The 47,765-nt window shown below is 63.2% G+C and carries 39 protein-coding genes; 15 read left to right on the plus strand and 24 right to left on the minus strand.

Annotated features, from left to right (window positions below; translation table 11 throughout):
- Positions 1 to 325 (plus strand): hypothetical protein (locus tag DWX58_RS15270; protein ID WP_158579301.1); only part of this gene is annotated, 325 nt, incomplete at its 5' end.
- Here the strand turns inward: DWX58_RS15270 and DWX58_RS14255 are convergent.
- The 7 genes from DWX58_RS14255 to mfd all read right to left on the minus strand — a co-directional run bounded on the left by DWX58_RS14255 (position 322) and on the right by mfd (position 14,779).
- Entirely contained in the window at positions 322 to 1,431 is a 1,110-nt protein-coding gene (locus tag DWX58_RS14255) for a GerAB/ArcD/ProY family transporter (RefSeq protein WP_158579302.1), read from the minus strand. The two genes, DWX58_RS15270 and DWX58_RS14255, sit on opposite strands and share 4 nt — an antisense overlap.
- A gap of 49 nt (positions 1,432 to 1,480) precedes the next feature.
- Positions 1,481 to 2,560: a Ger(x)C family spore germination C-terminal domain-containing protein gene (locus DWX58_RS15940; RefSeq protein WP_118645018.1), complete on the minus strand. Its 1,080-nt coding sequence runs from the start codon at positions 2,558 to 2,560 to the stop codon at positions 1,481 to 1,483.
- Positions 2,557 to 4,059, minus strand: coding sequence for a spore germination protein (locus tag DWX58_RS14265; RefSeq protein WP_118645021.1), 1,503 nt, complete (start codon positions 4,057 to 4,059; stop codon positions 2,557 to 2,559). The genes DWX58_RS15940 and DWX58_RS14265 overlap by 4 nt, the downstream gene beginning before the upstream one ends.
- Positions 4,060 to 4,821: 762 nt before the next feature.
- Positions 4,822 to 7,482, minus strand: a complete 2,661-nt coding sequence (locus tag DWX58_RS14270; RefSeq protein WP_118645024.1) for a cation-translocating P-type ATPase — start codon at positions 7,480 to 7,482, stop codon at positions 4,822 to 4,824.
- A gap of 941 nt (positions 7,483 to 8,423) precedes the next feature.
- Positions 8,424 to 9,722 (minus strand): peptidylprolyl isomerase, encoded by a 1,299-nt coding sequence (locus DWX58_RS14275; protein WP_199648859.1) that lies wholly within the window; start codon positions 9,720 to 9,722, stop codon positions 8,424 to 8,426.
- Positions 9,723 to 10,006: 284 nt separating this feature from the next.
- Positions 10,007 to 11,164: a PLP-dependent aspartate aminotransferase family protein gene (locus DWX58_RS14280; protein ID WP_118645030.1), complete on the minus strand. Its 1,158-nt coding sequence runs from the start codon at positions 11,162 to 11,164 to the stop codon at positions 10,007 to 10,009.
- Between the two features lie 102 nt (positions 11,165 to 11,266).
- Positions 11,267 to 14,779, minus strand: coding sequence for a transcription-repair coupling factor (gene mfd / locus DWX58_RS14285; RefSeq protein ID WP_347559183.1), 3,513 nt, complete (start codon positions 14,777 to 14,779; stop codon positions 11,267 to 11,269).
- A gap of 1,004 nt (positions 14,780 to 15,783) precedes the next feature.
- Here mfd and DWX58_RS14290 point away from each other — a divergent pair.
- The 3 genes from DWX58_RS14290 to DWX58_RS14300 are packed head-to-tail and all read left to right on the plus strand — an operon-like array spanning position 15,784 to position 18,824.
- Positions 15,784 to 16,146, plus strand: coding sequence for a BlaI/MecI/CopY family transcriptional regulator (locus tag DWX58_RS14290; RefSeq protein WP_118645033.1), 363 nt, complete (start codon positions 15,784 to 15,786; stop codon positions 16,144 to 16,146).
- A gap of 3 nt (positions 16,147 to 16,149) precedes the next feature.
- Positions 16,150 to 18,276 carry a M56 family metallopeptidase gene (locus DWX58_RS14295; RefSeq protein WP_118645036.1) on the plus strand — a complete coding sequence of 709 codons (2,127 nt, stop codon included), beginning with the start codon at positions 16,150 to 16,152 and terminating at the stop codon, positions 18,274 to 18,276.
- Positions 18,273 to 18,824: a hypothetical protein gene (locus DWX58_RS14300; RefSeq protein WP_118645039.1), complete on the plus strand. Its 552-nt coding sequence runs from the start codon at positions 18,273 to 18,275 to the stop codon at positions 18,822 to 18,824. The genes DWX58_RS14295 and DWX58_RS14300 overlap by 4 nt, the downstream gene beginning before the upstream one ends.
- Before the next feature lie 329 nt (positions 18,825 to 19,153).
- Here DWX58_RS14300 and DWX58_RS14305 read toward each other — a convergent pair whose 3' ends face one another.
- The 11 genes from DWX58_RS14305 to DWX58_RS14355 all read right to left on the minus strand — a co-directional run bounded on the left by DWX58_RS14305 (position 19,154) and on the right by DWX58_RS14355 (position 28,553).
- Positions 19,154 to 19,957, minus strand: a complete 804-nt coding sequence (locus tag DWX58_RS14305) for a hypothetical protein (protein ID WP_118645042.1) — start codon at positions 19,955 to 19,957, stop codon at positions 19,154 to 19,156.
- 19 nt (positions 19,958 to 19,976) lie between these two features.
- Positions 19,977 to 20,747 carry a hypothetical protein gene (locus DWX58_RS14310; RefSeq protein WP_118645045.1) on the minus strand — a complete coding sequence of 257 codons (771 nt, stop codon included), beginning with the start codon at positions 20,745 to 20,747 and terminating at the stop codon, positions 19,977 to 19,979.
- Between the two features lie 97 nt (positions 20,748 to 20,844).
- The gene (gene pth, locus DWX58_RS14315) at positions 20,845 to 21,438 is read right to left on the minus strand and encodes an aminoacyl-tRNA hydrolase (RefSeq protein ID WP_118645048.1); all 594 of its coding nucleotides are present in this window, start codon (positions 21,436 to 21,438) and stop codon (positions 20,845 to 20,847) included.
- A 74-nt stretch (positions 21,439 to 21,512) separates the two neighbouring features.
- Positions 21,513 to 22,496: a ribose-phosphate pyrophosphokinase gene (locus DWX58_RS14320; RefSeq protein ID WP_118645051.1), complete on the minus strand. Its 984-nt coding sequence runs from the start codon at positions 22,494 to 22,496 to the stop codon at positions 21,513 to 21,515.
- A 126-nt stretch (positions 22,497 to 22,622) separates the two neighbouring features.
- Positions 22,623 to 23,306 (minus strand): DapH/DapD/GlmU-related protein, encoded by a 684-nt coding sequence (locus DWX58_RS14325; RefSeq protein ID WP_243093537.1) that lies wholly within the window; start codon positions 23,304 to 23,306, stop codon positions 22,623 to 22,625.
- Between the two features lie 199 nt (positions 23,307 to 23,505).
- Positions 23,506 to 24,003 carry an HD domain-containing protein gene (locus tag DWX58_RS14330; protein WP_118645057.1) on the minus strand — a complete coding sequence of 166 codons (498 nt, stop codon included), beginning with the start codon at positions 24,001 to 24,003 and terminating at the stop codon, positions 23,506 to 23,508.
- A 135-nt stretch (positions 24,004 to 24,138) separates the two neighbouring features.
- Positions 24,139 to 25,395, minus strand: coding sequence for a glutamate-5-semialdehyde dehydrogenase (locus DWX58_RS14335; protein ID WP_118645060.1), 1,257 nt, complete (start codon positions 25,393 to 25,395; stop codon positions 24,139 to 24,141).
- Positions 25,396 to 25,415: 20 nt separating this feature from the next.
- Entirely contained in the window at positions 25,416 to 25,667 is a 252-nt protein-coding gene (locus DWX58_RS14340; protein WP_118645063.1) for a kinase to dihydroxyacetone kinase, read from the minus strand.
- A gap of 38 nt (positions 25,668 to 25,705) precedes the next feature.
- Entirely contained in the window at positions 25,706 to 26,479 is a 774-nt protein-coding gene (proB, locus tag DWX58_RS14345; RefSeq protein ID WP_118645066.1) for a glutamate 5-kinase, read from the minus strand.
- A gap of 37 nt (positions 26,480 to 26,516) precedes the next feature.
- Entirely contained in the window at positions 26,517 to 27,323 is an 807-nt protein-coding gene (proC, locus tag DWX58_RS14350; RefSeq protein ID WP_118645069.1) for a pyrroline-5-carboxylate reductase, read from the minus strand.
- 351 nt (positions 27,324 to 27,674) lie between these two features.
- On the minus strand, positions 27,675 to 28,553 hold the full coding sequence (locus DWX58_RS14355) for a LysR family transcriptional regulator (protein WP_118645072.1): 879 nt from the start codon (positions 28,551 to 28,553) through the stop codon (positions 27,675 to 27,677).
- A gap of 143 nt (positions 28,554 to 28,696) precedes the next feature.
- On the opposite strand from DWX58_RS14355, the gene DWX58_RS14360 reads away from it, so the two are divergent.
- From DWX58_RS14360 to DWX58_RS14405, 10 genes are all read left to right on the plus strand, one after another.
- Complete coding sequence (locus tag DWX58_RS14360; protein ID WP_158579304.1) at positions 28,697 to 29,689, plus strand: hydroxyacid dehydrogenase; 993 nt, start codon at positions 28,697 to 28,699, stop codon at positions 29,687 to 29,689.
- A 36-nt stretch (positions 29,690 to 29,725) separates the two neighbouring features.
- A complete protein-coding gene (dapA, locus tag DWX58_RS14365) occupies positions 29,726 to 30,610 on the plus strand; it encodes a 4-hydroxy-tetrahydrodipicolinate synthase (protein ID WP_118645078.1) in 885 nt (294 codons plus the stop codon).
- A gap of 140 nt (positions 30,611 to 30,750) precedes the next feature.
- The gene (locus DWX58_RS14370) at positions 30,751 to 31,761 is read left to right on the plus strand and encodes a TRAP transporter substrate-binding protein (RefSeq protein ID WP_158579305.1); all 1,011 of its coding nucleotides are present in this window, start codon (positions 30,751 to 30,753) and stop codon (positions 31,759 to 31,761) included.
- A 41-nt stretch (positions 31,762 to 31,802) separates the two neighbouring features.
- Positions 31,803 to 32,315, plus strand: coding sequence for a TRAP transporter small permease (locus DWX58_RS14375; protein ID WP_118645084.1), 513 nt, complete (start codon positions 31,803 to 31,805; stop codon positions 32,313 to 32,315).
- Positions 32,312 to 33,592 (plus strand): TRAP transporter large permease, encoded by a 1,281-nt coding sequence (locus DWX58_RS14380; RefSeq protein ID WP_118645087.1) that lies wholly within the window; start codon positions 32,312 to 32,314, stop codon positions 33,590 to 33,592. The genes DWX58_RS14375 and DWX58_RS14380 overlap by 4 nt, the downstream gene beginning before the upstream one ends.
- A gap of 36 nt (positions 33,593 to 33,628) precedes the next feature.
- Positions 33,629 to 35,257 carry an L-glutamate gamma-semialdehyde dehydrogenase gene (gene pruA / locus DWX58_RS14385; protein WP_118645090.1) on the plus strand — a complete coding sequence of 543 codons (1,629 nt, stop codon included), beginning with the start codon at positions 33,629 to 33,631 and terminating at the stop codon, positions 35,255 to 35,257.
- Positions 35,258 to 35,717: 460 nt separating this feature from the next.
- Positions 35,718 to 36,089 carry a GntR family transcriptional regulator gene (locus DWX58_RS14390; protein ID WP_118645093.1) on the plus strand — a complete coding sequence of 124 codons (372 nt, stop codon included), beginning with the start codon at positions 35,718 to 35,720 and terminating at the stop codon, positions 36,087 to 36,089.
- Positions 36,086 to 36,988, plus strand: coding sequence for an ABC transporter ATP-binding protein (locus tag DWX58_RS14395; protein ID WP_118645096.1), 903 nt, complete (start codon positions 36,086 to 36,088; stop codon positions 36,986 to 36,988). The genes DWX58_RS14390 and DWX58_RS14395 overlap by 4 nt, the downstream gene beginning before the upstream one ends.
- Positions 36,963 to 38,963, plus strand: a complete 2,001-nt coding sequence (locus DWX58_RS14400) for a hypothetical protein (protein ID WP_118645099.1) — start codon at positions 36,963 to 36,965, stop codon at positions 38,961 to 38,963. The genes DWX58_RS14395 and DWX58_RS14400 overlap by 26 nt, the downstream gene beginning before the upstream one ends.
- Positions 38,964 to 39,253: 290 nt before the next feature.
- Complete coding sequence (locus tag DWX58_RS14405; RefSeq protein WP_118645102.1) at positions 39,254 to 40,510, plus strand: acetyl-CoA C-acetyltransferase; 1,257 nt, start codon at positions 39,254 to 39,256, stop codon at positions 40,508 to 40,510.
- A gap of 1,243 nt (positions 40,511 to 41,753) precedes the next feature.
- On the opposite strand, the gene DWX58_RS14410 is transcribed toward DWX58_RS14405, so the two are convergent.
- The 6 genes from DWX58_RS14410 to DWX58_RS14430 form a co-directional block, all read right to left on the minus strand.
- Positions 41,754 to 42,227, minus strand: coding sequence for a nucleoside deaminase (locus DWX58_RS14410; protein WP_118645105.1), 474 nt, complete (start codon positions 42,225 to 42,227; stop codon positions 41,754 to 41,756).
- Positions 42,224 to 42,394, minus strand: coding sequence for a hypothetical protein (locus DWX58_RS15455; protein ID WP_199648861.1), 171 nt, complete (start codon positions 42,392 to 42,394; stop codon positions 42,224 to 42,226). The genes DWX58_RS14410 and DWX58_RS15455 overlap by 4 nt, the downstream gene beginning before the upstream one ends.
- A gap of 72 nt (positions 42,395 to 42,466) precedes the next feature.
- A complete protein-coding gene (spoIIP, locus tag DWX58_RS14415; RefSeq protein WP_118645108.1) occupies positions 42,467 to 43,645 on the minus strand; it encodes a stage II sporulation protein P in 1,179 nt (392 codons plus the stop codon).
- A gap of 157 nt (positions 43,646 to 43,802) precedes the next feature.
- Positions 43,803 to 44,804, minus strand: a complete 1,002-nt coding sequence (locus DWX58_RS14420) for an ABC transporter permease (protein ID WP_118645111.1) — start codon at positions 44,802 to 44,804, stop codon at positions 43,803 to 43,805.
- Positions 44,801 to 45,925 (minus strand): ABC transporter permease, encoded by a 1,125-nt coding sequence (locus DWX58_RS14425; RefSeq protein WP_118645114.1) that lies wholly within the window; start codon positions 45,923 to 45,925, stop codon positions 44,801 to 44,803. The genes DWX58_RS14420 and DWX58_RS14425 overlap by 4 nt, the downstream gene beginning before the upstream one ends.
- The gene (locus DWX58_RS14430; protein ID WP_118645183.1) at positions 45,922 to 47,499 is read right to left on the minus strand and encodes an ABC transporter ATP-binding protein; all 1,578 of its coding nucleotides are present in this window, start codon (positions 47,497 to 47,499) and stop codon (positions 45,922 to 45,924) included. Before DWX58_RS14430 ends, DWX58_RS14425 begins: the two co-directional genes overlap by 4 nt.
- 67 nt (positions 47,500 to 47,566) lie before the next feature.
- Between DWX58_RS14430 and DWX58_RS15475 the strand changes: the two genes are divergently transcribed.
- Positions 47,567 to 47,765 (plus strand): hypothetical protein (locus DWX58_RS15475; RefSeq protein WP_207664071.1); only part of this gene is annotated, 199 nt, incomplete at its 3' end.

Genomic DNA, 47,765 nt, shown 5'->3' on the forward strand with positions numbered 1-47,765 from the left:
CGTTTATTTTATCACAGCTCATTTCGCTTGTCAAGAACTTTTTTCAAGTTTTTCAAAACTTTTTGAAGTTCTTTCAGCAGAAACTTTGCTGTATCGCGCTGTCGCTCTCGCAAGCGACTCGATTAGGATACCACACTCGATTCCGTTTGTCAAGCACTTTTTTCGAGCTTTTTCAAACTCGTTTGTGCTGACCGGTCTCGGTGAGTGCCCCTCGTTGGAGCGCTTGCCTATACTACCAGAACATTCCTCCTTTGTCAACACCTTTTTTCAAGTTTTTTCGGGCTTTTTTGCACCTTTTTCTCCACAACAATATCTGCCCCTCTAAGGCGGCGATTCACCACAAGATGTGTCCCCCTTCCGTCCCCTCTGCCAAAGGGTTTTCAAGAGAAGCAGGAGCGCAGGCACGCCCAAAGCCAGAATCAGGTTGCCGGCAGGCACAATAACCCGGCTCCAGTACTCCGCCTCGCCCCGGGAAAAAGCGGCCAGAGCGGCGGCAGCCCCCACCAGGGCGGCTCCGGCGGCCACCGGCTTCTCCTGTATTTTGGGGCTCAGCTCCACTGCCATGGCCCGCAGGGCAAAGAGAAGCAGAACACACAGAGTGAGGTCGGCACAGGTCCAGAGGGCGATCACCACACTCTCCACCCGCTGAAAGGCGCCCTCCACCCCCACGCTCTTGGCCAGGGCAAAGAAGGGGTTGTCCAGCCGCCCGGCCAGGGCGGGGCCCAAGTTGCCCAGAATGGTCCACTGGGCCAGGGTAAGAAGCAGGCAGCCCCCCAGGCCCCAGAAGAGCCAGTGCCAGCCCCCCTTTTTCCCGCTCCCGGACACCGAGCCGGTGAGAAAGGCCCCAAAGAGTCCCCAGCCCAGGGCCCCAGCGGCGGGCAGAGCGGAGGTGAGCACCGGGACCACGTCCTCTCTCCATAAAGGAAGAACCAGCTCGGGCCGGGCCCGCACCAGGGCCAGAACCAACACCACGCCCGCCGTGGCCAGCAGGAGGGCCAGAAAGAGCTGGCCCGCCCGGGCGAAGGCGGACAGCTTGCCCTGCCCCATCCACAGGGCCATTCCCGCCACCGCCAGCAGGAAAAACCACATGGTACCGTCCCTCAGCCCGGCGGACAGCAGCCGCTGGGCGCACAGCCGCAGCCGCAGTGCCAGCAGCACCAGGGCCCACACCATATAGATGAGGAGCACGCCCCGTCCGGCCACCGGACCCAATACATCCCGTATGGAACCCGCCAGCCCCCGGCCCCGGGACAGACTGCCCAGCAGCCAGCCCCCCAGCAGCACCAACGGGATGGCCGCCGCAGGAGCCAGCCAGGCCCCCTTGCCCGCCAGGGGCAGGGTAACCGCGGGCAGAAGCTCCGCCGCCGGGGCCAGCACCCCCGCCCACACCAGGGCGGTGAGCTGGGTATGGGAAATGGTATCCCGTTTCACGCCGCAATTCCTCCTCTGCGTTTCCCGCATACTATATATAAAGAGAGAGTCAGTCCTGAATGTCCACCTGCACCTCCAGGTTGGGCGCCAAACTTGCAAACCACTCCGACCAGTTCCCCTTCACCTGCCGCCAGGCCTCCGGTGCGGACAGGGCACTGCGCACGCCAAGTCCCGCGCAGTCCGCCCCCCAGGCCCGGAGCTGGGTGAGCGCCCGGGTAAGCCGGGCGGTCTCCACCCGCGTCAGCTCCTCTTCCACAGTCTGGAGCTGATTCCGGTTGGGCTGGGTGCGGTACTCCGCCAGCTGGGCGGTCACCCGGCAGGCTACCGTCAGACCGGTGACCTGTCCTCCCTCCGTCTCCAGGCGGCAGGTGGTATCTCCGCCGGTGATGCGCACATACACCGTCTCCCCTTCCAGTTCCACCGGGATAATGTCTGAGGAGGGCTTCCCCACCAGCAGCTCCAGACCCCGGGCCCCATCCCCGTCCAGAAAGCCCGCCAGGGTGTCCCCCTTTAAAACAGCGTAGCCCGCCTCCAGCAGCACCGCCTGCTCCTCCGTTCCCGGCCGCAGGGCGGGGAGATAGGCCGACCCCTGCTCCAGCAGGTCGGTATAGACCTCCCCGGCGGTGCGGGCCAGGGCGGCAATGCCCATCTCTCCGTCCAAGCGCAGGGTGGACAGGCGGCCCTCCACACCCTGGTCACCACCGGCCTCCACCGCCTGCTGGGCGGAGGCGTCCCGCACCACCCAGAGTTGCGCCCCCAGGCCCAGCTCCACGTCCCGGGCGAAATAGTCCAGCACCTGGGTCACCCCCGCTCCGGCCAGCTCCTCCCCCAGCAGCAGCTGGTCCACATATCCGAAGAACACATAGCTGTCGCTGAGGGACTGGAGGGTGAGGGCGGCATCACTGAGGGATTCCCCCTGGGCGGAGAGTACCAGGGCGCTCTCCCCCTCCCCCTGGAGCCCCTTGGCCCGGGGGCCGGTGGAAACGGTGACGGACAGCCCCTCCTCCCCCAGGTCCACCCCCATGGTGCGCAGCAGGGCCATGTCCCCCATCTCCCGGGGACGGGGCAGGCCGGAGCAGCCCGTGAGCAGCAGGGCCAGGGCGGCCAAAAGGGGCAGCGTGCGTCTCATTTCTGATTCCTCCGGTTTTTGGTGTGCACCGCCCCGTCCCGCCACTTCAGCAGGGGCAGGGGGAGGCGGATGAGGCTGGGATGACCCCGCAGGTTCTGGCTGCCGGTGGTGAAGGGGGCCAGATAGGGCACCCCGAAGGTCTCCAGCCCCGCCAGGTGGTAGATGAGGGCGGCGCAGCCCAGGGCCAGGGCAAAGAGTCCCCCCAGGCTGGCCAGAATGGCCAGAAGAAAGCGCCACAGCCGCAGGGCGTTGCCGAAGTCCTGGGAGGGCTGGGTGTACCCCGCCACCCCGGCGATGGCCACGGCGATGAGCACCGCCGGGGACACGATGTGGGCCTCCACCGCCGCGTTGCCCACCACCAGACCGCCCAGAATGGATACGGTGGCCCCGATGGGACCGGGCAGGCGCAGCCCCGCCTCCTGGATGACCTCGAAGGCCAGGAGCATGATGAGCACCTCAAAGACAGTGGAGAAGGGCACCTCCTGCTTGGCCGCCACAATGGACAGGGCCAGCTTGGAGGGGATGGCCTCGGGGTGGAAGGTCACAAGGGCGATATAGAGCCCGGGCAGCAGCAGGGTCAGGGCGGCGCAGAGGTAGCGGATGAGGCTGAGGGCGGAGGCTGCCAGCCAGTGGTAGGCCCGGTCCTGGCTGGTCCTGAAGAACTGGTCGATGGTCCCCGGGGCCATCCAGGCCAGAGGCAGGCCGTCGGCCATCAGCCCCACCCGCCCCTCCAGCAGGGCCTGGCACAGCCGGTCGGGCCGCTGGGTGAAGGCCATGGTGGGAAAGGGGGTGGCCAGATTTCCGGTGAGGTACTCCTCCAGGTTGCCCGCGGCCTCCACCCCGTCGATGTCCAGCTCGTCCAGGCGGCTCTCCACCCGCTCCACCGTCTCCGGGTCGGCGATGCCCTCCAGATACAGCACATCCACCATGGTCCGGGACTGCCGGCCCACAATGTGCTCCCTGATTTTCAGGTCCGGGGCCTTCAGATGCCGCCGGACCATGGCGGTGTTGGTGCGGATGGACTCCACAAAGGACTCCCGGCTGCCCTTCAGGGCGGGCTCGTTGTCCGGCTCCCCCACCCCCCGCTTCTCCTCGGTGGGCACCGGGAAGGTGAGCACGTCCTGCCGCCCGGGGAAAAACAGGGCGCAGGAGCCTAAGATGAGGTCGTTCACCACGTCGTCCAGCTTGTCCCGCCGCAGGGCGGCTAGGTTATAGAGCGCCCCGTACTGGAGGTGGGAAAAGAGCTCCCCCTCGGGCACCCGGCTCAGCGCCGGGTCCTGGGCCAGGGGACGGAGAATGTAGTCGCTGACCCGCTCGTTCCGGGTCATGCCCAGAAGATAGCACACCGTGGTGGTCCGCTCCCGGTCCCCGTTGAGGTACACCCGCCGCTCCATGTAGTCCACACAGCCGGAGAATACCTCCTCCAGGTTCTCCAGGGACAGGGGCATGTCATAGCGGGGGTCCTTCCGGGGGTGGGGACCGCCGTCTCGATGGGGCATGGCAAAGTCCCTCCTTTCCGGCTTAGTTTGCCGGAAAGGAGGGACTTTATACCAAACAGGCCCAGGTTATATACGAAAAAGAATGTTTCGCCTCTGGGCGAGTGACTTTCTGTACAGACAGAAAGTCACCAAAGAGCTGTCAAAGGGGAGAGGGATTTCGATTTCCCTCTCTCCTTTGAAATCCTCTCTCTTTAAAACGACCAATCAGGGGGCCTCGGCCCCCTATTGGATGTACCCCCTGGGGGCTGGCGGTGCCCTGAAAGAACCAGCGACGAGCTCCCAAAGCAGGTGACAAGACGCGCTGATCAGTGCAGCACTGGAACGCAGGTGCGTCTCACAGCACTTTTCCGCCAATCCAGTGTACGTCCCGGCGGCGGAGCCGTCCACCTGAGCCCTCCCGCGAGGGCTGAAAGGCAGGCGCGTTGCCTCTTGTAGAAGTAGGTGGTCATTTAACCACCTCTTAGCGGCAGCGGTCGGCGCACAGACACGCATCCTGGCCTTTTCCCGCGCCGGTTGGATTTTTCCACCTTCTTGGTGGCTCCTCCGTAAAATCAAAGGGGGTCCGGGGGCAGGCGGCATAAAAACACGGAGTGTTTTTCGAGACGCCGTCCCCCGGTGGCGCTTTGCCTACTTTGCCGACATGGGCAAAGTAGGTCGCCCCGTAGGGCGAAATCACCCCTCCTCGCCCGCAGGCGAAATCCTTATATTTCTCAGCATAATGGCCGTCTCGAAATAGGGAGGTGTCACATTCTGCCGCACCCCTTATCCCACAGGGAGATCGTCCCGCTCCTTCTCCGCTTCCTCCAGCTGGCTCTCGTCCCGGCGGGAGAGGGCCTTGGCCGTCTCACAGATGGGAATGGGCGCAGCGGCCAGGGCCAGCACCGCCAGCCACTGACTTCCGCTCATGGGGATGACGGAAAACACGCCCTGGAGCGGCGGCAGCAGCAGCACCGCCAGCTGAAGCCCCAGGCCCACCAGGAAGGCCCGGTTCATGGCCGGGTTGGACAGCACCCCCTGAGCAAAGAGGGAGCGGTTCTCACTGCGCACGTTATAGGCGTGGAAGAGCTGGCTGAGGGTAAGGGTGGCAAATGCCATGGTGTTGGCCGCCGCCCCCTCCTGTCCCGGCTCCCCCAGCACTCGCAGCCCCAAAAAGTAGGCCGCCAGGGTGAGCGCGCCCACCATCAGTCCCTGCCAGCCCAAACGGAAGGAAAACCTCCGATCAAAGAGTCCCGCCCGGGCGTCCCGGGGCTTCTCCTCCATGACGCCCTCCTCCACCGGCTCCACCCCCAGAGCCAGGGCGGGCAGAGAGTCGGTGACCAAATTGAGCCACAGCAGCTGCACCGGCACCAAGGGCATCTGCCCCAGGTCCAGGAGGGTGGCGGTAAAGATGGTGAAAATCTCCCCGATGTTGCAGGAAAGTAAGTAGTGGATGGCCTTTTTAATGTTGGAGTAGATGCCCCGGCCCTCCTCGATGGCGGAAACAATGGTGGAGAAGTTGTCGTCGGTGAGAATCATGTGGGCGGCCCCCTTGGCCACGTCAGTGCCCGTGCGGCCCATGGCACAGCCGATGTCCGCCGCCTTCAGTGCGGGCGCATCATTCACCCCGTCCCCCGTCATGGCCACCACGTGGCCCTTCTTCTGCCAGGCCTGGACAATGCGCATTTTGTGCTCCGGGGACACCCGGGCGAAGACGGCAAACTTCTCAATATCCTGCTCCAGCATCTCCTGGGGCATGAAGTCCAGCTCCGCCCCCGTCACCGTCCAGTCCTCAGGGCCCAGAATGTTCAGCTCCCGTGCCACGGCACAGGCGGTAGCCCGGTGGTCCCCGGTGATCATTACCGGCCGCACCCCGGCCAGATGGCACTTAGCCACGGCGCTTTTCACCTCCCGCCGGGGCGGGTCCATGAGCCCGAACAGTCCCAGGAAGGTGAGCTCCCGCTCCATCTCCTCCGGCTCCAGCCGGGCGGGCGGAGCGGACAGCTCCCGCCGGGCCACCGCCATAACCCGCAGAGCCTGGGAGGCCATGGCCTCGTTGGCCACCTCCGCCTGCCGCCGCTGGGCGGGGGTGAGGGGCCCGGAGGGTCCGGCCACGCACCGCCCCAGCAGAATGTCCGGGGCTCCCTTCACATAGAGGGTCCAGCCCCCCGCCGGGTTCTGGTGGAGGGTGGACATGAGCTTGCGCCGGGAGTCGAAAGGAATGTCCCCCTTTCGGGGGTGGTCCTCCAGCAGGCGGCGCTGGTCCAGCCCCTCCCGGGCAGCGGCCACCACCAGGGCCGCCTCGGTGGGGTCTCCCTGGGCAGTGGGGGCACCCGCATGCCACTCCAGCCGGGCATCGGAGCACAGCGTCCCCGCCTCCAGGGCCTCCCGACGCCGACCCCGGGGCGGCGTCCAGATGGACTGCGCCGTCATCTTGTTCTGGGTGAGGGTACCCGTCTTGTCCGAGCAGATGACGCTGGCACAACCCAGGGTCTCCACGGCGGGCAGCTTCTTCACAATGGCCCCCCGGGCCGCCAGCCGCTGCACCCCCAGAGCCAACACGATGGTAACAATGGCGGGCAGGCCCTCGGGGATGGCGGCCACCGCCAGAGACACCGCCGTCAGGAACATATCCAGCAAATTCTTCCCCTGGATGAGCCCGATGCCGAACATAATGGCGCAGGCGGACAGGCAGAGGAAGGACAGGGACTTGGAGATCTCCCCCATTTTCCGCTGCAGCGGGGTATCCCCCTCCTTGTGCTCCAGCAGCAGCCCGGCAATATGTCCCATCTGGGTCTCCATTCCGGTGTCCACCACCAGGGCGGTACACCGCCCCGCCGTCACCAGGGTGCCCGACAGGAGCAGGTTCACCCGATCCCCCAGGGGCGTGTCCTCCGGCAGGGCCTCCCGGGCCTCCTTCTCCACCGGCACCGACTCCCCCGTCATGACGCTCTCGTCGGTCTGGAGACGGCTGCACTCCAGCACCCGGGCATCGGCAGGCACCAGGTCCCCCGCCTCCAGCAAAATCACATCCCCTGGTACCAGGGCAGCGGCGGGCACCTGCCGGGGTGCGCCGTCCCGCAGGGCCTTGGCCTGGGGCGCCGACATCCGCCGCAGTTCCTCCAGGGCCTGGTGGGCGTGGTCCTCCTGGGTAATGGAGATGACCGCGTTCACCACCACAATGACCAGAATAATGGCCCCGTCCAGCCAGTCCTCCCCCCCGCTGGCCCACAGGGAAAGCCCTGCCGCCGCCAGCAGCACCAGAATCATGGGATCCTTCAGCTGCCCCCAGATACGGGCGAGCAGCGAGGGACGCTGGGGCGGCTGGAGCTCGTTGGGGCCGTTATGTTCCAGGCGTCGGGCCGCCTCCCCCGCCGTCAACCCCTGGGGCGAGGTGTTCAATTCCTTCATAATTTGAGCCGCTGGCCGGCTGTGCCATCCTCCCATGGCTGTCACGCTCCTTTTCCTTCGCTTATGGTGAGTATAGCCCGGAGCCTGTCCTGTTTTTTGGGGAATCCTGGGAGGTTAGAAAATAATAAAGATATTTCGCCTGCGGGCGAGTAACTTTCTGTGCAGACAGAAAGTTACCAAAGAACTGTCTGGGGGAGGGGGGATTTCGATTCCCCCCTTCCCCTAGATCCCCTATCCCCTTGAAACGACCAAGCACAGGGGGGACTGCGGGTCCCTACCCCCTCTGTCTCGCTTCGCTCGACATCTCCCCCTGACAGGGGGAGTCGGCCCCCTATTGGATGTACCCCCGGGGATTGGAAATGCCCTGAACCGTTCAGCGGAAAATCGAAAAAGACCGGTAACAAGCGGCGCTGGCGGGTACAGCACCGGAACGCAGGTGCGTCATATCGCACCGTTCCGCCAATCCTGCGCACGCTGCGTCAACGGAACCGTACACCTGAGTCCTCTCGCGAGGGCAGAAAGGCAGGCGCGTTGTCTCTTGTAGAAGCAGGAGGCCATTCAACCACCCCTTAGCGGCAGCGGTCGGCGCTTAGACACCAATCCTGGGCTTTTCCCGCGCCGGTTGGATTTTTTCCCTCTTCTTGGTGGCTCCCCCGTAAACATATCAGGGGGTCCGGGGGAGGCGGCATAAAAACACGAAGTGTTTTTCCAGACGCCGTCCCCCGGCGGTCTTTTGGTTCCTTTTGCACCGCTGCAAAAGGAACTCGCCCAAAAGGCGAAATCATCAAGCCCCCTTCTGCAGCCTGACAAATCCGACGGATCCTATCCGCCCCCACGAAAATTAACACCGTAAAACAAAAACCGGTGGGAGCGACGAAAACCGTCACTCCCACCGGATCGTGTCCTTACGGGCGCAGAGGCGAAGCGCAGCTTCGCAAAAAGTTCTTTGCCAAGCTTTCTTTCAAGAAAGCGGGGGGTTAGTTGGCGCTGCCGGAGCCGGAGGCAGAGGAAGCACCGGAGGAGGAAGCACCGCTGCCGGAAGCGGAGCTGTCAGAGCCCTCCGCCTCCTCCTTGGCCTTCTGGATGGCGGCAATCTCCTGGTAGGCCGCGTTCTGGATCTCCTGGGCTTTGGCACGGAATTCAGAGGGGTCAATCTTGTCATAGGCCTCGGTGGTGGTGACGCCGTAGTCCTCCATCCACTGCTCCCGGGTCTCCTGCATCCGCTGGGCAATCAGGTCCGCGCGGTAGTCCTCCGGGTCCAGAGGCAGGCGGAGAATGATGTGATAGCCGAAGGTGCTCTCCACCACGTCGCTGATCTCCCCGTCCTTCAGAGCCAGGGCAGTGTCCTCAAACTCAGACACCATCTGCCCCTTCTGGGTGGTGTAGCCGTCGGGGTTGGTGGCAAGGCCGGTGTCCTCGCTGTACTCGTTCATAAGCTCGTCAAAGAGGGCCACGGGGTCGTCCGCCACCCGCAGCTGAGCCAGCAGCTCGTCAGCCTTAGCCTTCTTCTCGGCGATGGTGGCGTCGTCCAGGGGCTCATACTCCCCGGTGGCCACGCCCTCCTCGTTCTTGATGGGCTTCTCCATATCCTTGGTCAGCAGCAGGATGTGCTTGGCCCGGTAATAGCCCAGATCATCCTGGGCATAGGACAGCACCTCGGCGTCGGTGGGATAGCTGCCGCTGTCGGGACCGTAGTACTTCTCCTGCAGCTTCACGTCGTAGTTGCTGCTGAGATAGAGCTGCTCAAAGAGGTTCTTGGTGGTCATGCTCATCCAGAAGTAGTGCTCCACCACATCCTCGCCGCCCAGCTCCGTGGCCAGCTCCTTCATGTAGGCATCCAGCTCGGACTGGGCGTTTTCGGGCAGGCCCACGCCTTCCTTCAGCGCCTGCTCATAGACCACGCGATAGGCGGCAGCCAGCTCCAGGGCGCTCTCCAGCATGCCCTGCTCAATGGTCTTGCCCTCGCTCATCTCGCTGTCCCAGGGGATGTCGGTCATGCCCATCTGCGCGGCGTACTCCGCATTGTAGTTGAGCCAGTACAGCAGACTGTCGGCGGTAATGTCCCACTCCCCCACCTTGGCCACCACCGTGTCGCCGGGCATGCCCGCGGCATACTCATAGATGTCGCTGACGGTGGCCAGGTCCACCGCGGGAGCCTGAGAGCCGGAGGCAGAGGTTCCGGCGGAGGAGGCGGAGCCGTTCTCCCCCTTGGAGCAGCCGGACAGCAGCCCAGCGGACAGGGCCAGAGCCAGAGCCAGGGCCCCAATTCGTTTCATCTTCTTCATCGCGTTGCAGTTCCTTTCCTCGGGGCGTCCGGCGATCCCGGTTTCGTTCCCCACAGTTTGTTCTTCGGCCGGGCAGCAGCAGAACACATACAGTCCGGCTCCGCCGCGCCGCCCAAAACCGCCCAAAGCTTTTTTAAAGTTCCAGGCAACATCATAGCATAAAAGAGAACCGGGGGCAAGGAAAACCGTTTCCCGCCCCCGGCTTCGACTTTGTTCTCTTTGTGTTCCGTCGTCTCCCCGCACTCGTGGGCGGAGCTTCGCCGGTGGACCGCTCCTTAGATGGCCTCCAGCGCCTGGCGCAGGTCCTCAATGAGGTCGGCGGCATTCTCCAGGCCCACGGCGATGCGGATCATGTCGTCGTTCTCCACCTGGATGAGGGTGTTGGCCTCGCCCAGGCTGGTGGCGATGGTGATGACCTTGGTGTTGTTGCACAGCTTGTAATCCGCCGCCCGGCGGGCCAGGCCCTTCACTTCCTCCTTCAGCCACACGGCCACAATGCCGCCGCCCAGGCCGTTCATCTGCTTCTGGCACAGCTCATAGCCCGCGTCTCCGGGCAGGGCCGGGTAGATGACCTTCTCCACATAGGGAGAGGACTGGAGGAATTTGGCGATGGCCAGGGCGTTTTCGCAGTGGCGGCGCACCCGCAGGTCCAGAGTGGCCATGCCCCGCATGATGAGCCAGGCGTTGAAGGGGGACAGGGCCGCACCGGTAAAGCAGGGCATGGAGGGGTACTTGATCTTCTCAATGAGGTGCTTGGGGCCGATGACGCCGCCGCCCAGGGCGTCGCCGTGGCCGTTGATGTACTTGGTGAGGCTGTGGACCACCAGGTCGGCCCCCAGCTCCAGCGCCCGCTGGATGGGCGGGGGCGCAAAGGTGCTGTCCACCATCAGGAGACAGCCATGCTCCTTGGCCAGAGCGGACACCGCCCGCACGTCCACCACGCCCAGCTTGGGGTTGGTGGGCGTCTCCAAAAACAGCAGCTTGGTGTTGGGCTTCAGGTTCCGCTTCACGTCCTCCAGGTCCTGGAAGTCAGCAAAGGACACGTCCACCCCCAGCTTGCTGAGGAAGTCGTTCATGAGAATGTTGCTGTGGAAAAAGAGGCCCTTGGCGCACAGCAGGTGGCCCCCCTTCTCCAGGATGGCGTACAGAGCCGAGGTGATGGCTCCGATGCCGGAGGCCGCGGTCACCGCTGCCTCGCCGCCCTCCAGGGCCGCCAGCTTCTCCTCCAGGGCGATGAGGGTGGGATTGCCCTCCCGGGTGTAGAGATAGCCCAGCTTATCCCAGGCCGCGTCCATGTCCTCCACCGTCTCAAAGCCGAAGGTGGCCGTCTGGTAGATGGGGCTGGCCAGGGCGTTGGTGGTGGGATCAAAGGAATGGCCGGCGTGGATGATCTGGGTTTCAAAAGCCAGATGGGATAATTCTTCTCGTTCCATAGCATTTCCTCCTCCAGTGTGTAGTCATAGGATAACCCCAAGGCCGTGGGGTGTGTCAACAGAGAAAAATAGGGCGCTTTTTTGTGGAAACAGACGAAGGCGTTATGCCCCCGCCTCCTCCAGGCCCGCCGAGTAATCGGCCACCAGAGCCCGGGCAGCCCGCAATACATCTTCCCCTTTTTTGAGTTTCAAGGACAGGTAGGGCTTCTCCCCGGCGGAGAACAGGAGCCGCCCCTTGTACTTCTCCCCGCCGCACAGGGCAGAGACCTGGCGCAGGTCGAACTGGGCCAGGGTGAAGAGCAGGCAGCCGTTCTTCTGGTCGATGTCGGTGATGTCCGCCTTGGCGGCGTCCGCCCGCAGGAGAGCCACGGAGATGAGGTTATTCACCGTCCGGGGCGGCTCGCCGTAGCGGTCAATGAGCTCATCCACCAGGTCGTCGGCGTCCGCCTCGCTGCGCAGGGCGGCGATGCGGCGGTAGAGGTCCATACGCTGCTCGGGAGAGGACACATACCGGTCGGGCACCGAGGCGGCCACGGTGAGGTTGGCGGCGCACTGGGTGCTCTTGGGCAGGGGCTGGCCCTGCTCCTTCAAGACCGCCTCCTCCAGAAGCTTCAAATACATATCATAGCCCACCGAGAGCATGAAGCCGCTCTGCTCCGGGCCCAGCACGTTGCCCGCGCCCCGGATTTCCAGGTCCCGCATGGCGATTTTAAAGCCGGAGCCGAACTCGGCAAACTCCCGGATGGCCTCCAGGCGCTTGGCCGCCGTCTCCGAGAGCACCTTGCCCCGGCGGTAGGTGAGGTAGGCGAAGGCCCGGCGGTTGGACCGGCCCACCCGGCCCCGAATCTGGTGGAGCTGGGCCAGGCCCATCTTGTCCGCGTCCTCAATGACCAGAGTGTTGGCGTTGGGCAGGTCGATGCCCGTCTCAATGATGGTGGTGCACACCAGCACATTGAGCTCCCCGTCGGTCATCTGGCTCATCACCTCGTCGATGGCCTCCTGGGACATGCGGCCGTGGGCCACCCCGATGAGGGCCTGCTCCCCCAGCATGGTCTGGAGGCGGGCGGCGGTGCGGTCGATGGTCTCCACCCGGTTGTGGAGGTAATAGACCTGGCCGCCCCGCTCCAGCTCCCGGCGCATGGCGTCGGTGAGCACTCCCCAGTCGTGCTCCAGCACGTAGGTCTGCACCGGCTGGCGGTCGGCGGGGGGCTCCTCCAGGGTGGACATGTCCCGGATACCCGAGAGGGCCATGTTCAGCGTCCGGGGAATGGGGGTGGCGGACAGGGTGAGGACGTCTACCTGACGGAAGGTCTCCTTCAGCTTCTCCTTGTGCTGCACGCCGAAGCGCTGCTCCTCGTCCACCACCAAAAGGCCCAAATCTTTAAACTTCACGTCCTTATTGAAAAGGCGGTGGGTGCCGATGAGGATGTCCACCTGCCCCTCCTCCACCTTCCGCAGGGTCTCCTTCATCTGGGCGGGGGTGCGGAAGCGGGAGACCACGTCGATGGTCACCGGGTACTTCTGGAACCGGCGCAGGGCGTTTAAATAGTGCTGCCGGGCTAAAACGGTGGTGGGTACCAGCACGGCGGCCTGCTTGCCGTCCAGGACGCACTTCATCATGGCCCGGAAGGCCACTTCCGTCTTGCCGTAGCCCACGTCGCCGCACAGCAGACGGTCCATGGGGGTGGCGGACTCCATGTCCCGCTTGATCTCCCCGATGCACCGCAGCTGGTCGTCGGTCTCGGTGTACTCAAACTGCTCCTCGAACTCCCGCTGCCAGGGGGAGTCGGGGGAAAAGGCAAAGCCCGGCTGGCGCTGTCGCTGGGCGTAGAGCTGGATGAGCCCCTTGGCCAGGTCCTGCACCGCCTTCTTGGCCCGGGTCTTGGCCTTCTCCCACTCCCCGCCGCCCAGGCGGTTGAGCTTCCTTGTCTCGTTGGCGTCCTCGCCGCCGCCGATATACTTGGAGATGAGGTCCAGCTGGGTGGCCGGGACGTACAGCACGTCGGTGCCCGCGTACTGCAGCTTCACATAGTCCTTCTCAATGCCGTCCACCGGCATCTTCACCATGCCCACGTAGCGGCCCACGCCGTGGTGCTCGTGGACCACCAGGTCCCCGGGGGACAGGTCGGCGTAGGATTTGAGCTTCTGGCGGTTGGTGGCGTCCTTCCGCGCCCGGGGCTTGCGGGCGGGGACGCCGGAGCCCTCGGTGAGGACGGCCAGCTGCATCTGGGGGTACTCCATGCCCCCGGACAGGCCGCCCACGGTGATGATGGTCTGGCCCGGGCGGGGCAGCTCCCGGAGCTTAAACTCCACCGCCGAGCGCACCTTCTGCTCCCGCAGCAGGGCCTGGAGATCCAGGGCCCGCTGCTCGCCGGACACCAGCACCAGGGAGGAGAAGCCCAGGTTCTGGTAGTGGTTCAGATCCTGCACTGCCGTCTCCAGGCTGGCCCCGAAGGAGGGCAGCTGCTTGGCGGTGATGGACAGCAGGGCCCTGGGCGGTGTGGGGTAGGCGGAGGTGGTGAAGGAGTCCAGGAACACCAGGGCCCAATCCTCCAGGCGGCGGCACAGGGAGGAGAAGGTGTGGGAGAGCTCACCGCAGCTGCCGTCCAGCTCGCCCCGCTCCAGCAGGGTCTTGACGTCCTCCTCCATCTGCCACTGGTAGGTCTTGGCCCGGTCGGCCACCCGGACGCACTCGGTGAACACCACGCAGGCGTCCCCGGGCAGGAAGTCCGCCGCCGTGGCAAGCTCCGGGTAGATGAGGGCCAGGTACCGGTCCACCGCCGGGAAGGACCGTCCCTCCATGAGGGCCTCCCGGTCCTGCTCCAGGGTGGCGTTCAGGTCCTTGTTCCCCTGGCTGAGGGCCTTGGCCGCCAGCTTCTGCAGCTTTCCACACAGGCCGGCCACCCCTCCGGGGGCCATCTGGGGCAGAACCTCGGCGGCGGGCAGCAGGATGGCCTTCTCTATATTCTCCGTGCGCCGCTGGGTGGACAGGTCGAAGGAGCCCATGGCGTCCACCTCGTCCCCGAAGAACTCCACACGCACGGGCTGGTCCATGCCGGGGGCGTACACGTCCAGGATGCCGCCCCGGAGGGCGAACTGGCCCACGCCCTCCACCTGGTCGCAGCGGGTGTAGCCGGCGGCGGTGAGGGTCTCGGAGAGCTCATTTAAGTCGTAGCTCCCCCCTACCTTCAGCTCCAGGCGGCACTGATCCAGCACCTGGGGGGACAGGGTGCGCTGGAGGAGGGCCTCCACCGTGGCCACCACAAAGGGCAGCTCCCCCCGGCTCATCTTGTCCATGAGGGCCAGGCGGCGGTGCTCCCACTGGCGGGAGACGGTGGCCGCGTTGTGGAAGGTGAAGGACCGGGGGGTGAGGACGGGGACCTCGCCCCCGGCGAAGGCGGCCACGTCCCGGGCCAGGCGGTCGCCCTCCGCCTCGTCGGCGCACACCAGCACCACCGGACGGTGGGTATTGAGGCCGATGGCGGCGGCGATGTGGGCGCGGTGGACCGCCGCTGCCCCGGACAGGGCCACAGGGCTGCGGCCCGCCTCCAAGGCGGCGGTGAGCTGTTTGAATTCCTCCAGGCGGTTCAGCGCCCCCGTCAATAGCTGCATCATACGAAATCCCTCCCGGCACAACGCGGCAATGCCCCCCACGCCCTTGGCATGGGGGGTAATTTCTTTTGTAGTATGGTTCAGTTTACCCCAACCATTCCCCGCCGTCAAGGCGAAAGATGGGGGCTGGGGGATATTTCACCTGTGGACGGGGGGTGGCATGATTTCGCCTGCGGGCGGGACGGGGGATAGGATGTTTCGCCTGCGGGCGAGTGACTTTCTGTGCGGACAGAAAGTCACCAAAGATCCGTCTAGGGGAAGGGGGATTTCGATTTCCCCCTTCCCTTTGAAATCCCCTCTCCTTGAAACGACCAATCTCGTCCTCGCGGACTGCATATCCTTCGCCTTGCCCTAAAGGACAAGGCTCACTCATTCCGTCGCTCGTCCTCTCCCAATGGAACCCGCTTCGCTGGGTTTCCATTGGGCCCCCATTGCGGCCCCCTATTGGATGTACCCCCCAGGGGATGGAGATGCCCTAAACGGTTCAGCGGAAAATCGAAAGAGGAAGGTGACGAGACACGCCACCAAGTGCAGCATCGGAACGCGGGTACATTTTGCGGCGCGGTTCCGGCAATCCCGCGCACGTCCCGGCGACGGAGCCGTCCACCTGAGCCCTTCCGCGAGGGCTGAAGGGCAGGCGCGATGCCCCTTGTAGGAGTAGGTGGTTATTCAATCACTCCTTAGCGGCAGCGGTTGGCGCATAGACACGCATTCTAGGCCTTTCCCGCGCCGGCAAGGTATTTCATCCTTTCTTGATGGCTCCCCCGTAAAATCAATGGGGGTCCGGGGGAGGCGGCATAAAAACACGGAGTGTTTTTCCAGACGCCATCCCCCGGTGGCGCTTTGCCTACTTTGCCGACATGGGCAAAGTAGGTCGCCCCGGAGGGCGAAACCATCCCTCCCCCTCCCGCAGGCGAAATATTTCCCTTCGTTGGAATTCTCTTGACAAATCCATTCTACATATGTAGTATGGTCTTAAGGATTCTACATTTGTAGGAGGGATAGCCATGGCACACCTGACCGACAGCGAATGGAAGGTAATGGACGCCCTGTGGGCAGGCGGGGCCCAAACTCTGGGCCAAGTGATGGAGCGCCTGTGCCCGGAGACGGGCTGGAGCCGCACCACGGTACACACCTACCTCACCCGGATGATGTCCAAGGGCCTGGTGGAGGCCCAGGGCCAGACCCCCAAGCACTACCGGGCCGCCCTCAGCCGGGCGGACTGCGTGGAAAAGGAGGAGCGCACCCTGGTGGACCGGGCCTACGGGGGCTCGGCGGGCAAGCTGGTGGCCGCCTTCATCCGCTCCGGCGCCCTGACGCCGGAGGAGCGGGAGGAGCTCAAGCGCCTGCTGGACGAGATGGAGGTGTAATCCATGAACAACATCTGGGCTGTGCTTCAGCAGGGGGTGGCCGCCGGGCTGGTGGCCCTGTTCCTGCTCATCTTGCAGCGCATTTTTCTGGATAAGCTCTCCCCCCGGTGGCAGTACGGAGTGTGGGCAGTACTGCTGCTCCGTCTGCTGGTCCCAGCGGGCATCGGCGCGCGCACCACGGTGCTGGATCTGTGGCCCTTTGTGGAACAGGGCCGGGTGCAGGCGGAGCTCCATCTCTCCTCCGCCTACGCCTCCCCCTGGATCAGCTCTCTGCCCTCCGCTCCCTGGCCCATCCCCCCTATCACCGCCCCTCAATCGGTGACCGACTGGCTGTTTGTGGTCTATCTGGCGGGGGCGCTGGCCTGGGCCATCTGGTTTGGTCTGTGCGCCTTCCGCCTCCACCGGCGGGTGGGTACGGGGGTGCCCGTGTCCGGGCCACGGCTGGAGGCCGTCCGCCGGGTGGCGGAACAGTACCAGCTCCCCCTCCCCCGCCGGGTTGTGGAGTGCAAATGGGACCACGGCCCCTTCCTCATGGGGGTGCTGCGCCCCACTCTGGTACTGCCCATGGGCTGGGAGCTGGAGGAAAAGGTCATCCTCCACGAACTGCTCCATCTGAAGCATCACGACGTGCTGGCCGGGTGGGTGGTTACCCTGTTCCGGTGCCTCCACTGGTGGAACCCGGTGCTGTGGTACGCCTTTGACAAGATGGGCGAGGACCGGGAGGCCCTGTGCGACCAGCGTGTGCTGGAGCGGCTGGAGGGCGAGGATCGCCGGGACTACGGCCGCTGTCTGCTGGCCATGGCCGACGACAAGGCGGTGCGCATCCCCGGGGCCACCACCATGGCCAACGGTGCCCGGGGGGTGAAGGCCCGGATCGAGGCCATCGCCCGCTTCAAGCGCTACCCCCAGGGGATGGCCCTGGCTTCCGGCTGCATCACCTTCGCCCTGGCCCTGGCACTGGTGGCGGGCGCCCCGGTACAGGCCCTGATGGAGAGCTCCTTTGCCAATGTGGAGCTGAATTTAAACGCCCCCCGGTCCACCGCCCAGGCCCTGGCCACCGGACAGCTCCACCGGGCCACCACCGTGGCCGGGGCCCTGGACGCCTACGGCAAGGGGCTGCTGCTGTGGTGGGACGACCGGGAGACCGCCCTTATGTGCCAGGCCATGGTGCGGCCCTCCGAGGAGATGCCCCAGGTGCTGGAGGAGTGGGAGAACCCCATCCAATACGGCCTGGATTTAAACAGCATGTCCTACCAGGAGATGATGGACACCGCCTTCCCCTCCCACAACTGGTGGTCCACCGGTCCCCAGTTCCGTGGACTGGTGTCCGACGGGGCGGGGGGCTACCTGTGCCAGGTGCTGTGGTACCGGGATGTGGACGAGTCGGTACTCATTGCGGAGGACCGCCCCCTCCCGGAGGACGGAGAGGATTGGCCAGTGGAATACCTGTGCCACACGGTGCAGGTGCGTCCCCACGGAAGGCACTGGACCGTCCACCTGTTGGCCGAGACCCAGGGCGAGGTGGAATTTGCCCCTCTCAGCAACCGGCAGGGCGAGTTTTTCGGCCCGGTGACCTGGGTGGGTGAGCTGGACGGCGTGAAGGTCAGCATCTCCCCCGCCCACCTGCTGGAGACGGGCGAGGGCCTGGTGGGAAAGTATGAACTGCGCACCTGGGCTGAGTCCGCCTGGTCCTGGTCCATCTACGACTCCTCGCCCGACTCTCCTCCCGAGGGTCCCATGCCGGGCTGCAATTTCTATTCCATCACAGAAGGCCTGTACTGGACGGTGGAGAACACTGGGGACCAGGTACGCCCGGTGAAGCTGTGGGCCGACCCCCTGTGGAACAATTCGGGCACCCTGGAGGCCCGGCCCGCCCCCCAGACCATGTCCGTGGACCCCATGTATCAATACATGGCTCTGGAGGCGGGTGACCTGCGCCAGGGTGTCGAGGGCGGCAGCAGCGCCAGCGGCTCGCTGGGGGACGATCTCCCCTACTTCCTGGGCCCGGACGCCTTCCAGGTCACCCTGGCGGTGGACGGCGGCGAGGAGCAGACCATCACCCTGACCAAAACCTACACCACCCCGGATGGAGGCAGCTACACGCTGCCCGGAGAGGAGGAAACCCCATGACCATGCAGGAGCAGCTCTACCCCCTGGCCCGTCGGGCCTTCTGGGGCTATTTCTTCGTGCTGCTGAACATCAATTTCACCTTTAACCACGTCTTTGCTCTCCAGTTCCTGCCCAATACCGTGGGCTGGTGGCTGCTGGCCCGGGTGTGCCGGGAGGGCAAGGCGCTGCGCCCCTCCCTGGGGCTCCTCCGCTCCTTCTGCCTGGTGCTGGCGGTGTGGAACGTGCAGCAGTTCTTCCCCACCCTGGAGGGACAGATTCCCGGCCTCATCTCTCTGCTGGTGGGACTGGTGACCCTCTACACCCACTTCCAGTTCCTCACCGATCTGGCCGCCCTGGCGGACGAAGCCCTGCCCGGTGGCGAGCACGGACACAAGCTGCGCTCCGCCCGGACGGTGATGGTGGTGATCACCACCCTGCTCTACTGCTACGACCTGCTGTTCCGCCTGCCTGCGCTGGCGGTGGTGATGCTGGTGGTGGGGCTGTGCGCCTACATTTACCTTCTGGTGCAGCTTTGGGGGCTCTCCAAGTCCCTCTCCCCCGCCGAATAATCCCCATACAAAGAGGCGAGGGCTGGCCCCGAACTGCTCTCGGGTGCGCCACACGAGGTGGCAGAGCGGGCGGATGAGGACATCCGCCCCTACAAAGGAACGGTGACCTGTACGCGGGCCGGTTTGGGACCGGCCCCTACGGAGGGCAACAGGCCGGGTGCAAACCTGGACGGGTGCACACGGTACATCCCCAAAAGAGGACAAAAAAACAGGCAGGAGCGACGAACAACGTCACTCCTGCCTGAATGTTTTCTTACGGGCGCAGAGGCGAAGCGCAGCTTCGCACAACGTTCTTTGCCAAGCTTTCTTTCAAGAAAGCGGAGAGGGGATCAGCCGCCCATGTGGCTGAGCTTGTTTGCTGCCCGGGCGCCCATGGCCAGCTTGGGGGCCTTCTCGGCCACCAGCCGCAGGCAGGACAGAGCCTGGTCCGTCTCGCCCCGGGCCAGGTGGTACTCGCCTATGTCCATCATGACCCGGACCTGATAGAGGGTGCAGGGCGCCTTTTCCAGAAGCTCCTTCAGCCGGGGCAGCAGCTCCAGCACCGGCCCGGCGGTGCGCAGCAGAAGCAGACAGCGCCCCCGCTCCACGTGCCAGTCCATCAGCTCCGGGAAGGTCACACCCCCGAATAGGCTGGGCACCCGCACCTTCTGGGCCAGGGCGGAGATGGCATCCAGCTCCCCCTCCATGCCCTGGAGGCGCTCCTCCTCCAGGTTCAGCTCCGCCCGCTCCCACCGCAGGGTGACGGCGGTGGTGGAGGCCTTCTCCCGGGGCAGCTCGTCGGCCAAGCGGTCCAGCTCCGCCCGGGCCTCCTCCCGCCGGCCCAGGGCCAGCAGAGCGGAAATCCGGTTGCAGCGCAGGGTCAGCAGATAGCCGCTCCGGCCATCCTCCGCCCCCGCCAGCAGCCGGTCACAGTTTTCCAGCATGGGCTCCGGGTCGCAGTCCCGGTAAAACTCCACGATCCCCCGGCTGACTGCCTGGGACAGCCACCGGCTGCCCAGCACCAGGCTGGCCAGCACCAGAATAAAGTATCCGGTGGCAACGGCGGTGCCCCACAGGGACAGGTACGTGCACAGCACGCCCACCGCCACCAGGACGATGTAAATCCCTTTGTAATACTTCAGCAGCCAGGACATGGTCCTTCCTCCCTTTGTTTCAGTGGACGGGCAGACGGCACAGCAGCCGCTCCGCATCCGCGCGGATGTCCAGCTTGCCTCCGTGGGCCGCCACAAAGCCCAGATGCTCCTGGGCCTTGTCCATCTGCCCCCGCTGGCAGTAATACACCCCCAGGGCCATATGGGCGGTCACCTGGTCCCGGGTACACCGGGCCGCCTCCAGCCGCTCCAGCAGGATGGGCTCCAGCTCCGGGGCGCTCTCCCCCAGCTTGGACACCGTCTCGCTCCACTCCAGCATCTCTTTGGCCGCCCGGCGGAACTTCCTGCGCACAAACAGCCCCTTGGACATGTGCTTCAGGGTCTTCTCCCGCCGGGGGTCGTCCGGGGGCAGCACGGCGCACCAGGTGAGTACCAGGGCCGCCGACCGCTTGAGCTTCCACCGTCCCTCCACCAGATTGGCGGAGGCCAGGGCCTCCTTATCCCGGCCCAGCAGGGTGAGGGCCCAGGCCTCCAGCACCCGGTAGGACACCACCTGACGGTTCTGGCGGATGACCGCCTGGCACAGCTCCAGCAGGGGCTCGGGGTCACAGTCCTCGTCCAGGACCTGGAGGGCGGGGCGGCGCAGCAGACCGGCGGAGAGGTTGATGCCCCAAAAGCCCAGCAGCACCCACACCGTAAACAGGAAAAGGGGCGCCACCTCCAGGTCGGGACGGGTGGCACTCATCCAGATCAGCCACACCATTCCCGGCAGGCACCACAGCCAGAACAGCACCCGGGCCTTGGTGAGCAGCAGCTTTTTCAGTGTTTTCATGCCAGTCTCCTCCAGCTTACCATACTTTGGAGCCAGAATAGCACACAAACTTTAAAATGGGCGGTGGGTTTTTCTTAAATTTTTCTTAGGCGGCCCCTCAGCCGTTGAACTTATTCATGGCCCGGTCGGGGCCCTCCTTCAGCAGACACTCAATGGCGTCCGCCGCCCGCTTCACCGCGGCGTCCATGGCCTTCTTGTCCTCCCCCTGGAAGTGGCCCAGCACCCAGTCGGCCATGTCGTAGTCGGGGTGGGGCTTCTCCCCCACTCCCACCCGCAGGCGGGGGAACTGGTCGGTGCCCAGGTGCTGGATGATGCTCTTCAGGCCGTTGTGCCCCCCGGCGGAGCCGCCCTTGCGGATGCGCAGCTTGCCCACCGCCAGGGCGGTGTCGTCGGAGACCACCAGGACATGCTCCGGGGGAATTTTATAGAAGTCCGCCGCCGGGCGCACCGCCTCCCCCGACAGGTTCATATAGGTCACCGGCTTCATCACCAGCACCTTTTCCCCGGAAATGGTGAAAAGGTTGGTGAGCGCCTTGAACTTCAGCTTCTGGATGGGGGCGTGCTGCCGCTCGGCCACCTCGTCGGCCACCATGAAGCCCACGTTGTGGCGGGTATTCTCGTACTTGTCCCCGGGGTTGCCCAGGCACACCAGCAGCCAGGAGGCCCCGCCGGAATCACGCTTGAAAAACATACACTTGCCTCACTTACATACAAAGGGGGGCGGGCATCCTATGCCCGCCCCTGCCGTTTGGTCTCTTGTTTGATTTACAGGAACAGAGGAGACACGGAGGTCTCCATGTAGATGTGGCTGATGGCCTCGGCGAAGAGGTGAGCCACGGAGATATACTTGATCTTGTCGCAGCGCACGCCGGACTTGGGGGGAATGGTGTTGAGGAAAATGACCTCGTCCAGCACGCTGTCGGTGATGCGCTGGACGGCGGGGCCGGAGAGGACGCCGTGGCTGGCGCAGGCGGTGACGTCCTTGGCGCCGCCGATCTCCACCAGGGCCTTGGCGGCGTGGCACAGGGATCCGCCGGTGTCCACCATGTCGTCCAGAAGGATGACGTGCTTGTCCTTCACATCGCCGATGATGTTCATAACCTCGGAGGAATTGGCCTTCTGGCGGCGCTTATCCACAATGGCCAGAGGCATGCTCAGCTTCTGGGCAAAGGCGCGGGCGCGGGCCACGCTGCCCACGTCGGGGGACACCACCATGGTCTCATCGTGGCAGTCGGCGTACTTCTTCACGAAGTGGTCCACAAAGATGGGAGAGCCCAGCAGGTTGTCCACCGGGATGTCGAAGAAGCCCTGGATCTGGTTGGCGTGGAGATCCATGGTCAGCACCCGGTCGGCGCCGGCGGTGGTGATGAGGTTAGCCACCAGCTTGGCGGAGATGGGATCGCGGGGCTTGGTCTTGCGGTCCTGACGGGCGTAGCCGAAGTAGGGAATCACGGCGGTGATTCGACCGGCAGAGGCACGGCGCAGAGCGTCGATCATAATGAGCAGCTCCATGAGAGCGTCGTTCACGGTGCCGGGCTTGCCGTCCTTCTCGAAGGAGCAGGTGGACTGCACCACAAATACGTCCGAACCGCGGACGGTCTCGTAGATGGAGGCGAAGTTCTCTCCGTCGGAGAAGGCTCCTACCTCAGAGTTGCCCAGGGGAATCCCCAGTTCCTTACAAATGTCCTTGGCCAGCTGGGGATTGGAATTGCCGGTAAATACCTTGATATCCTTCCCGTGTGCGATCATGAATCTTATCCTCCCGTTTTTTTCTTGGGGCGCGGCAGGACTCTGTGCAGTCCGGCCGGCCCGAGTTTTCCGTTGTAGGGTGCGCTTACAAACACCGGATGCCGTGGCGCAGCCGGTGAATCGGACTTACTTTTTGCCCTTCTTCTCCCGGTTGGCGGCGGCCCAGCCTTCCTTCACCTGCTGGCGCTGCCGGCCGATCACCATGGCGTCGGCGGGCACATCCTGGGTGACGGTGGTGGCGGCGGCGATATAGGCCCCGTCCCCGATGGTCACCGGAGGCACAAAGTTGGTGTTGCAGCCCACAAAGACGTGGTTGCCGATGGTGGTGCGGAACTTCTTGAACCCGTCGTAGTTGCAGGTGACGGTGCCGCAGCCGAAGTTGCAGTTCTCCCCCACGTCGCTGTCGCCCACGTAGGTGAGGTGGGCCATCTTGGTCCCCTTGCCCAGGTTGCAGTTCTTCAGCTGGACAAAGGCGCCGATCTTGGAGCCCTCCCCCACGTCGCAGTGGGGCCGGATGTGGGTGTAGGGGCCGATCTGGCAGCCCTTGCGGATGACGCTCTCCTCACACTGGGAGGCGTTGATGGTGCAGCCCTCCTCCACGGTACAGTCGGTGAGCATCACGTTGGGGCCGATCTGGCAGTTGGGGCCCACGGTGGTGTTCCCCCGGAGAATGGTGCCGGGCAGCAGCAGCGTGCCCGCGCCCACGGTGACGGTGTCCTCTACATAGACGGAGGAGGGGTCCATCATCTCCACCCCTGCCGCAAGAAGCTGCTCCCGCTTGGCGGAAAAAGCAGCGGTGTAATCCTTCATAGGCAAAAACCTCCTGAATGTCCGCGGCCTCATCGGCCGCCCTCAAAGACATTATAGCATATTACCAGTAATTTTCAGCGGTGACAAGAAAAAATTTTTTAAATTGGGTCCGATTGCTCAATTTTTGGGCAATGTGCGGCAGAGGCGAAAAATACCGCCCCGCAAACCCGTGGTTTTGCAGGGCGGTAATGGACAGATCTCAGCCGGGGACCGCAGCCAGAGGCTGCACGCCCAGACGCTTGCGCAGCCGGGCGGGATGGTAGATGCGCGACACCTCCAGACCCGCACAGATGGTGTCCACCAGGTCCACCAGCCAGGCCTCCAGAGAGCGGGGCAAGGGCCCGCCCAGAGGCCACATGTGGGACAGGATGATGTTGCGCTCCTTGTCGGACAGCTCCGTCAGCTGCTCGGCGTTGCGGGCAGCGGCCCGGGGGTGATCAAAGCACTGCCAGCCGGGGTGGGCGGACTTGTCCTTGGAGTCGTAGAGGTACAGGTCATGGAGCAACCCGCCACGGGCGGCCGCACGCTCGTCCAGACCCAGGGCCCGCGCCGCCCGGAAGGACAGGTAGGCCACAAACAGGGAATGGTCCAGGGTGCTGATGGGACCGTGGTGGTTCCAGCGGCCCATCATGCGCACCTGCTCGCTTTCCAGCAGCTCACCGGTGGTCTGAATAAACTCCCGCATAAAACGATTCATTGGAATCAGTCCTTTCTCAAAACGTGTGGTGGGAACGTCCCCGCCCCGGCTGAAACCGGACCGGCAACCAAAAGGGCTTTTCTTCTATGATTATGATACAGCATCCCGGACAAAGAGCAAGCGGTATGATTTTCCTTACCGCACCTGGCCCTCGCCCCGAATCACATATTTGAAGGTACAAAGCTCCCGCAGGCCCAGGGGGCCCCGGGCGTGGAGCTTCTGGGTGGAGATGCCCATCTCACAGCCCAGACCGAACTCCCCGCCGTCGGTAAACCGAGTGGAGGCGTTCCAGTAGACCGCCGCAGAGTCCACCCCCGCCTGGAAGGCCCGGGCGGCCGCCTCGTCGGCGGTAATGATGGACTCGGAGTGGCCGGTGGAGTGGGCGGCGATGTGGGCCATGGCCTCCTTCACCCCGGAGACCACCTTCACGGCCAGGATGTAGTCCAGAAACTCGGTGTCAAAGTCCCGCTCCCCGGCAGGGGTGCCGGGAATGAGGGCGGCGGCCTCCTGATCGAGGCGCAGCTCCACGGGGGGCAGGCCCTTCTCCCGCCGCTCCTCCACCAGCCGCTTTTGAAGCCGGGGCAGGAACTCCGGGGCCACCGCCCGGTCCACCAGGCACACCTCGGCGGCGTTGCACACCGAGGGCCGGGAGCACTTGGCGTTCTCCACAATGTTCAAAGCCATGTCCAGATCGGCCTTTTGATCCACATAGATGTGGCAGATGCCGGTGCCCGTCTCCACCACGGGGACGGCGGCGTTGTCCACGCAGGCCCGGATGAGCCCCGCGCCGCCCCTGGGAATGAGCAGGTCCACATAGCCCCGGGCCCGCATGAGTTCGTTGGCACTCTCCCGGCTGGTGTCCTCCACCAGCTCCAGGGCGTCGGCGGGCAGGCCCGCCTCCTGAAGGCCCTTTTTCAGGGCGGCCACGATGGCCGCGGCGGAGCGGTGGGCCTCCTTGCCGCTGCGCAGCACGCAGGCGGAGCCCGCCTTCAGGGCCAGGGCGGCGGCGTCGGAGGTGACGTTGGGGCGGCTCTCGTAGATGATGGCAATGACCCCCATGGGCACGGCGGTGCGCTCAATCACCAGGCCGTTGGGCCGCTCCACCCGCTGGAGCACCTCCCCCACCGGGTCGGGCAGCTGAGCCACCTCCCGGATGCCCTGGGCCATGCCCGCGATGCGCTCGCCGCTCAGGGCCAGCCGGTCCAGCATCACCTCGGACACTGTTCCCCGGGCCGCCTCCAGGTCCTGGGCGTTGGCGGCCAGAATGGTCTCCCGGTCCGCCTCCAGGGCGTCCGCCATGGCCAGCAGGGCCCGGTTCTTTGTCTCCGTATCCGCCAGAGCCATGGCCCCCTTGGCCTTCCTGGCCCGCTCCAGCAGCTCCATTGTCGTCATGGTAAGTCCCCCGTTTCCTCTCAGCCCTTCAGGCCGTTCTCCTGCCGCTCCATGTTCTCCACTACGATGTCGTAGATCTCCCCCAGACCGGCGCAGTACTCCAGCACCTGCCAGGGCTGGTTGGTGTGAAAGTGGAGCTTCATGGCCTCCTCATCCCCCGCCACCAGCAGGCAATCCCCGGCAAAGTGGGTGCGGATGTAGTCGTTCACGTCGTCCTCGTCCACCGTGCAGCCCTCTATGAGCAGCTGGGTGTCAAATTTAAATTCCAGCATGGAATATCCCCTCTTATTAATACGTTTTGGATTGTAAATTATCCCCTCGGACGGGCCAGAAAGCGGGTGCCCACGCCCTTGCCCTCCACAATGTCGTAGAGCACATCCGGGTTCTCGCCGTTGGCGATGACCATGTGGCACCCCGCCTGGGTGACCATGCGGGCCGCCCGCAGCTTGGTCTCCATGCCGCCGGTGCCCAGGTCGCTGCCCTTGCCGCCGGCCAGGGCCTCAATCTCCGGGGTGACCTCCTCCACCACAGGCAGCAGCCGGGCGTTGGGGTCGGTGCGGGGATCGGCGGTGTAGAGCCCGTCGATGTCACTGAGGAGCACCAGCAGGTCCGCCCGCACAGAGCAGGCCACAATGGCGCCCAGGGTGTCGTTGTCGCCCACCTTGATCTCGGCGGTGGCCACGGTGTCGTTCTCGTTGATGACGGGCAGCGCCCCCAGCTCCAGCAGGCGGAACATGGTGTTTTCAAAGTTCTGCCGCCGGTCGGCGTGGTCCACGTCCTCTCCGGTGAGCAGGATCTGGGCCACAGTGTGGTTATATTTGGTGAACAGCCGGTCGTAGGTGTACATCAGCTCGCACTGGCCCACAGCGGCCGCCGCCTGCTTGGTGGGCATGTCGGTGGGGCGGCCGGGCAGGTTCAGCTTGCCCACGCCCATGCCGATGGCTCCCGAGGAGACCAGAATCATCTCATGCCCCGCGTTTTTCAAATCGGACATCACCTTCACCAGCTCCTCCACGTGGCGGATGTTCAGCCGCCCGGTGGCGTGGGCCAGGGTGGAAGTCCCTACCTTTACTACAACTCTCAAGGATCACACCTCATTTTCCCGCCGCTTCGGCCCGGCCTCAGCCCTGGCCCAGCTGCAGCGTCTTTTCGTAGGCGGCAATGACCGCGTCCATGGCGGCGGCCCGGAAGCCCCGCTCCTCCAGCAGGCGCACGCCCTGAATGGTGGTGCCGCCGGGGGAACACACGCCGTCCTTCATGTCGCCGGGGTGGATGCCCGTCTCCAGCAGCAGCTTGGCCGCTCCCTTCACCATCTGGGCGGTGTACATCTGGGCCTTGTCCCGGGGCAGGCCGCAGGCCACGCCGCCGTCGGCCAGAGCCTCAATGAGCAGGGCGCAGAAGGCCGGGCCGCAGCCGGACAGGGACATGGCCGCGTCGCACAGGTCCTCGTTGATCTGATCCACCAGGCCGGCGGGTGTCAGCAATGTCTTGAAGTCCTTCAGTTCCTCCTCCGTCACGTCCAGCCCGCAGTACTGGATCACCCCCGCGCCCACAGCCACAGGGGTGTTGGGCATGAGGCGGATGACGGGATACTTGCCCCCGGCCATCTCCTGGATGGTCTGGGCAGACAGGCCGGCAGCCATGGAAGCCAGCACAAACCGGTCCTTCCGGGCGGCCAGAACGGGGGCCAGGTCCTTCAGCACCCGGGCCATCACCTGGGGCTTGACCCCCAGGAAAATGATCTGGCACTGCTGGGCCACCGTCCGGTTGTCCGACAGCTTGGCGTCCAGCTCCATGGCTAGCTTCTTGGCCTTCTCCGGGGACCGGTTGGCCAGATACACCGGCGCTCCCGCCGCACCTTTGGCCGCCGCCCGGGCCAGAGCCCCGCCCATATGTCCGGTACCAATAAATCCAATGGATTGAAACATCCTGATTCTCCTCCCTTTGGGCGGCCGGCACAGCGCTCCTGCGGGCCTTCCCATCTCTGCTTTCATCATAACACGGACAGGCTACAATTCAATACATTTTCTGTTAAGAATTCAGAAGATCGCTCCTCAGCCTTGGAGAAAAAACTCCTCACCCATTGCATCGCACAGGGGCCACCCCTGCATGGATTTCAGGTCCGAATCGATCCGGGCTCCTGTCTCGCCAGCCCGCCTCCAATTTGCCCGTTGTGCATTTTGTTAAATTTTTATCATTTTATTGTTAATTTTTTCACTTATCTGTCAATTTCAACAAGATTTTTGAAGTGTTTTTTCTTTGTTTAGCGCGATAAATAACTATATTGAATTTTGCTCAACATAAGTGCGGATCTCCTGAAGCATTTTCTCACATGCAAGAGAGAGTCTTCTTCCTCGCAAAACGCCCACTCCAATGGTGCGGTAAATGTTGTTTTCAATGGGGTAGACCTTGTAGTGTCCGGCGCAGTGCTGCAGCACCAGCTCAGGCATAATGCTGCACCCAATTCCATTTTCCACCAGGGCCAGCACCGAGTGATCCAGGGTAATAAAATAGGTCGGACTGGGCTCCAGCTGATTGCGGTTCATAAACTCCTGGGTGGTACGGTCATACCCCCGCTGGGACAGAATCAACGTCATTTCCTTTAAATCCTGGATGGTCACATAGGACCGATTGGGGGGCACATAGTCTGTGGGCGTGACGCACAGCAGCCGGTCGTGGGCCAGGGTAATCGTGGAGAATTTATCGGAGGACGGAAGGGACAAAAACCCCATATCCAGTGTATTTTCCAACAGCATACGCTCAATTGCTTGATATCCTTCCTGGTACACCCGCACCTCAATGTTGGGGTACTTGACCCGGAAAGACTGCAGGATGCCGGGAATCCAGTTGCGGCACACGCTGTCTACCACACCCACATGGACGACGCCCTTTTCCAGTCCCTTGATTTGAGACACATACTCCTGCAGATGGGCTTCCTGGGCCAGAATTGCCCGGATCTGCGGCAGCAGCATCTGCCCGTCCGCGGTCAGACTGGCCCCGGTCCGGTCCCGGTACAAAAGTGGAAAGCCAAAGGTGCGCTCCAGAGCACTGATGGCGTGACTGGCTGCCGATGGCGTGATATGCAGCGACTCAGCTGCCTTGGTCATGTTCCCATATTCTGCTATGGCAGAAAATAATTGATAAGCCCCCAAGGACATGGCAAACGCTCCTCCTTATGTGAATTTGTTTCAACATTATCCATAATATTATGATATTTACTAAATGTCAAGAATCCGCTATGATGTTGCCATCCAATCCAGGTACTCACCAAATCCTAACGAAGTCCGGAGGTTCGCGTGCTATGAGCAGAAACGTTCTCATTACCAATCCAACACTCCACCCCAACGCAAAAAAGACTCTGGAGGAACTGGGCTTTTCCGTATTCATTGCTTCGGATCCCTCCGAGGACGCCCTGATTGCACAGATCAACGAGCACCAGATTGTGGGCATGTTTGTCCGCATTGAGAAAATCACCGGCAAAATCTTTGATTCCTGCCCCAGCCTGCGCATTGTCGTGGAAAACGGCATCGGCGTGGACAACATCGACGTGGCTGCCGCCACCCGCAACGGCGTACAGGTTGCAAACCTGTCTCTGGGCGCTCTGGCCGTGGCCGAGCACACCATGGCTTTTCTGCTGGCCCTGGGCCGGGACCTGCGCCGGAACGACATCACCACCCGGGCAGGCCAGTGGCTCTCCTTCAATCAGCCCTCCTTCAACAGCGTCCCCATCATGGGCAGCAAACTGCTGATCGTGGGCACCGGAAACATCGGCCGGCAAGTGGCCAAGCGGGCAGCCGGCATGGGCATGGAGCTGCTGGGCTTTGACCCCTACCTCTCCCGGGAGCGCATGGCGGAGGCCGGCATCCGGAAGGTGGAGACCCTGGAGGAGGGTCTGGCAGAGGCGGACTTCGTCACCGTCCACATGCCGCTCACCGACCAGACCCGGGGCATGTTCTCCACCCAGCAGTTTGCTCAGATGAAGGACAGCGCCTTCTTCGTAAATGTGGGCCGCGGCCCCATTGTGGATGAGAAGGCACTCTATGAGGCGCTGAAAAACCACGAGATCGCCGGCGCCGCCCTGGATGTGTTTGAGCAGGAGCCCACCCCGGCGGACAACCCCCTCTTCACTCTGGACAACATTTTGTTCAGCGCCCACGTGGCAGGCACCCACAAGACTCTGATGGCCGACCAGGCCATTCTGGGCGCCCAGTCCATCGCGGAAGCCATCGACCGCCAGGGACTCTACGCTCTCAATGTAGTCAACGAACGGCAGCTTCAGGCACAAAAGCCGTAAATCCATGATTTTAAACAGCAAAGGAGACGACGTATCATGAAATTCCAAGGTATCCTGACCGCACTGGTCACCCCCATGAACGATCAGTTCCAGGTAGACGAAGAGCAGCTGCGCCAGCTGGTCCGTCTGCAGATCGAAAGCGGAATTCACGGCCTGGTTATGCTGGGCGGCACCGGTGAATACGCCGCGCTCTCCGCTGAGGAGCGCCAGCGTGCCGTGCGCATCGCCAAGGAAGAGGCGGCCGGGCGGGTGCCCGTGGTGGCCGGCGTGCTGGAGCCCGGCTTCGGCGAGTGCATGAAGGCCTGCAAGGCCTTTGAGGCCATGGGCGTGGACGCGCTGCTGGTGCTGACTCCCTTCTACCTCAGTCCTTCCCAGCCCGGAATTATCGACTACTTCCAGCGGGTGGATCAGGCTGTTCACACCCCCATTATTCTCTATAATATCCCCTACCGCACCAGCGTCAACATGACGCCTGAGACGGTGGAAACCATCGTGAACACCACCAAAAACGTGGTGGGCATCAAGGAGTGCTCTCCCGATCTGGGCCAGAACATCGACCTTCTCCGCCGCGTGGGCGACCGCATCTCCGTACTCAGCGGCGAGGAGTTCTTGGCCGGCAGCGTCATGACCTACGGCGCCTGCGGCGGCATCATTGCCACCGCCAACGTTCTTCCCAAAATCTGGCTGGAGCTGTATAATAAAGCCTCCTCCGGTCAGTACAAAGAGGCCGCTGACCTGGTCAAGACCTACATCCCCCTCTTCAAGGCCCTCTTCCGCGAGGCCAATCCCGGCCCCATCAAGTACGCCATGCGTCGGTTGGGTCTGCCCGGCGGCCGCGCCTGCACTCCCATCCCCGCCGATCCCACTCCCGAGACTCAGGCTGTCATCGACAAGCTCCTGAAGGAGTTTGGTCTGCTCTAATCGGTACTGCGGTACGCATGCCGCCCCGGCACCGCCGGGACGGCATGCTCCGCTTCTCTTCACAGGCCCATCCGGGCGGGCCTCACCCCACAGCTCCCGGAAACCCAATTCCTGGTAGGATGAGAAGGAGGTATTCAGGTATGTTGAAATTCGTTCGCTCAGCGGCAGCCGCCGCCTTATCCCTGGTCCTGGTCCTGGGCCTGTCCGCCTGCGCCGACATTGACGGAAACGGCGATGCAAAAGTGCTGAAAATGGCCCTGGAAATTGCCCCCAATGCCCTTACCACCCAGATGGCCCAGCAGGCTGCCGACCAAATCAAAGAGGAGACCAATGGCTCCGTGGTTGTGGAGATTTACCCCTCCGGTCAGCTGGGCTCCCAGCGTGACTTTATTGAAAGCATGATACTGGGCACCATTGAAATCGGATATGTCAGCGCCTCCTCCGTGGAAAATTTTGAGCCCGAGTTCGTTCTCTATGACATCCCCTTCACCGTTTTTGGTCCCGAACACGCAGAAACACTCTGGAACAGCGACATCAGTCTGGAGGTCCAGCAGCGCTTTCTGGAGGAGCAGGGCATCCGTACCCTGGGCATGATCGACTGCGGCCCCCGCAACATCTACACCACCGAAGAGGTGCATTCCTCCGGCGATTTCTCCAAGCTCACCATGCGCGTGGCCGACGTGGCCGGCCTCATCAACCTCTTTGACGCCCTGGGTGCAAACCCCACGGTGACGTCCTTTAACGAGATTTATACCGCTATGCAGACCGGCGTGGTCAATGGCTTCGAAATCGGTCTGGAAAGCGTTTTGTCCAACAACCTGCAGGAAGTTGTGGACTACTGCGTAGAAACCTGTCACACCTACACCATCGACTGCTTCCTGATGAGTGAGAAGGCCTATCAGCGCCTGACCCCGGAGGAGCAGGAGATCGTCACCCGCGCCTTTGCCCAGGCCAGCGCCGACCAGCGCCGGATGTTCAATGAGAATCTGGTCGGGTATAAGGAAGAACTGGCTGCCGCCGGCGTTGAGACCATCCAGCTCTCCGACGAGGAGATGGACAAGCTCAACGAGATGGCCCAGCCCGCCATCGAAAAGTCCATCAGCGGCATCTTTGATCCATCCATCGTGGACGAAATCCGCGCCATGGGCTGACCGGCTTTGTCCATATGCTTGTTCATTAAGGAGGCGATCTTGTGAAAACCCTGTTTCATATCTACGACAAGGTATTGAAAGCCCTTTTGTGCTGCGCCACCGGCGGCTTTATCGTTATCTGCCTGCTTCAGATCTTTTTCCGCTATGTCCTGCAAAACTCCCTGGTCTGGTCCCAGGAGGCCTGCAACCTGCTGTTCTTCCTGTCCATCTTCCTGGGCTCCGCCGTATGCGTCACAGAGCGGAAGCACATCACCATCGACCTGGTTCTGGAGTATCTCCCCTTCTCCGTCAAGCGCTACTGGTTCCTGGTGATCTACGGAATCATGCTGGCCTTCTCCATCTACATGGTCTTTACCGGCTATGACATGGCCCTGGCCTTTGCCCACCAGGTAACTTCTACCATGAAGCTCAGCTACTACCACGTCTATCTGGCAATCCCCATTTCCTGTGCTTGCATGGCCATCAATGTGGTGCGGGTGGCCGCCTACGATTTCTTTGTCGCCTATGCACCGCAGAATGATCCAAAACGGAACAAGGAGGGTGGTAACGCATGAGTGGTCTGACCGCATTGATGCTCATTTCTTTCCTGGTGATGGTTCTCATCGGTGTCCCCATCACCTTCGCCACCGGCGCCGGCGTCATGCTGTATCTGGTGCTGGGCGGCAACATCCCCGGTACCCTGTTGGCACAGAGAATGTACAACTCCTCCGTCAGCTTTACCATGCTGGCTGTCCCCCTCTTCATCATTGCCGGTGAGCTGATGAACAAGGCGGGCATAACCAAACGCATTGTCCGATTGTCCTCCGCCCTGATGGGCCACATCTGCGGCAGTCTGGCCCATGTGACCATTCTGGCCAGCATGATGTTTGCCGGAATGTCCGGCTCCTCCGTGGCTGCCGCCTCCTCGGTGGGCGGTATGCTGATCCCCGCCATGAAGGAAGACGGTTATGACGCCAGCTTCGGCGCCGCTCTCACCGCCTGCTCCGCCACCATGGGCCCCATTATCCCCCCCAGCATCGCCTTCATCATTTACGCCTCCATTACCGGTGACTCCGTGGGTCAGCTGTTTTTGGGCGGCATCATTCCGGGCATCATCATGGGCATCAGTCTCATGGTCATCGCCTATCTGATTGCCAAAAAGCGCAATTATCCGGTCCACGAGCGCTCCAGCACCGCTGAGAAGCTTTCCGCCGTAAAGGGCTCTGTGCTGGCCATCCTCATGCCGGTCATCATCGTGGGCGGAATCATGACGGGTATCTTTACCTCCACCGAGGCCGGTGCCGTGGGCTTGTTCTACGGCCTGCTGGTGGGCCTGTTCTCCCGCGAGCTGTCCATCAAGGACATTCCCACCGTTCTGGCCAACGGCGCCATGACCTCCGCGGCCATCATGTACATCATCGCCACCTCCCAGGCTCTGGGCTGGCTGCTCACCATTGAGCGTCTGCCTCAGGCACTGGTGGCCTTCCTCTCCAGCCTCACCTCCAACAGCACCCTCATTATCTTTATCATCCTGGGTACCCTGCTGATCATGGGCTGCTTCCTGGTGGATACCGCCATGATCACCATCATGACCCCCCTCTTCATCCCCATCGTGCAGACCTACGGCATTGACCCCATCCAGTTCGGCGTGGTCATGGTCATGATGACCACCGTGGGCGGCATCACTCCCCCCGTTGGCAACCTGCTGTTTGTGGCCAGCGGCATCGCCGGGACCTCCGTCATGCGTACCGCCAAGGCCATGATTCCCTTCGCCTGTGCCCTGCTGTTCTCCATGGCTCTGTGCGCCCTGATTCCGCCTCTGGTTACATTCCTGCCCAACCTCCTGGGCTGATACCACACCTTTGATATAAGAAAGGAAGTCTTTGCTATGCCCAATGCCTATTTTACCATCGACCGGCCCCAGAACGATCCCTTCCTGGGGTATCTCCCCGGCAGCCCGGAGCGGGCCGCGCTGAAGGAAGAACTGGAGAAGCAGGCCAACCAGGTCGTTAAAATTCCCCTGATCATCGGCGGGAAGGAAGTGTGGACGGACCGGACCATCCAGGTCACCATGCCCCATGACCACCACCACGTTATTGCCGAGTGCTGCATGGCCGGCGAGGCCGAACTGAAGATGGCCATTGACGCCGCCCTGGCCGCCAAGGCCGACTGGGAGGAGATGCCCTGGGAGCACCGCAGTGCCATCTTCCTGAAGGCCGCCGACCTCATCACGGGCCCCTACCGCAAGGTGCTGAACGCCTCCACCATGCTGGGTCAGTCCAAGACCGTGTTCCAGGCCGAGATCGACATTGCGGAGCTGGCCGACTTCCTGCGTTTTGGCGTGTGGAGCGCCCAGGAGATCTTCCAGGACCAGCCCGCCAGCAGCCAGGGGATCTGGAACCGCCAGGATTACCGCCCGCTGGACGGCTTCATCTGCGCCATCTCCCCCTTTAACTTCACCTCCATCGGCGGCAACCTGCCCACCGCCCCCGCCATTGTGGGTAACGTCTCCCTGTGGAAGCCCTCCCGCACCGCCGTCTTGTCCAACTACTACTACATGAAGCTGCTCATGTGGTGCGGCCTGCCCGCCGGCGTCATCAACTTTGTCCCCTGCTCCGGCTCGGATATGTCCAAGTATGTGGTCAGCCACCCCAAGATGGCCGGCTTCCACTTCACCGGCTCCACCGCCGTCTTCCAGAGCGTGTGGAAGCAGGTGGGCGAGAACATCGCCTCCTACGCCAACTACCCCCGTCTGGTGGGTGAGACCGGCGGCAAGGACTACATCTTTGCCCACCCCTCCGCCGATGTCCAGCCGCTGGCCGCCGCTCTGGTCCGGGGCTCCTTCGAGTACCAGGGCCAGAAGTGCTCCGCCTGCTCCCGGGCCTTCATCCCCGCCAGCCTCTGGCCCCAGGTGGAGCCCCTGCTGAAGGAGCTCACCGCCTCCCTGAAGGTGGGCGACGTGCGGGAGTTCGACACCTTTATGGCGGCCGTCATCGACCAGGCCTCCTTTGAGACCTGCAAGGGCTATCTGGACCGGGCCAAGGCCTCGCCTGAGTGCGAGATCGTGGCCGGCGGCGGCTATGATGACAGCAAGGGCTGGTTCGTGGAGCCCACTGTCATCCGCTGCAGCTCCCCCTACTACGAGTCCATGGTGCAGGAGATCTTTGGCCCCATCGTCTCCATCTATGTCTACGACGACGACAAGCTGGACGAGACTCTGCACATCTGCGACACTGCCTCGCCCTACGCCCTCACCGGCGCCATCTTTGCCCAGGACCGCCAGGCCATCGTGAAGATGGAGCGGGCGCTGCGCAACTCCTGCGGCAACTTCTACATCAACGACAAGTGCACCGGCGCCGTGGTGGGCCAGCAGCCCTTCGGCGGCGCCCGGGCCTCCGGCACCAACGACAAGGCGGGCACCTCTCTAAACATCATCCGCTGGGTCAGCGCCCACGCGGTGAAGGAGGCCTTCTGCCCCTCGCCCGCCATTGCCTACCCCTACATGTCTCAGCCCTGAATTCACCTTTCTCTTTTCCATCTCTTTCTTTCCCGCGAGGACAGGAGGGGACGGCCCCAGGCCGTCCCCTCCTCAGTCCGTCAAAAATCCCCTTTGGAATTTTTGACAGACTGAGTCCCGTTACTTTTTTGCCCCGACCCGGGCAAAAAAGTCCTCGCTTTGCTCGCCGCAGTCCTTGCGCGGCAAGGGCTGCGGGGGATTTGATCCCATACGAGGCGGGCTGCCGCCCCCTCGAGCTCCCCCACTCATTCCGGAAGCAAACGCCTCTTTTCAGAGGTTTCTCCACACGCTGAGGAGGGGACGGCCCCAGGCCGTCCCCTCCTCCCTTTTTCTTTCTAAGAAAATCTTAAACCCTTCTTAATTGTTTTTCCCCCAAAACTCCGATATACTACTGTGTACTAGTACACTTCATACAGTTTGTCCGGCCAACGCCGGACCTGTGGGAAAGGAGACGGCATCCATGCTGAATCTGGATTACCGGGACGCCCGCCCCATCTATGAACAGGTAAAGGACGGGCTGCGCCGGCTGATGGTGTCCGGCGCCATCCGGGAGGGGGAAAAGCTCCCCTCGGTACGGTCCATGGCCTCCTCCCTGGCCATCAACCCAAACACCATTCAGCGGGCCTACGAGGCCCTGGAAGCGGAGGGCTACCTCTACTCGGTGCCCGGCAAGGGCTCCTTCGCCGCCCCCCACACCGGGGTGGACGGACGGCGAAGGGAGGAGCTTCTGGAGGTCTTTGACCAGACCACGGCGGAGCTTCTGTTCCTGGGCGTGACGGGAGACGCCCTGCGCACCCGCATCGGGACAAAGGAAGGGGGATGTGTCCAATGATCAAGGTAAACAATCTGGTCAAGACCTTTGACGGCTTCCGGGCCCTGGACGGGCTGACCATGACGGTGGAGCCCGGCTCCATCTATGGCCTGGTGGGCCCCAACGGCGCAGGCAAATCCACGGTGCTGCGCCACATCGCCGGGGTCTACCGCCCCGACTCGGGCACCGTGCTGGTGGACGGACAGCCGGTCTACGAAAACCCCGCCGTCAAGCAGGGCATCGCCGTCATCCCCGACGAGCTCTACTACTTCAACTCCGCCTCCACCCGGGACATGATGAAGTTCTACCGGGGCATCTACCCCCAGTTTGACGATAAGCGCTACCAGGCCCTGCGGGAGGCCTTCCCCGAGGTGGACGACCGCACCCCCATCCGCCGCCTGTCCAAGGGCATGCAGAAGCAGAGCGCCTTCTGGCTGGCCCTGTGCTGCGCCCCCAAGCTGCTGGTGCTGGACGAGCCGGTGGACGGCCTGGACCCGGTGATGCGCCGCCAGGTGTGGTCCCTCCTCATGGGAGACGTGGCCCAGCGGGGCACCACGGTGCTCATCTCCTCCCACAACCTGCGGGAGCTGGAGGACGTGTGCGACCATGTGGGCATCCTCTCCCACGGCAAGGTGCTGCTGGAGCGCTCCCTCACCGACCTGCAGGACAACATTGTGAAGCTGCAGATCGCCTTTGCCCAGGCGGAGCCCCCCGCCTTCCCCAAGGACCTTCACATCCTCCACACCGCCCAGGTGGGCCGGGTGTTTACCCTCATTCTCCGGGGCAGCCCCGCGGACATCAAGGCCCGCATGGCCCCCCTGAACCCCATTTTAATGGAGGCCCTGCCCCTTTCCCTGGAGGAAATCTTTATCTATGAATTGGGAGGTGAGGACTATGCGGTCCGGGACATCGTTCTTTAATTCTGCCCTGTGGCGCAAGACCATGGGCCGGTTCTGGCCCCTGTGGGCCCTGTACGCCGCAACGTGGACCTTCGCCCTGCCCCTGTATCTCCTCAACCAGTTTGTCAGCGGCCGCACCCGGGGCTACGGCGCCGGAAGCGTTCAGGACTGGATGCTGTCAGCCGCCCAGGAATTTCCCACCTGGCTGACCTTCGGCGTGTGGGTGTCCTGCATCTTCGGCCTGCTGTGCGCCATGGCGGTGTTCGGCTACCTTTACAACGCCCGCTCCAGCTGCGCCATGCACGCCCTGCCCCTGCGCCGGGAGGGGCTCTTTACCACCCAATACCTGGCGGGACTGTCCTTCGGCCTGCTGCCCCACCTGGCGGTGGCCCTGTGCACCGCCGCCATTGAGATGGTGCTTCTGCCCCCCCACGCCTGGCTGGAAGCCCTGTCCTGTCTGGGCATCTGGCTGCTGGTCCAGAGTGCCACCTTCCTGTTCTTCTTCTCCTTCGCTGCCTTCTGCGCTATGTTTACCGGCCACCTGCTGGCCCTTCCCGCCTTCTATGCCATCCTCAACGGCCTGGTGTGGGGGCTGTACGGCTTGCTGACCCTCCTCTTCTCCCAGTTCTTCTACGGGTACAGCCCCTCTGCCTCTTCCGCCCTGGCCGACTGGCTCACCCCCCTCTACACCCTGTCTGACGCCTGCCGCTGGCACTTTGTGGAGACGGCTGACTATATCACAATCCCCGGCTCCTACGAGCTGGCCTCCCCCCTGACCGTAGCCGGCTATGCCGCCGCCGGTCTGGTGCTGGCTCTGCTGGCTCTCCTCCTCTACCGCCGCCGGCACGTGGAGTCCGCCGGAGACGTGGTCTCCTTCCGGGTGGTGCGCCCCATCTTCCAGTGCGGCGTCACCTTCTGCGTGGGCCTCTCCTTCGGCATGGCCACCGCCCTGTTCTTCTCCTGGTCGGACCACGCCGCCTTCCTGTCCGTGTGCGTGGTGCTGTGGTCGGTGGTGGGCTTCTTTGCCGCCGAGATGCTGCTGAAAAAGTCCTTCCGGGTGCTGGGTGCCTGGAAGCGGGGCCTTATCGCCCTGGTGGTCATGAGCCTTCTGTGCGGCGGCTGCTTTGCCGACGTCTTCGGCATCGAGACCCGGGTCCCCAAGACGGACCAGGTGGCCTCCCTCTCCGTTGTGCTGGACATGGGCGAGCCCTATGACGACGCCCGCCAGCTGGCGTTGGAGCTCACCGACCCGGAGGACATGGCCCCCTTTATCGCCCTGCACCAGTCCATCGTGGCGGGGCGGAGCCGGGCCCAGTATAACTCCCCCACCTACGACCCCGGGGACAACTACTTCTCCCTGTCCCTGTACTACACCCTGGGCAACGGCACCACTGTGAACCGCCAGTATCACTCCATCCCCATCTATCGCAGCGAGTTGGAGGATACCAGCACGGTGTCCGGTCAGTACTTCGCCCTGCTCCAGAACCGGGAGATGGTGGCCAAGGCCTACGACTTTGACCGCTATGGGGCGGGCCGCCTGGTGGAGGTCTGCCTCTCCGGGGTGGAGCTGCCCCAGGTGGAGGGCAGCGGCCAGGATCCCCAGTACCAGGACCCCTACTTCCTGGAGAACGCCACTCCCCAGCAGCTGGAGCAGCTGTGGCAGGCAGTGCAGGACGACTTTGCCGCGGGCAGCCTGGGCGTGCGCTATGCCCTTCCCGACCAGGCGCGCTGGGACAACACCTATCAGACTGACCTGCGCTTCACCTTTGAGCTGCCCCGGAATTCCCCCGACTCGGCGGAGAATACCTACTCCTCCGACCTGTCCATCACCCTGACCCCCAACGCCAAAAATACCCTGGCCTGGCTGGAGCAGTACGGCGGTCTGGGCACCCAGTACTACCTCATCGCCCATGAGAGCGCCGACACAGGCCTCCCCGGCACCCAGAGTCAAACTCAGGCGGCAGAACCCAGTGCCGCAGTGTATCCGCTGGGATAACCCATCTGCCCCACATTCTCTCTCGCCGCCCGGAGCCTCTGTTCCGGGCGGCGTTTTTTTCAAAAAACCGCAAATTTTATTTTTTGTGAAAATTTTAACAATTTTGTGGAGAATGGAGAGGGTTTCTCCCCCTTTTTCGGTCGTCCTTGTCACTCTCAGACAGAAATACAGCCAGAAAGCACAGAAAAATTGATTGCTTTTTGGAGCCCGCTCCGATATAATCAGCATAAGAGCGGAAATTCCGGGCGTCCTCTGGGGCGTCAAAACCAAAATTTGGAGGTTTCAGACATATGAAGGAAGTCTATGTTGTCAACTGCTGCCGCACCGCCATTGGTTCCTTTGGCGGCTCTCTGAAGGACACCCCCGCCGCTGATCTGGGCGCCATCGTCATCAAGGAGGCCCTGAACCGCGCCGGCGTCAAGCCCGAGCAGGTGGACGAGGTCATGTTCGGCTGCATCCTCACCGCCGGTCTGGGCCAGAACGTGGCCCGTCAGGCCGCCATCAAGGCCGGTGTGCCCACCTCCGTCCCCGCCTACACCGTTGGTATGGTGTGCGGCTCCGGCATGAAGTCCGTCATCGAGGGCGCCCGCACCATCATGGCCGGTGACGCCGACGTCATCGTGGCCGGCGGCACCGAGAACATGTCCGCCGCCCCCTACGCCCTGCCCGCTGAGCGCTGGGGCGCCCGCATGGGTGACAAGAAGGTCGTCGACACCATGATCAAGGACGGTCTGTGGGACGCGTTCAACAACTATCACATGGGCACCACCGCCGAGAACATCTGCGACGTGTGGGGCATCACCCGTCAGGAGCTGGACGAGTTCGCCGCCTCCTCCCAGAACAAGGCTGAGGCCGCCCTCAACTCCGGCCGCTTCAACGACGAGATCGTTCCCGTCATGGTGAAGCAGAAGAAGCAGATGGTGGAGTTCAAGGTGGACGAGTTCCCCCGCGCCGGCGTCACTGCCGAGGGCATTGCCAAGCTGAAGGGCGCCTTCCCTGTGGGTCCCGAGTCCCCCGCTCCCCAGGTTGTCCACACCTTTGAGCCCACCGGCATTCAGGACTCCGCCGACAAGGGCCAGCAGCGCGTCACCGCCGCCAACGCCTCCGGCATCAACGACGGCGCCGCCGCCATCATCCTGGCCTCCGGCGAGGCCGTGGAGAAGTACGGTCTGAAGCCCATGGCCAAGCTGGTCTCCTGGGGCCAGGGCGGCGTGGATCCCAAGATCATGGGCGTGGGCCCCGTGCCCGCCTCCCGTCAGGCTATGGCCAAGGCCGGCCTGACCATCGAGGACATGGACCTGGTCGAGGCCAACGAGGCCTTCGCTGCCCAGTCCATCGCCGTGGCCCGCGAGCTGAAGTTTGACATGAGCAAGGTCAACGTCAACGGCGGCGCCATCGCTCTGGGTCACCCCGTGGGCGCTTCCGGTGCCCGTATCATCGTCACCCTGCTCCACGAGATGCAGAAGCGCGACGACGCCAAGAAGGGTCTGGCCACTCTGTGCATCGGCGGCGGCCAGGGCGTTGCCACCATCTTCGAGAAGTGCTGAGTCATTCCTGCACTTGCCTTGCCTTGTGATCTGGCAGGAATTTTATAAAGCGAAAACCCCCGGGACGCGGCAGTCCCGGGGGTTTTCGTGTTTTCAGGCGGGTTGTTGGGGTTGGGAATATTTGCTGTGGATGGACGGCTCGGGGGATGCAAATCGGACGCTGCCCGCCCCGGCCCGCCGGGCATAGCAAAACCCGGACGCCAGCTCCAAAGCGTCCGGGTCTCACCGTTGAAAAAGAGGATTAAAATGAAACGAACTGTCTCTTGCAGATTTTATAATACACGGAAGTTGTGAACAATTCCAACCTGAATTGTTACATAAGTTTTAATTTTCCAAATTGTCTGGCGGAGTTTGGCATGATACGATTGGGATATGCCCCATGCTGAATGAAACGTGAAAAAGAGCATGGCGCCTGCGGGCGGGACAGGGGCAGGGATATTTCGCCTCCGGGCGAGTGACTTTCTGTACAGACAGAAAGTCACCAAAGAACTGTCTAGGGGAAGGGGGATTTTGATTTCCCCCCTCCCCCTAGATACCCTATCCCCTTGAAACGACCAATCAGGGGGGACTGCGGTCCCCCCTATTGGATGTACCCCCCGGGAGATGGCGGTGCCCTAAACGATTCAGTGGAAAATCGAAAGGAGCAGGTGACGAGACACGCCACCAGGTGCAGCATCGGAACACGGGTACATTTTACGGCGCGGTTCCGGCAATCCCGCGCACGTCCCAGCGGCGGGATCGTCCACCTGAGCCCTCCCGCGAGGGCTGGAAGTTAGGCGCAATGTTTCTTGTAGAAGCAGCTGGTCATTCAACCGCCTCTTAGCGGCAGCGGTTGGCGTATAGACACGCATCCTGGGCTTTTCCCGCGCCGGTTGGGTACCTTCCGACCCTCTTGATGGCTCCCCCGTAAAATAATGGGGGTCTGGGGGAGGCGGCATAAAAACACGGAGTGTTTTTCCAGACGCCGTCCCCCGGCGGCGTTTTGCCTACTTTGCCGCCGTGGGCAAAGTAGGTCGCCCGCAGGCGAAATCCTCTTTCCACATTTGGGCCAATAACCCAGTGAACCAACTGTACGCTGTTCTTCCCTGCATCCAATCCCCCCCGCCAAACCTCGTACAAAAAGGAGGAAGGGCCAACGGAGCGGTCCGTCGGCCCTTCAAAATTGGAGGATAGAATGAAAAGATGTTCTTGCCTTGCAAGTATCAGTATATCCGGGGTTTATTAAAAAAGTCACCTTCAATTGTTACAAAAGCTTTAAATCTTTCCCCACAGGCCCCCGCAAATGTTCAAAAAAATCCTGCAGCACCGCCCGGCACTCCTCCTCCAGGGGCCCCTGATAGATGCGGGGGTGGTGGTTGAACCGCTCCTCAAAGAGGTTGAGCACCGAGGTGCAGCACCCCGCCTTCTCATCCCGCACCCCGTAGCGCACCGTCTCAATCCGGGAATTGATGATTCCCCCGGCGCACATGGGGCAGGGCTCCAGCGTGACATACAGGGTGCAGCCGTGGAGCCGCCAGCTCCCCAGCCGCTCACAGGCGTCCCGGATGGCCTCCAGCTCGGCGTGGGCGGTGGCGTCTCCCCGCTCCTCCCGACGGTTCCGGCCCCGGCCCACGATCTCCCCGTCCTTCACAATGACGCAGCCCACGGGCACGTCGCCCTCCAACCCCGCCTGGCGGGCCAGGGCCAGCGCCTCACGCATATAGTCCTCGTGGTTCATTCTTCCATCTCCCGCATAAAGACCAGCACACCGTTTTGGTTCATGCAGAACTGCCAGCCCTCCTGTCCCAGCTGGTTCCACTGCTGCTCCATCTCCCGGAGCTTTTTCCCCCAGTCCAGGCCCAGCGGGGTCTTGATGTCCGCGAACTTATATTCAAATTTTTTCATCTCTCTGCCCCCTTTGCCTCAGTTTACACAAAAGCAGGGGCTTTTTCAAGGGGGCTCCTGTTTGCCTCCGGCCTACCCTGTCTTCATGGTAAGCAGGGTGCGGGCCACGTTGTCCGCCCACATCCGGGCCCCGTTGATGGCCTCGGTGAGGGTGTTTCCGTGGCCTCCCACCTCCACCAGGATGGAGCCGGGGGACACCTGCTGGTTGTAGCTGCTGCTGCGCAGCACAATGGGCCGGGCCAGGCTGGTGTAGCCCTGGAGCAGCGACTTCTGCAGCTGCACCGCAAAGGCCAGATTGTCCTGCCACCGGGGATGGGCCCCGGAGTTTTCATCGCTGCCGATGACCATCATCACCTGGGCCACCTTCTGCCCCGCCTCGGTGGTCACCAGCTTGTAAATCTCGTTGTTGCTGCCCACCAGGGCGTCCCGGTGTACGTCCAGCACCACCTTGATAGTGGGGTACTGCTTCAGCCACTCCTCCACCCCCGCCAGGGAGCGCTCATAGGCCCCGTTGTAGGCCGGGTAGTCGTAGAGAGTGGTGTCGTGGACCACCTGGAAGCCGTGGGCCCGGAACACCGTGGCCATCTCCTCCCCCACCCGCACCACGTTGTGGGTGCAGTCGGTGGTGCGGTAGGGGTCGCTCTGCTCATACACGTCCCCGTCCGTCTGGCTGTAAGCCTCGCTGCCGTGGGTGTGGACAATGAGAATCTGCGGGCCCTCCCCCAGGGGGACATCCACCGTCCCCGCGGAAAACACCGAGGCATCCAGCTCCTTCTTCGTGCGGTTGTAGAGATACAGATCGTCCTGGCGGATGTACTGGCTGCCCTCCTTGCCCTGGGCCGTCATCTCCACAATGTCCCCCTCCTGGGCCGGGGGCTGCAGGTCGGGCTCCTCCTGGTCCTCCCCGTCCTGGTCCAGAATCTCCGGGTCCTGGTACTGCAGGTCCTCCCCTCGGCTCTCCCGGGCGGAGGCCACCGCCTCCTCCCCCGCCGCCAGCAGGGCCGACTGCCCCAGCAGCAGCCGCCCCCAGCCGGAGAAGGTCTCCCCCTTGGTTCCGGGCAGCGCCCCCAGCTGCCGCTCCAGCAGCGCCGCCGCCCCGCCGGTCTCCGCCCCCCAGGCGGCCGCCGCGCCCCCAAGGGCGGAAAAATCCACCGTCATGCCCACGCCCCACACCCCGATGAGGGCCAGGCCCAGGGCAACGCCCCGCCGCAGGGCACGTCCCACTTGTCCGTTTCCTTTGTTCTCCGCCACCGTATAGTCTCCCTCCTTGTCCGGCCAATGGGCTGTGTAGCCATCTTATGCGGCGGACTCTGGAGATATGTCCAGGCCTTCGGCCAATGAAAAACACCGCGCCCGTCCACACAGGACGAGCGCGGTGTGATGGATAAAAGCTTTCCCGGGAAACTCCTTACCGCTCCTCGCGGAAGTAGTTGAGGCCCAGGGCGGCGGGCTGACCGCTGCCCTCCCGGTTTCGGATGGAGGAGACCACCAGCACGATGGCGGTGATGATAAAGGGCAAGGCCTTGAAGAGGTGGGGCGGCACGGCGTTGAGCCAGCCCAGCCCGTCGGGGAAGGCGGAGGCCAGGGTTCCGGCATACACCTGGAGGGTGTTGAAGAAGCCGAAGACCACGGTGCCCAGGATGGCGTACAGGGGGTTCCAGTTGGCGAAGATGACCAGGGCGATGGCAATCCAGCCGTAGCCGTTGACCCAGCAGTTGGAGCCCTCGAAGGAGCCGCTCATGTTGAGGGCCATGTAGAAGCCGCCCAGGCCCATAATGCCCGAGCCCAGCATCAGGTTCAGGTACTTATAGAGCAGGATGTTCACGCCCACGGAGTCGGCGGCGCCGGGGTTCTCGCCCACCGCCCGCAGCTTCAGGCCCATGCGGGTGCAGGACAGATACCACCAGGCCAGCACGGCGATGGCCAGGCCCAGGTAGACCAGGGGGTTGTGGGAGAAGAGCACCTTGCCCACCACCGGCAGGTCGGAGAGCACCGGGATGTGGATCTCTCCAAAGGCGGCGGACAGGCCGGGGGCCTGCTGCATGGTGGGCCAGTTCTGGCCCACGCCCTTGCCGATGAAGAAGTAGAGGCCCACGCCGAAGGTAGTGATGGTGAGGCCGGTGACGTTCTGGTTGGCCTGGAGGGAGACGGTGAGGACGGCAAAGAGCAGTCCGCACAGGGCGGCGGTGAGGAAGGACACCACAAGGCCCACCAGGATGTTGTCCGTCCAGGCTCCGGCCAGGTAGCCGAACATGGCGCCCACGGCCATGGTGCCCTCCACGCCCAGGTTCAGGCTGCCCGCCTTCTCGGTGATGATCTCCCCCACCGTGCCGTAGAGCAGGGGGATGTTATAGACAATGATGTTGAACAGAAACAGGACCAGAATGCTGGCCGCGCTGGTATCGTTCATTTTGCCACCTCCCCGGAGTGGGCGCTGCGCGCCAGTTTAAAGCGGGTAAAGAAGTCTGCCGCCAGCACCGCGAAGAGGATCATGCCCTGGAGCAGGTCGGCAAAGTTGGCGTCCACGCTGGAGTAGGTGACGCTGGCCGCCTGGGCGCCGTACTGCAGCACGGTGATGAGGGCGGAAGCCACCAGGATACCCAGCACGTTCAGCTTGGCAAGCCAGGCCACGATGATGCCCGTCCAGCCCACGTCATTGGTGAGGGAGGTGGACAGCACCCCGGCGGAGGAGACGCAGAAGGCGCCCGCCAGGCCGATGAGAGCGGCGGAGAGGAAGACGGTTCGGATGACGATGGCGCCCACCTTCATGCCGGCGTACTTGGCGGTGTTGGGGCTGTCGCCCACCACGGCGATCTCATAGCCCTGCTTGGTGTACTTGAGGTACACGAAGATACCCGCGCACAGGGCCAGGGCCACCAGCAGGCTCACGTTCAGGGAGAACTTGCCGAGGGGAATGGTGAGCATCTGGGCACCCTCGGGGAAGGTCATGAACCGGGGGCGGGGAGACTGGGGATCCAGGAAGAAGTTCCAGGCGCCCCGGGTCTCGCCGAAGAAGGCCAGAAGATAGAGGGCCATGTAGTTGAACATCAGGGTGAGCAGGGTCTCGTTGGTGCCGTAGCGCACCTTCAGAATGGCGGCGATGACGCCATAGAGGCCGCCGCCCAGCATGCCAGCCAGGGCCATGAGCAGCAGCACCACGATCCGGGGCAGGCTGTCCCCCAGCTGCATGGCCACCGCGCCGGCGCACAGGGCGCCCAGAGTGAACTGACCCTCGCCGCCGATGTTCCAAAAGCGCATGCGGAAGGCCAGCGCCAGGGCCAGAGAGGTGATGAGCAGGGGCACGAAGAGCTTGATAAAGTTCTCCACATTCTTATAGGCGAACTTGTTGTCCAGAAGGCCCAGGGTGAACATCTTCTGGTAGAAGGCCCCGAAGGGGACCCCCATCACGGTGAGCAGCACAGCGCCCACCGCCACGGCGATGACCACGGCCAGCACGTAGGCCAGCACCAGCTGGCCCCGGCTCACATGGTCCCGCTTTACCACATGAAAAAGCGGCTGTTTCGGTTTCATTCTTCGACCTCCTCTCCAAAGCGGGTATCCTTGGCGATGCCCTTGGCGTGGCGGCCCTCGTCCCCGGTGAGGTCCAGGGCGCCCGTCATCATCAGGCCAAGCTCCTCCTTGGTGGTCTTGTGGGCGTGGACCACGCCCATGAGCCGGCCGTGGCACAGCACCATAATCTTATCGCACAGGGCCATCATCACGTCCAGGTCCTCGCCCACGAACAGGATACCCACCCCGTCCTTCTTCTGGCGGTTGAGGATGTCGTAGATGGCGTAGGAGGAGTTGATGTCCAGGCCACGCACCGGGTAGGCGGTGACCAGCACGTTGGGGCCGGCCTTGATTTCCCGGCCCAGCAGCACCTTCTGCACGTTGCCGCCGGACAGACGGCGCACCGGGGTCTCCGCCGAGGGGGTGACCACACCCAGCTCCCGGATGACCGTGTCGGCCTCCTCACGGCCCCGCTTCCGGTCCACGAAGATGCCCTTTCCGTCCCGGTAGCTCTTCAGCAGCATGTTGTCGATGATGGACAGGGAGGGCGCCAGGCCCATGCCCAGCCGGTCCTCGGGGATAAAGGACATGGAGATGCCCTTGTCCAAAATGGCCTTGGGGGAAAGGCCCACGATGTTCTCGCCCTTGTGGATCATCTGGCCGGACTGAATGGGACGAAGGCCCGCGATGGCCTCGCACAGCTCCTTCTGGCCGCAGCCGGCAATGCCCGCCACGCCCAAAATCTCGCCGCCGCGGATGTAGAAGTTCACCTTGTCGATGGCCACGGCGCCCTCGTCGTTCTTGATGGTCAGGTCCCGGATCTCCAGCAGGGGCCGGGTCTTCTCCACCTGGGGCCGCTGGATGTTCAGGTCCACCTTCCGGCCCACCATCCACTCGGTGAGCGCCTGCTCGTTGGTGGTGGCGGTGTCCACGGTGGTGATGTACTCGCCCTTGCGGAGGATGGCCACCCGATCGGAGATCTCCAGCACCTCGTTGAGCTTGTGGGTGATGATGATGACGGCGTGGCCCTCCGCCTTCATCCGGCGGAGCACGTCGAAGAGCTTCCGGGTCTCCTGCACCGTCAGAACGGCGGTGGGCTCGTCCAGGATGATGACCTTGGCCCCGTAGTAGAGCACCTTCACAATCTCCAGGGTCTGCTTCTCGCTGACGGCCATGTTGTAGACCTTCTTCTCCGGGTCCACATCAAAGCCGAACTTCTCCGTCACCTTGCGGATGCGGTCGTAGCGGCTCTTGTGCAGCAGAAAATCCTTCTCCTGGCTGCCCATCCAGATGTTGTCCGCCGCCGAAAACACGTCCACCAGCTTGAAGTGCTGGTGCACCATGCCGATGCCCAGCCGCTTGGCGTCCTCCGGGGACTGGATGGACACCGGCTTGCCGTCCACCAGAATCTCACCCGCGTCCGGGCGGTAGATGCCCGAGAGCATGTTCATCAGGGTGGTCTTGCCCGAGCCGTTCTCACCCAGCAGGGCCAGAATCTCCCCCTGGCGCACCTTCAGCTCCACGTTGTGGTTGGCCACCACGCTGCCGAAGGCCTTGGTGATGCCCCGCATCTCAATGGCGTACTGCTCCGCCATGGAATTCCCTCCTTTTTCTTTTCCCTCCGCGGCCGTCTCCGGCCCCGGGAAACAGGAGACAACGGACATGTCCTTCTGTCCGCTCTCTCCCGCCCCCCCGCACGCTTTCTTGAAAGAAAGCGTGGCAAAGAACTTTGCGGGAAACTTCGTTTCCCTTCTGCGCTCGTGGGCAAAGGCTTTGGTCAACGAAACCGTCTCCCTCGCCTTTGGGTTTTTCCCTTTTTTGGGGGCGGCCCAGGGCCGCCCGCTCCAAAATGGGGTCCGGG

This window comes from Pseudoflavonifractor sp. AF19-9AC (assembly GCF_003478995.1).
Lineage (GTDB): Bacteria > Bacillota > Clostridia > Oscillospirales > Oscillospiraceae > Lawsonibacter.

What these genes read in the sequence shown, in the direction of transcription:
- DWX58_RS15940 (WP_118645018.1), bottom strand. Translation starts at nt 2,560, where the DNA reads ATGAGACGCACGCTGCCCCTTTTGGCCGCCCTGGCCCTGCTGCTCACG.
- DWX58_RS14265 (WP_118645021.1), bottom strand. Translation starts at nt 4,059, where the DNA reads ATGCCCCATCGAGACGGCGGTCCCCACCCCCGGAAGGACCCCCGCTAT.
- DWX58_RS14270 (WP_118645024.1), bottom strand. Translation starts at nt 7,482, where the DNA reads ATGGGAGGATGGCACAGCCGGCCAGCGGCTCAAATTATGAAGGAATTG.
- DWX58_RS14275 (WP_199648859.1), bottom strand. Translation starts at nt 9,722, where the DNA reads ATGAAACGAATTGGGGCCCTGGCTCTGGCTCTGGCCCTGTCCGCTGGG.
- DWX58_RS14280 (WP_118645030.1), bottom strand. Translation starts at nt 11,164, where the DNA reads ATGGAACGAGAAGAATTATCCCATCTGGCTTTTGAAACCCAGATCATC.
- mfd (WP_347559183.1), bottom strand. Translation starts at nt 14,779, where the DNA reads ATGATGCAGCTATTGACGGGGGCGCTGAACCGCCTGGAGGAATTCAAA.
- DWX58_RS14290 (WP_118645033.1), top strand. Translation starts at nt 15,784, where the DNA reads ATGGCACACCTGACCGACAGCGAATGGAAGGTAATGGACGCCCTGTGG.
- DWX58_RS14295 (WP_118645036.1), top strand. Translation starts at nt 16,150, where the DNA reads ATGAACAACATCTGGGCTGTGCTTCAGCAGGGGGTGGCCGCCGGGCTG.
- DWX58_RS14300 (WP_118645039.1), top strand. Translation starts at nt 18,273, where the DNA reads ATGACCATGCAGGAGCAGCTCTACCCCCTGGCCCGTCGGGCCTTCTGG.
- DWX58_RS14305 (WP_118645042.1), bottom strand. Translation starts at nt 19,957, where the DNA reads ATGTCCTGGCTGCTGAAGTATTACAAAGGGATTTACATCGTCCTGGTG.
- DWX58_RS14310 (WP_118645045.1), bottom strand. Translation starts at nt 20,747, where the DNA reads ATGAAAACACTGAAAAAGCTGCTGCTCACCAAGGCCCGGGTGCTGTTC.
- pth (WP_118645048.1), bottom strand. Translation starts at nt 21,438, where the DNA reads ATGTTTTTCAAGCGTGATTCCGGCGGGGCCTCCTGGCTGCTGGTGTGC.
- DWX58_RS14320 (WP_118645051.1), bottom strand. Translation starts at nt 22,496, where the DNA reads ATGATCGCACACGGGAAGGATATCAAGGTATTTACCGGCAATTCCAAT.
- DWX58_RS14325 (WP_243093537.1), bottom strand. Translation starts at nt 23,306, where the DNA reads ATGAAGGATTACACCGCTGCTTTTTCCGCCAAGCGGGAGCAGCTTCTT.
- DWX58_RS14330 (WP_118645057.1), bottom strand. Translation starts at nt 24,003, where the DNA reads ATGAATCGTTTTATGCGGGAGTTTATTCAGACCACCGGTGAGCTGCTG.
- DWX58_RS14335 (WP_118645060.1), bottom strand. Translation starts at nt 25,395, where the DNA reads ATGACGACAATGGAGCTGCTGGAGCGGGCCAGGAAGGCCAAGGGGGCC.
- DWX58_RS14340 (WP_118645063.1), bottom strand. Translation starts at nt 25,667, where the DNA reads ATGCTGGAATTTAAATTTGACACCCAGCTGCTCATAGAGGGCTGCACG.
- proC (WP_118645069.1), bottom strand. Translation starts at nt 27,323, where the DNA reads ATGTTTCAATCCATTGGATTTATTGGTACCGGACATATGGGCGGGGCT.
- DWX58_RS14355 (WP_118645072.1), bottom strand. Translation starts at nt 28,553, where the DNA reads ATGTCCTTGGGGGCTTATCAATTATTTTCTGCCATAGCAGAATATGGG.
- DWX58_RS14360 (WP_158579304.1), top strand. Translation starts at nt 28,697, where the DNA reads ATGAGCAGAAACGTTCTCATTACCAATCCAACACTCCACCCCAACGCA.
- dapA (WP_118645078.1), top strand. Translation starts at nt 29,726, where the DNA reads ATGAAATTCCAAGGTATCCTGACCGCACTGGTCACCCCCATGAACGAT.
- DWX58_RS14370 (WP_158579305.1), top strand. Translation starts at nt 30,751, where the DNA reads ATGTTGAAATTCGTTCGCTCAGCGGCAGCCGCCGCCTTATCCCTGGTC.
- DWX58_RS14380 (WP_118645087.1), top strand. Translation starts at nt 32,312, where the DNA reads ATGAGTGGTCTGACCGCATTGATGCTCATTTCTTTCCTGGTGATGGTT.
- pruA (WP_118645090.1), top strand. Translation starts at nt 33,629, where the DNA reads ATGCCCAATGCCTATTTTACCATCGACCGGCCCCAGAACGATCCCTTC.
- DWX58_RS14390 (WP_118645093.1), top strand. Translation starts at nt 35,718, where the DNA reads ATGCTGAATCTGGATTACCGGGACGCCCGCCCCATCTATGAACAGGTA.
- DWX58_RS14395 (WP_118645096.1), top strand. Translation starts at nt 36,086, where the DNA reads ATGATCAAGGTAAACAATCTGGTCAAGACCTTTGACGGCTTCCGGGCC.
- DWX58_RS14400 (WP_118645099.1), top strand. Translation starts at nt 36,963, where the DNA reads ATGCGGTCCGGGACATCGTTCTTTAATTCTGCCCTGTGGCGCAAGACC.
- DWX58_RS14405 (WP_118645102.1), top strand. Translation starts at nt 39,254, where the DNA reads ATGAAGGAAGTCTATGTTGTCAACTGCTGCCGCACCGCCATTGGTTCC.
- DWX58_RS14410 (WP_118645105.1), bottom strand. Translation starts at nt 42,227, where the DNA reads ATGAACCACGAGGACTATATGCGTGAGGCGCTGGCCCTGGCCCGCCAG.
- DWX58_RS15455 (WP_199648861.1), bottom strand. Translation starts at nt 42,394, where the DNA reads ATGAAAAAATTTGAATATAAGTTCGCGGACATCAAGACCCCGCTGGGC.
- DWX58_RS14420 (WP_118645111.1), bottom strand. Translation starts at nt 44,804, where the DNA reads ATGAACGATACCAGCGCGGCCAGCATTCTGGTCCTGTTTCTGTTCAAC.
- DWX58_RS14425 (WP_118645114.1), bottom strand. Translation starts at nt 45,925, where the DNA reads ATGAAACCGAAACAGCCGCTTTTTCATGTGGTAAAGCGGGACCATGTG.
- DWX58_RS14430 (WP_118645183.1), bottom strand. Translation starts at nt 47,499, where the DNA reads ATGGCGGAGCAGTACGCCATTGAGATGCGGGGCATCACCAAGGCCTTC.